This window comes from Halobellus sp., from assembly GCF_042218505.1.
Classification (GTDB): Archaea; Halobacteriota; Halobacteria; order Halobacteriales; family Haloferacaceae; genus Haloquadratum.
Genome location: NZ_JBDGQZ010000056.1, coordinates 1 through 43,661, shown reverse-complemented (window position 1 = coordinate 43,661; position 43,661 = coordinate 1). Strand labels below are relative to the sequence as shown.

Annotated in this window: 46 protein-coding genes and 2 pseudogenes; 30 read left to right on the top strand and 18 right to left on the bottom strand. The window is 65.2% G+C overall.

What is annotated here, in order from left to right; translation table 11 throughout:
- From ABEI27_RS14290 to ABEI27_RS14240, 11 genes and pseudogenes are all read left to right on the top strand, one after another.
- Window positions 1-254, top strand: a pseudogene (locus tag ABEI27_RS14290) (hypothetical protein); the annotation flags it as partial.
- Window positions 255-445: 191 nt separating this feature from the next.
- A complete protein-coding gene (locus tag ABEI27_RS14285) occupies window positions 446-772 on the top strand; it encodes a 2Fe-2S iron-sulfur cluster-binding protein (RefSeq protein WP_375800079.1) in 327 nt (108 codons plus the stop codon).
- Between the two features lie 2 nt (window positions 773-774).
- Window positions 775-1,047, top strand: coding sequence for a hypothetical protein (locus ABEI27_RS14280; protein WP_375800078.1), 273 nt, complete (start codon window positions 775-777; stop codon window positions 1,045-1,047).
- A gap of 282 nt (window positions 1,048-1,329) precedes the next feature.
- Complete coding sequence (locus ABEI27_RS14275) at window positions 1,330-1,584, top strand: hypothetical protein (RefSeq protein ID WP_375800077.1); 255 nt, start codon at window positions 1,330-1,332, stop codon at window positions 1,582-1,584.
- A gap of 256 nt (window positions 1,585-1,840) precedes the next feature.
- Window positions 1,841-2,086: a hypothetical protein gene (locus ABEI27_RS14270; protein WP_375800076.1), complete on the top strand. Its 246-nt coding sequence runs from the start codon at window positions 1,841-1,843 to the stop codon at window positions 2,084-2,086.
- Window positions 2,087-2,149: 63 nt separating this feature from the next.
- Window positions 2,150-3,361 carry a CynX/NimT family MFS transporter gene (locus ABEI27_RS14265; RefSeq protein ID WP_375800075.1) on the top strand — a complete coding sequence of 404 codons (1,212 nt, stop codon included), beginning with the start codon at window positions 2,150-2,152 and terminating at the stop codon, window positions 3,359-3,361.
- Window positions 3,362-3,454: 93 nt separating this feature from the next.
- On the top strand, window positions 3,455-3,706 hold the full coding sequence (locus tag ABEI27_RS14260) for a hypothetical protein (protein WP_375800074.1): 252 nt from the start codon (window positions 3,455-3,457) through the stop codon (window positions 3,704-3,706).
- Between the two features lie 80 nt (window positions 3,707-3,786).
- On the top strand, window positions 3,787-4,320 hold the full coding sequence (locus ABEI27_RS14255) for a DUF5815 family protein (RefSeq protein ID WP_375800073.1): 534 nt from the start codon (window positions 3,787-3,789) through the stop codon (window positions 4,318-4,320).
- Window positions 4,321-4,510: 190 nt separating this feature from the next.
- Window positions 4,511-4,735: a hypothetical protein gene (locus tag ABEI27_RS14250; RefSeq protein ID WP_375800072.1), complete on the top strand. Its 225-nt coding sequence runs from the start codon at window positions 4,511-4,513 to the stop codon at window positions 4,733-4,735.
- 324 nt (window positions 4,736-5,059) lie between these two features.
- Window positions 5,060-8,299 carry a carbamoyl-phosphate synthase large subunit gene (gene carB, locus ABEI27_RS14245; RefSeq protein ID WP_375800071.1) on the top strand — a complete coding sequence of 1,080 codons (3,240 nt, stop codon included), beginning with the start codon at window positions 5,060-5,062 and terminating at the stop codon, window positions 8,297-8,299.
- 348 nt (window positions 8,300-8,647) lie between these two features.
- The gene (locus ABEI27_RS14240; protein WP_375800070.1) at window positions 8,648-9,253 is read left to right on the top strand and encodes a DUF6149 family protein; all 606 of its coding nucleotides are present in this window, start codon (window positions 8,648-8,650) and stop codon (window positions 9,251-9,253) included.
- Window positions 9,254-9,282: 29 nt separating this feature from the next.
- Here the strand turns inward: ABEI27_RS14240 and ABEI27_RS14235 are convergent, their stop codons facing one another.
- The gene (locus tag ABEI27_RS14235) at window positions 9,283-10,722 is read right to left on the bottom strand and encodes an NAD(P)/FAD-dependent oxidoreductase (RefSeq protein ID WP_375800069.1); all 1,440 of its coding nucleotides are present in this window, start codon (window positions 10,720-10,722) and stop codon (window positions 9,283-9,285) included.
- Window positions 10,723-10,847: 125 nt separating this feature from the next.
- Here ABEI27_RS14235 and ABEI27_RS14230 point away from each other — a divergent pair, with 125 nt between their 5' ends.
- Window positions 10,848-11,723, top strand: a complete 876-nt coding sequence (locus tag ABEI27_RS14230; RefSeq protein WP_375800068.1) for a homoserine kinase — start codon at window positions 10,848-10,850, stop codon at window positions 11,721-11,723.
- 88 nt (window positions 11,724-11,811) lie between these two features.
- Here ABEI27_RS14230 and pdxS read toward each other — a convergent pair whose 3' ends face one another.
- Window positions 11,812-12,720, bottom strand: coding sequence for a pyridoxal 5'-phosphate synthase lyase subunit PdxS (gene pdxS / locus ABEI27_RS14225; protein WP_375800067.1), 909 nt, complete (start codon window positions 12,718-12,720; stop codon window positions 11,812-11,814).
- A 134-nt stretch (window positions 12,721-12,854) separates the two neighbouring features.
- On the opposite strand from pdxS, the gene ABEI27_RS14220 reads away from it, so the two are divergent.
- The gene (locus ABEI27_RS14220; RefSeq protein WP_375800066.1) at window positions 12,855-13,622 is read left to right on the top strand and encodes a DUF1405 domain-containing protein; all 768 of its coding nucleotides are present in this window, start codon (window positions 12,855-12,857) and stop codon (window positions 13,620-13,622) included.
- Window positions 13,623-13,762: 140 nt separating this feature from the next.
- Complete coding sequence (locus ABEI27_RS14215) at window positions 13,763-14,830, top strand: hypothetical protein (protein ID WP_375800065.1); 1,068 nt, start codon at window positions 13,763-13,765, stop codon at window positions 14,828-14,830.
- Window positions 14,831-14,867: 37 nt separating this feature from the next.
- On the opposite strand, the gene ABEI27_RS14210 is transcribed toward ABEI27_RS14215, so the two are convergent.
- Both ABEI27_RS14210 and ABEI27_RS14205 read right to left on the bottom strand, forming a co-directional pair.
- A complete protein-coding gene (locus ABEI27_RS14210; RefSeq protein WP_375800064.1) occupies window positions 14,868-15,464 on the bottom strand; it encodes a DUF1684 domain-containing protein in 597 nt (198 codons plus the stop codon).
- Between the two features lie 156 nt (window positions 15,465-15,620).
- Window positions 15,621-15,899 (bottom strand): hypothetical protein, encoded by a 279-nt coding sequence (locus ABEI27_RS14205; RefSeq protein WP_375800063.1) that lies wholly within the window; start codon window positions 15,897-15,899, stop codon window positions 15,621-15,623.
- A 311-nt stretch (window positions 15,900-16,210) separates the two neighbouring features.
- Between ABEI27_RS14205 and cmk the strand changes: the two genes are divergently transcribed.
- Window positions 16,211-16,825, top strand: a complete 615-nt coding sequence (cmk, locus tag ABEI27_RS14200) for a (d)CMP kinase (protein WP_375800062.1) — start codon at window positions 16,211-16,213, stop codon at window positions 16,823-16,825.
- 122 nt (window positions 16,826-16,947) lie between these two features.
- On the opposite strand, the gene ABEI27_RS14195 is transcribed toward cmk, so the two are convergent.
- Complete coding sequence (locus ABEI27_RS14195; protein WP_375800061.1) at window positions 16,948-17,877, bottom strand: DMT family transporter; 930 nt, start codon at window positions 17,875-17,877, stop codon at window positions 16,948-16,950.
- 78 nt (window positions 17,878-17,955) lie between these two features.
- Here ABEI27_RS14195 and ABEI27_RS14190 point away from each other — a divergent pair, with 78 nt between their 5' ends.
- Complete coding sequence (locus tag ABEI27_RS14190) at window positions 17,956-18,231, top strand: hypothetical protein (protein ID WP_375800060.1); 276 nt, start codon at window positions 17,956-17,958, stop codon at window positions 18,229-18,231.
- Between the two features lie 43 nt (window positions 18,232-18,274).
- On the opposite strand, the gene ABEI27_RS14185 is transcribed toward ABEI27_RS14190, so the two are convergent.
- Window positions 18,275-18,793: a CBS domain-containing protein gene (locus ABEI27_RS14185; RefSeq protein WP_375800059.1), complete on the bottom strand. Its 519-nt coding sequence runs from the start codon at window positions 18,791-18,793 to the stop codon at window positions 18,275-18,277.
- 118 nt (window positions 18,794-18,911) lie between these two features.
- On the opposite strand from ABEI27_RS14185, the gene ABEI27_RS14180 reads away from it, so the two are divergent.
- Window positions 18,912-19,586, top strand: coding sequence for a reverse transcriptase-like protein (locus tag ABEI27_RS14180; RefSeq protein WP_375800058.1), 675 nt, complete (start codon window positions 18,912-18,914; stop codon window positions 19,584-19,586).
- Window positions 19,587-20,003: 417 nt separating this feature from the next.
- Window positions 20,004-20,099: pseudogene (locus tag ABEI27_RS14175) on the top strand (hypothetical protein); the annotation flags it as partial.
- Between the two features lie 108 nt (window positions 20,100-20,207).
- On the opposite strand, the gene ABEI27_RS14170 reads toward ABEI27_RS14175, so the two are convergent.
- Window positions 20,208-22,451, bottom strand: a complete 2,244-nt coding sequence (locus ABEI27_RS14170) for an NADP-dependent malic enzyme (RefSeq protein ID WP_375800057.1) — start codon at window positions 22,449-22,451, stop codon at window positions 20,208-20,210.
- A 100-nt stretch (window positions 22,452-22,551) separates the two neighbouring features.
- On the bottom strand, window positions 22,552-23,769 hold the full coding sequence (locus tag ABEI27_RS14165) for a M24 family metallopeptidase (protein ID WP_375800056.1): 1,218 nt from the start codon (window positions 23,767-23,769) through the stop codon (window positions 22,552-22,554).
- A gap of 99 nt (window positions 23,770-23,868) precedes the next feature.
- Here ABEI27_RS14165 and ABEI27_RS14160 point away from each other — a divergent pair, with 99 nt between their 5' ends.
- From ABEI27_RS14160 to ABEI27_RS14140, 5 genes are all read left to right on the top strand, one after another.
- Window positions 23,869-24,687 (top strand): COX15/CtaA family protein, encoded by an 819-nt coding sequence (locus tag ABEI27_RS14160; protein WP_375800055.1) that lies wholly within the window; start codon window positions 23,869-23,871, stop codon window positions 24,685-24,687.
- Window positions 24,688-24,853: 166 nt separating this feature from the next.
- Window positions 24,854-25,741 (top strand): basic amino acid ABC transporter substrate-binding protein, encoded by an 888-nt coding sequence (locus ABEI27_RS14155; RefSeq protein WP_375800054.1) that lies wholly within the window; start codon window positions 24,854-24,856, stop codon window positions 25,739-25,741.
- 31 nt (window positions 25,742-25,772) lie between these two features.
- Window positions 25,773-26,603 (top strand): amino acid ABC transporter permease, encoded by an 831-nt coding sequence (locus tag ABEI27_RS14150; protein ID WP_375800053.1) that lies wholly within the window; start codon window positions 25,773-25,775, stop codon window positions 26,601-26,603.
- Window positions 26,596-27,333: an amino acid ABC transporter ATP-binding protein gene (locus ABEI27_RS14145; protein WP_375800052.1), complete on the top strand. Its 738-nt coding sequence runs from the start codon at window positions 26,596-26,598 to the stop codon at window positions 27,331-27,333. Before ABEI27_RS14150 ends, ABEI27_RS14145 begins: the two co-directional genes overlap by 8 nt.
- 68 nt (window positions 27,334-27,401) lie before the next feature.
- The gene (locus ABEI27_RS14140; protein ID WP_375800051.1) at window positions 27,402-27,938 is read left to right on the top strand and encodes a hypothetical protein; all 537 of its coding nucleotides are present in this window, start codon (window positions 27,402-27,404) and stop codon (window positions 27,936-27,938) included.
- Window positions 27,939-27,975: 37 nt separating this feature from the next.
- Here ABEI27_RS14140 and ABEI27_RS14135 read toward each other — a convergent pair whose 3' ends face one another.
- The gene (locus ABEI27_RS14135) at window positions 27,976-29,457 is read right to left on the bottom strand and encodes a replication factor C large subunit (RefSeq protein ID WP_375800050.1); all 1,482 of its coding nucleotides are present in this window, start codon (window positions 29,455-29,457) and stop codon (window positions 27,976-27,978) included.
- A 126-nt stretch (window positions 29,458-29,583) separates the two neighbouring features.
- On the opposite strand from ABEI27_RS14135, the gene ABEI27_RS14130 reads away from it, so the two are divergent.
- Window positions 29,584-30,042, top strand: coding sequence for a pyridoxamine 5'-phosphate oxidase family protein (locus tag ABEI27_RS14130; RefSeq protein WP_375800049.1), 459 nt, complete (start codon window positions 29,584-29,586; stop codon window positions 30,040-30,042).
- A 39-nt stretch (window positions 30,043-30,081) separates the two neighbouring features.
- Here the strand turns inward: ABEI27_RS14130 and ABEI27_RS14125 are convergent, their stop codons facing one another.
- Window positions 30,082-30,507 (bottom strand): Tfx family DNA-binding protein, encoded by a 426-nt coding sequence (locus ABEI27_RS14125; protein WP_375800048.1) that lies wholly within the window; start codon window positions 30,505-30,507, stop codon window positions 30,082-30,084.
- Between the two features lie 58 nt (window positions 30,508-30,565).
- On the opposite strand from ABEI27_RS14125, the gene ABEI27_RS14120 reads away from it, so the two are divergent.
- From ABEI27_RS14120 to ABEI27_RS14105, 4 genes are read left to right on the top strand one after another with little or no spacing between them, the layout of a single operon-like run.
- A complete protein-coding gene (locus tag ABEI27_RS14120) occupies window positions 30,566-31,627 on the top strand; it encodes an extracellular solute-binding protein (protein ID WP_375800047.1) in 1,062 nt (353 codons plus the stop codon).
- Window positions 31,628-31,632: 5 nt separating this feature from the next.
- Window positions 31,633-32,439, top strand: a complete 807-nt coding sequence (locus tag ABEI27_RS14115) for a molybdate ABC transporter permease subunit (protein ID WP_375800046.1) — start codon at window positions 31,633-31,635, stop codon at window positions 32,437-32,439.
- Window positions 32,436-33,545, top strand: coding sequence for an ABC transporter ATP-binding protein (locus ABEI27_RS14110; protein WP_375800045.1), 1,110 nt, complete (start codon window positions 32,436-32,438; stop codon window positions 33,543-33,545). The genes ABEI27_RS14115 and ABEI27_RS14110 overlap by 4 nt, the downstream gene beginning before the upstream one ends.
- A gap of 57 nt (window positions 33,546-33,602) precedes the next feature.
- A complete protein-coding gene (locus tag ABEI27_RS14105; RefSeq protein ID WP_375800044.1) occupies window positions 33,603-34,181 on the top strand; it encodes a transporter in 579 nt (192 codons plus the stop codon).
- A 4-nt stretch (window positions 34,182-34,185) separates the two neighbouring features.
- Here the strand turns inward: ABEI27_RS14105 and ABEI27_RS14100 are convergent, their stop codons facing one another.
- Together ABEI27_RS14100 and ABEI27_RS14095 are read right to left on the bottom strand one after the other, a co-directional pair.
- A complete protein-coding gene (locus ABEI27_RS14100; protein WP_375800043.1) occupies window positions 34,186-34,716 on the bottom strand; it encodes a GNAT family N-acetyltransferase in 531 nt (176 codons plus the stop codon).
- Between the two features lie 49 nt (window positions 34,717-34,765).
- Entirely contained in the window at window positions 34,766-35,431 is a 666-nt protein-coding gene (locus tag ABEI27_RS14095; RefSeq protein ID WP_375800042.1) for a metal-dependent hydrolase, read from the bottom strand.
- Window positions 35,432-35,792: 361 nt separating this feature from the next.
- Between ABEI27_RS14095 and ABEI27_RS14090 the strand changes: the two genes are divergently transcribed.
- Together ABEI27_RS14090 and ABEI27_RS14085 are read left to right on the top strand one after the other, a co-directional pair.
- Window positions 35,793-36,500 (top strand): helix-turn-helix domain-containing protein, encoded by a 708-nt coding sequence (locus tag ABEI27_RS14090; RefSeq protein ID WP_375800041.1) that lies wholly within the window; start codon window positions 35,793-35,795, stop codon window positions 36,498-36,500.
- 65 nt (window positions 36,501-36,565) lie between these two features.
- Window positions 36,566-36,787, top strand: coding sequence for a hypothetical protein (locus tag ABEI27_RS14085; protein WP_375800040.1), 222 nt, complete (start codon window positions 36,566-36,568; stop codon window positions 36,785-36,787).
- A gap of 35 nt (window positions 36,788-36,822) precedes the next feature.
- Here the strand turns inward: ABEI27_RS14085 and hmgB are convergent, their stop codons facing one another.
- From hmgB to ABEI27_RS14055, 6 genes are all read right to left on the bottom strand, one after another.
- Entirely contained in the window at window positions 36,823-38,160 is a 1,338-nt protein-coding gene (gene hmgB, locus ABEI27_RS14080; protein ID WP_375800039.1) for a hydroxymethylglutaryl-CoA synthase, read from the bottom strand.
- A 310-nt stretch (window positions 38,161-38,470) separates the two neighbouring features.
- On the bottom strand, window positions 38,471-39,472 hold the full coding sequence (locus tag ABEI27_RS14075; RefSeq protein ID WP_375800038.1) for a hypothetical protein: 1,002 nt from the start codon (window positions 39,470-39,472) through the stop codon (window positions 38,471-38,473).
- Window positions 39,473-39,539: 67 nt separating this feature from the next.
- Entirely contained in the window at window positions 39,540-41,282 is a 1,743-nt protein-coding gene (locus ABEI27_RS14070; RefSeq protein WP_375800037.1) for a hypothetical protein, read from the bottom strand.
- Window positions 41,283-41,393: 111 nt separating this feature from the next.
- Window positions 41,394-41,990: a DUF2150 family protein gene (locus tag ABEI27_RS14065; RefSeq protein ID WP_375800036.1), complete on the bottom strand. Its 597-nt coding sequence runs from the start codon at window positions 41,988-41,990 to the stop codon at window positions 41,394-41,396.
- Window positions 41,991-42,152: 162 nt separating this feature from the next.
- Window positions 42,153-43,001: a TatD family hydrolase gene (locus ABEI27_RS14060; RefSeq protein ID WP_375800035.1), complete on the bottom strand. Its 849-nt coding sequence runs from the start codon at window positions 42,999-43,001 to the stop codon at window positions 42,153-42,155.
- Between the two features lie 109 nt (window positions 43,002-43,110).
- Window positions 43,111-43,661, bottom strand: a 551-nt coding sequence (locus tag ABEI27_RS14055; RefSeq protein ID WP_375800034.1) for an amidase family protein, incomplete at its 5' end; no start/stop codon positions are given.

The window sequence follows — 43,661 nt, the reverse complement described above, 5'->3', positions numbered from 1 at the left end:
TGTACGGGTCCCGCACTCTCGGTGGCGCCGTCGCGGCCGATCTCGACGGCGGCGGGCGGGTGGAACTCCTCGTGCCAGCGACCGACCGTCGCCGACTCCTGGCCGTGGCTCGCACGCCCGACGGAGCGCGGATTCGATGGGAATGGGACGTGGAAGCCTCGCTGACCAGCAACCTCACCGGCGTGGGCCTCGACGGTGGCGGTCTCGCGGTGGGTGCGGCCACGGCCACCGGCGTCTTCGTCTGGTCAGCGTGACGCGGTCCCGCTGAGAGCAGCGTAACGAGACCGGGTCTCGCGGGTCGCGTGGTGCCATCGACGCCTTCGTGCCGGTGGGGTCCGGCGGGAGCGTCCATTCCCCGACTTCCGAAGCGAGAGAGGCGACTCCTGAGGTGAATGTACCCGGCCGCCGCCACAAGCCCAAGGCCCTCGATGCCGTATCCAGTGATATGCCGACTGTCGAGTACAACGGGAAACGGATCGACTGCGACTCGGGCGAACGACTACGAGACGTGTTGCTGGCGGCCGACCTGTCGGTGCACAACGGGCCCAAGGCCGTTTCGTGTCACGGGCACGGGAGTTGTGGCACCTGCGCGGTAGAAATCGAAGGCGACGCCGGCGAACTATCGCGTCGGGAGCGACTGCGACTATCGATTCCACCCCACGACCCTGAGTCGGGACTGCGGCTATCGTGTCAGGTGCGAGTTACCGACGACCTCGTCGTGGAGAAGTACGAGGGGTTCTGGGGCGAACAGATAGAATCAGGGAACTCCTGACGATGACGTCGTCGCCGCCGATGCCGCCGGACGTTCGGGCCGTGCTCACGCAACTCCTCGACGCCGCAGCGACCCACGTCGCCGAAGGGGAACCCGAGCGCGCCGACGAACTACTGGACACCGTCGAGTCGGTCACGGAGAACAAGGTCCCCACCGATGCCGAGCGGGAGCGACTGCTCGGCGGATGCGAGACGGTCCGAACCACACTCCAAGTGGACAACGAGACGGCCGAGGGGTACCTTCGGGCGATGCGACGCCGAGTCGACGGCGAGTGATCGGTCGACTTACTGGGGGTATGGCTCGTCCAGCGACCGGGCCCGTTGGAGTTCTAACTGGACTTCGCCCCAGGCGACGGGTGGATCCGCCGCCTCGATCACGTCTCGAAACGACGCGATACGGTCGTCGTATCGCGCACGCCACGCTGAGTCGGCATTGCTTTCGAGCCGCTCGCGGACCGCTCCTGTCCGTGACTCGATATCCGTGAGACGCTGTTCGATCCCGGTCCCATACGCATCACCGACGCCGTTGCCGGTCCGAATCGAGGGGACCTCCGGCCGGTGTTCGAGCGGCGGGACGCGGTCCGGCAGTCGACCGATGCCATCGAACGAAGCCTCTTCGAGACTGCCGGCGCAGACTATCGCGTCGCTCGGGCGGTCGCGGCGATCCGTCGGACCGCAGACTGCGCGGCGTCGATCGCGGAAGTCGGAGTCCGACGCGCCGTTCGTGAGGGCGTCAGTGGCGACGATCCGGCCGTCGCTATCGGCCCAGATAGCGATGCGGAGTCACACGTCACGAATGGTGCCGAGGAGTGAACAGGCCCTGTCGTGCCAATCACGATAGAGCGCTCGTCGCAGCGCTCGTCCCTGCGAGTACACCGGCGGACGTCTGCTGTTGGATCTGAACAATCACGAGTTGTCGTCAGTCCAGTCCCGAATCGGTTCGCGCACCTCGCTGTTAGACCTACTCGACGCCATTCACGTCGGGCGGTGCCCCCTGTCGAGAGCGTGCGAGGCTGAAGCCCGAGCGGAGACCGAGTCATTCAGAAGTCTGCAGATACAGTTACAACCGATGGCCGAAGACGATCCCGACACGGAATCCAGCACTGGACAACTCTTCACGCTCACGCGGGTTAAACTTCTGCTGATAGTGATTCTGCTCGTCGGGATCGCAGGTTCGGGGATCGTCCGTCGGTATCTTGGCGAACTCGGCTACACCGTGCTGGGCGAACTCGTGTTCGTCCTCGGATACGGCGGGATGGTCTTCACCCTCTGGTACGGCTGGCTCAGACCGATGGACATCTCGGGCCCGGACTGACGAACGCCGGGTCGTAACGAAAGCCGCCGGTACCCCACCATTGACTCCGCCACCGGGCGACCGATGCGTGTGTCGAGACGCCGTCGATACACGCTCGTCGGACTCGGAGCGGTCGCGTACGCCTCGCTGACGTTCGTCTGGTTCTCGCTTCCGGCGTGGCTCGATGTCATCGTCGCCGACTTCGGCTCGACGAGCACGCAAGCCGGGGTGCTCACAGCCGCGATTCCGCTCACATACGTTCCGGTCTCGCTCTTTTCGGGGGTCGTAACGGACTACATCGGCCCGTACCAGGCGATCGGCGTGGGAGTCGTACTGTTCGGTGGCGCACAGAGCGGGCGGGCGACCGCGGAGGCGTTCCCCGTGCTGCTCGCACTCACGGTGGTCGTCGGCGTCGGCGGGACGGCCATCACGTTCGGACTGCCGAAATTCGTCTCCGAACTGTTTCCCCCGGAACAGTCGGGGACGCCCTCGTCGATGTACGTCGTCGGGTCGCTGGCGGGGACGGCCGCCGCGTTCAGCATCGGACGCGCCGTGCTCGGCGGGTGGCGACCGCTATTTCGGTACACCGGCGTCGCGGTGCTCGCGTATGCGGTCCTCTGGGGAGTGATCGTCCGGCGCGCGCCGCTCGATGCGATCGGGCACAGCGCTGGCGCGGGACCGACCGACGGGCGTCCCGCGCTCTCGATGGCTGCGCTCAAGCAGGACCTCAGTCGGGTCTTCTCGGACCGGCCGATGCGACTCCTCGTCGTCGTTGGCGGCGTCTACTTGCTCGTCACTCACGGACTGCAGAACTGGCTGGCGACCGTCCTCCAGTCGCGAGGGGTCGGCGCGGCGCTCGCGGCTTCGCTCGTGAGCGGGTTCGTGGTCGCCCAAGCCGTCGGGACGCTCGTCGTTCCCGCGGCTTCGGACCGACTCGGCCGACGGGGGTCGGTTCTCGCCGGGTGTGCAGGGCTCTGTTCGCTCGAGACCGCCACGCTGCTGTTCGCGCCGGTTCCGCTCGCGATTCCCATCGGTGGCGCGCTCGCCGTCGGGTTTGGCGTCGGCGGGCTGTCACCGCTGGTCCGGATGGTCCCGCCGGAGATCGAGGGGATCGGTCCCGAACTCACGGGAACGGCCGTCGGACTCGTCTTCGCCGTCGGCGAGATCGGCGGCTTCCTCGGGCCGTTTCTCGTCGGCGCCCTGTACGACTTGACGGGGACCTACGCCGCCGGTCTGGCAGTCATCTGCTTAGGGTGTCTCAGCGCTGTGGTCGCTGGACGGCGACTCCCGGTCTGAACCTCGGATGGCGATGCCGGTACGGCGGGCACTGATGTGTGCTGCGGAGAACGGAACTTTAATACTCGATTCGCGCAGAACTCCCGAGTAACGATGCTTCCCCTACAGCTCGTCGACAGCTTTCTGCTCAATTACAATGTGGGGCAGGCGCTGCTGCTCGTCTTCGCGTTCGCGACGGTGGGCGTTCTCCCCCTGCGATCGCAGAAACTCGTCGCGCTCAACGCGATCGTGTTCGGACTCGTCTTCGCGCTGACGCCGCAGTCGCTGGTGCCGGTCCATTATCTCTTCCTCGGTATCGGACTGCTCGTCGTCGGTCCGCTCTTGTACGCCACCGCAAACGACTGATCGCGTGACGTGGCGGAGACAGCCGTCGCACCCTCCCTTTGGAACGCGACGTTTAACCGCTGGCATCGACAATTTGAATTATGACGCGATCGCAGCCCCCGGGCGGCGGCGAGACGCTCGATCTGCCCTGTGACGAGGCGAAGCGCGTCCGCACGCTCGATCTGGGAATGCGCGAGTTCGAGTGCGGGTGTGGGGAGCGTCACGCCGTCGTAATGGACGTTCACCCCGCAGAGCGGTTTCTGCCCGACTTTCTGGTGTCGGTGCTTCGAGAGGCCGTCGAGACGACGAGCGAAGAGATGCCCGAGTTCGGAACCGCACACCTGATGGGGATCGTCATCGAGGAGTTCCCGGAGCAGGTCGTCTCCGCGGACGTCTCCGACGACGGCGACGTCGGCGCGGGGATCGTCTGGGTGACCGACTTCGACTCACGACGGCTTCACGAGGTCGTGATCGAACTCGTGGTCGAGTTGATGGAACACGCTGTCAGCCACGCCGAAAACGAGTCCGCAGTTTCGGAGTTCGAGCGACAGATGCTCGATTTCGACGTGAGTGAGTTCGTCGCGGAGTACCGCGCCGAGCGCGACCTCGACGGCGACGACGTCTACGCGCGGTGAGAACACTCGCAGTGTTCGACCCCGAGCGCGCACTCGGGAGCCGTCGGAAAGCGTGCCGTCGGCCCGTTCGAGTATCGAGTCGTCTGACCGTCGTCTCACACGTCTGACGAGAGTATCGACCGACCGCTCCTGGGTGCGTCAGACGCACGTCACACTGAAGCATAAACCATTACAGGCCCTGTGTGTGGATATGAGTACCACTCGGCCGTCCGGGTTCGAGGACATCCGCGACATCCTCGCAGCCGCCGACGAGCCGCTGACTGCGAACCAGATTCTGAGTCGGTTGCGCGAGCGCGACGTGGACGCGTTCGATTCCTCATATCACGTTGCGACGGTCCTCGGACAGGCCGCAGACCGCGGGGAACCGATCGACGTCATCGAGAGGAGTCCGTACCGCTACCGACTCGACGAATAAGGTCTCGGGCGCGTCGCTCTCACCGGACCGGGAGCCGGGGTCTCGTTTAGCTTGCGGTCGTTCTATCGTGGTCTCTCGGTTGTAGCGTCGGTACTTTCTCGCCTGCGGTGACTCGGACGATCGGATCCCTGCGTCGTCCCGTGACCGCCGACCGGCGCTGTCGGCGTCGAATTCCGTATCGCTCTTTACCCTGCCGGGCAAGACGAAGGTACCTGCATCGACCGCTGAGGGGTTCCTACGTCGTCGTTACGAATTTCGAAATACAACTTCGCATCTCGTAGCGTTTCGCCGGGCTTATTACGATGTGCGGACTCACTCGGAGTGATGACTGACGAGGACACCTCGAGTGGAGCAGCGTCCGACGATCGGACGATCCTGCTCATCGGTAGCGGACCCATCCAGATCGGACAGGCGGCCGAGTTCGACTACTCCGGCGCGCAGGCCTGCCGCGCGCTTCAGGAGGAGGGGGCCCGAGTCGTCCTCGTCAACTCGAACCCGGCGACGATTATGACCGACCCGGAGATGGCCGATCGGGTCTACATCGAGCCGATCACGCCGGAAGCCATCGCGGAGATTATCCGCGAAGAGGAGCCCGACGGCGTGATCGCTGGCCTCGGCGGACAGACGGGACTGAACGTCACCGCAGAACTCGCCGAACAGGGGATTCTCGAAGAACACGACGTCGAGATTATGGGGACGCCGCTCGACACTATCTACGCCACCGAGGACCGCGACCTCTTCCGCCAGCGGATGGAGAACATCGGCCAGCCCGTCCCCGCGTCGACCACCATCTCGCTCGACGGCGACGAGAAGGTCCAGAGCCTCACCGAAGACGATCTCCGTGACCGCGTCGACGACGCCGTCGGGTCGGTCGGCGGCCTCCCGGTAATCGCCCGGACGACCTACACCCTCGGCGGGTCGGGGTCGGGGGTCGTCCACGAGAAACAGGAACTGTACGAGCGGGTCCGCAAGGGCCTCCGCCTCTCGCGCAACAACGAAGTGCTCATCACCGAGTCCATCTCGGGCTGGGTCGAACTCGAGTACGAGGTGATGCGGGACGCCGACAACTCCTGTATCATCATCTGTAATATGGAGAACATCGACCCGATGGGCATCCACACCGGGGAGTCGATCGTCGTGACGCCCTCGCAGGTCATCCCCGACGAGGGCCATCAAGAAATGCGCGATGCGGCCCTCGAAGTGATCCGCGACCTCGGGATTCAGGGCGGCTGTAACATCCAGTTCGCCTGGCGCGACGACGGAACGCCCGGCGGCGAGTACCGCGTCGTCGAAGTGAACCCCCGCGTCTCTCGGTCCTCGGCGCTGGCGTCGAAAGCGACCGGGTATCCGATCGCCCGCGTGACCGCGAAAGTCGCACTCGGCAAGCGCCTCCACGAGATCGAGAACGAAATCACCGGCGAGACGACCGCCGCCTTCGAGCCCGCAATCGACTACATCGTCACCAAGATTCCGCGGTGGCCCAAAGACAAGTTCGACGACGTGGACTTCACGCTCTCGACGGCGATGAAATCCACAGGTGAAGCGATGGCTATCGGGCGGACGTTCGAGGAATCAATGCTGAAGGCGATCCGCTCGACGGAGTACGAGCCCGCGACCGACGTCGAGACGGTCTCCGACGCGGTCCTCGAAACGGAACTGCTCGAGCGGCCGACGCCGGACCGGACGTTCGCCATCTTCGAGGCGTTCGACCGCGGCTACTCCGTTGCGGAGGTCCGGGAACTGACCGGGATCAAAGCGTGGTATCTCGAACGGTACCAGCGGGTCTCGAAAGCGATGGACGCCGCACGGGAAGGCGACTTCACGACCGCCGCGACTGCGGGGGTCACGAACGCGGAAATCGCCTCCGCCACCGGCGCGACCGTGAACGAGGTCGAGACGGACGTCCCCGGTCGCACGTACAAGCAGGTCGACACCTGTGCCGGGGAGTTCGCAGCGCAGACGCCGTACTACTACTCCTCACGCAAGCCGGAGTTCTACAGCGGCCCCTACGAGGGTGACGCCGCCGCGGGCGAACTCCGCGTCGACCGCGACGTCGAGAGCGTCGTGGTCGTCGGCGGCGGCCCGATCCGGATCGGCCAGGGTGTCGAGTTCGACTACTGTTCGGTTCACGCCGTACAGGCCCTGCGTGATATGGGAATCGACGCGCACGTCGTGAACAACAACCCCGAGACGGTCTCGACCGACTACGACACCTCCGACGGGCTGTTCTTCGAGCCGATCACCGCCGAGGAGGTCGCCGACGTGATCGAAGCGGCCGACGCCGACGGCGTGATGGTCCAGTTCGGCGGACAGACCTCGGTCAACATCGGCCACCCGCTGAAATCCGAAATCGACCGTCGGGGCCTCGACTGCGAGATCCTTGGCACGAGCGTCGACGCGATGGACCTCGCGGAGGACCGCGACCGCTTCAACCGCCTGATGGACGACCTCGGCATTCTCCAGCCCGAGGGCGGCTCCGCGACGAGCGAGGCAGAGGCGCTCGAACTGGCCAACGACATCGGCTATCCGGTCCTCGTCCGTCCCTCCTACGTGCTGGGCGGCCGCGCGATGGACGTCGTTCACTCCGACACGGCACTCAAAGAGTACATCGAGGAGGCCGTTCGGGTCTCCCCCGACAAGCCGATCCTCATCGACCAGTTCCTTGCGGATGCCATCGAACTCGACGTCGACGCCGTCTCCGACGGCGAACGCGCGATCATCGGCGGCGTGATGGAGCACGTCGAGAGCGCCGGCGTGCACTCGGGCGACTCGGCGTGTATGATCCCGCCGCGCTCGCTCACCGAGGACACGATGGCTCGCGTCCGCGAGGTCACCGAAGACATCGCGACCGCGCTCGACACCGTCGGACTCCTGAACGTCCAACTCGCCGTGAAGCACGACGAGGTGTACGTCCTCGAGGCCAATCCCCGCTCTTCGCGGACAGTTCCGTTCGTCTCGAAGGCGACGGACGTTCCGATCGCGAAACTCGCAGCGAAGGTGATGGCCGGCGAGACGCTCGAGGACCTCGACGTCGACGAGAAGATCCCCGAAGACGTGAGCGTCAAGGAGGTCGTCCTGCCGTTCGACCGCCTGCCGGGATCGGACCCGCGCCTCGGCCCCGAGATGAAGTCCACGGGCGAGGTGATGGGCACGGCATCCACGCTCGGGAAGGCCTACGACAAGGCCCAGGATTCGACCGGCAAGCCGATCCCCGAGTCGGGGACCGCGTGGATCGACCTCTCGGCCGAGGAGTTCCCCGAGCCCGATACCGAGGACGCGCGGGCACTCCGCGAGGGGTACGCGGCGCACTTCGACCTTGTCGAGTTCGACAGCGACGAGGAACTCGGCTCAGCGCTTCGTGAGGGCGGGATCGACCTCGTTGTCTCGCGCGACCGCGACCCGCTCGAAGTCTGCGTCGAAGAGAAGATAACCTACTTCTCGACGACGGCTTCGGCGTTCGCCGCGCTCGAAGCGCTCGACACGAAGGACGAACCGATCGACGTCGAGGCAGTCTCCGACCGGCCACGTCGCGTCGAGTCCTGGGGCGCGCGCAGCGACGACTGACTCCTCCCGGAAACGGGAGCGATAGCCGCGTCCTGGTTTTTTCGCCCCTGTGGAGTCCATCCCGACGAAGGTTTATTTACGAATCCGCGGCCAGAACCCGCGTGATCTGACGAGAGTCCCGCGTCGGGCAGCGGTCGTTCGGCACGTCGACGCGTGGGAACCACGACGGCGCTCGGGGGGCGTCGTCGCCAGCGGTGTGCCGACTGTTCACCACATAACTGGACCCTGTCGCGACGGATCGGCTGCCGGAATCGTCCGTGTTGAGACGTCGGGGCAGACGGTGCTCACCGAACCTGCTGGCTCGGGAACGCGTGTCATTCAAGTTCGACCGGCCCGTACGCTACCTCGATGAAAATCCGCCAGAACCTCCGCCACTTCGCGGCGAAGAAAGCGCTGACGATGCCGGTCGTCGGCGACATCGCAACCGACAAACTCGTCGATCTCCACGTGCGCGTTTTCGGCGAGAAGGCCGACCCGGCACACCGCGAGGAGCGCGAACCCCATATGGCGGCGTTCTTCGATTGCACCTTCGACACCTACGTTCGAGCGCTCGAGGAGGATTTCACCGAGGCCGAGGCCCGCGAGATCACCCACATTCAGGCCAACTTCGACTTCTACAACCACGGCTGGACGGAGATGATGGAGTTTCCGGCCGACGAACTGGAGGAGCATTACGAGCGCTACGAGGCGTTCTTCGAGCGCTACGAAATCGACATCGCGAACCCCCTCGGCGACTTCCGCACCCAGGAGATTCCCGCCGCCGACTCGACGCCCGAGCGGCTCAACGAACCCAAGCACCCACACGCAGTCGGCGGCTTCGCCGACGACGTCTACGTCGAAGACGACGACGGCGAGATCCACGTCGGCGGGCAAGAAGCGCCCGACGACGTCGACGTCGAGGTCGCCCCGGGGATGCAGAACGTCGACAACGAGACTGACGAGTTCGAGGCCTGAGGGCCCGGGCAGTGCCTGTGGTCACGAATTCACGTCGTTCCGAACTCGAATCCGCCGTCCGACGCCGCCTCGGGCTCGGTTTCGTTCTGCTGGTCACGCGTCTCCACAGCATCGCGTCCGGCGAGTTCGTCGAGTTGGTTGTCGATCCGATCCGCGACCTCGTAGCCGGCGACGACGCCGCCGTTGAGTGATCGCTCGGGGTACTGCGCCGCAGAGGCCATCCCGGCGTAGTAGACGCCCTCACCGACCTCCTCCGCGAGGTGATACGGGATCACGAGATCGAGGTAGCCGCGCTCGTAGATCGGAGCCGCACGAGGATTGCGAGCGATTCGGAACTGCGACACCGCCTCGCGGTTGAAGTCGGGAAACATCGACTCGATCTCCGCGAGCCACGTCTCCCGGACCTCGTCGTCGTCCATCTGCCACAGTTCCTCCTCGCTGTCCTGGACGTATGCAGCGACGTACAGCAGGTGATCGCCACCGTAGCGCTCGCGCTCGACGAAGTTCGTGTGCTCGATGAGCGCGCCGAAGGGTGCGTCGTGCGCGACGTTCAGCCAGTAGGTGTCGAGGAGTGACTCCTCCATCGTGACCAGTCCGCAGACGGCACCCTGGAAGTCGATATCGCAGGTGTACCCCGTCAGGGATTCGAGGACGTTCGGCATCGTCGCGACCACTGCGGCGTCCACGTCGTGGGTTTCGGTGGCCGCGTCGGCGGTGGGCATGCGGCCGCCGTCTCCGGTGGCCGCAGTCAGCGACTGCACTCGCCCGTTTTCGACCGTGAGGTCGGTGACCGGCGCGGTCGTCGTGATGTGCTCCCGGCCGACAGCGTCGACGAGCGCGTCCAGCAGACTCCCGAAGCCGCCGTCGAAGTAGCCCAAGATCTCCCCGCGCAGGAGGTCGCGCTCGCCGCGGAAGCGGACGCGACCGAGGAACCACGCGGCCGAAATGTCGTCTTTGCGGTCGCCGTACTTCCCATCCAAGAGCGGGTCCACGAAGTTCTCGTAGACGCTCTCGGTGGTGTGTTCCTCGACGAACTCCCGGACCGTATCGTGTTCGTACTCCGAGAGGTCGTCGTAGGCGTCGACGTCGGGAACGAGTCCGCGGACGTCGATTCCCTGGGTGAGCATCCCGAGTCGGAACTTGTCGTAGAGGCTCATATGCGGGTATGCGAGGATTTCCCAGGGCGTGTCCAGCGGGTGGACCACGCCGTCGACGTAGTAACCGTTGGTCCCGACGCGCCACTCGATCCGGTCGCCCAACCCAAGTTCCTCGGCGAGTTCGACGATGGTCTCTTCGGATTTGGAGAGATGATGGTAGAACTGCTCGATGTTGTCGCCGGCCGTCTCGTACGTCGCCGCTAGGCCGCCGATCTGATCTGTTGCCTCGAACACCTGGACATCGTGGCCTTGCCGCTGCAGTCGAAGGGCGGCCGCGAGTCCAGCGATCCCGCCGCCGACGACGCCGATCATACACCCACTATCGCGGCGTCCGGAAAGTGTGTTCCGCTCCACGACGGCCGCACAGTCGCCTGAGACGGCTGCCGCCCACTGATCGTTCGCTACCTTTTTATCGGGCGTTGGGCAATCTGACGCGTATGCAGACGGTCAGGGCCCCCGCGACGAGCGCGAATCTCGGCAGCGGGTTCGACGTGTTCGGCGTGGCTCTGGACCGTCCCGCCGACGTCGTCCGTGTCGAGAAAGCCGACCGGACGACAATCGAAATGACCGGCGTCGGCAGCCAGTACATCCCCGAGGACCCCGAGCAGAACGTCGTCGGCGCGGTCGCGGAGGCCCTCGACGCTCCGGCACGCATCCAGATCGATAAGGGGGTCCGACCCTCTTCCGGGCTCGGGTCGTCAGCGGCGAGTTCCGCCGCGGCGGCTGTCGCGCTGAACGCACTCTACGAGCGCGGCCGATCCCGACGCGAACTGGTCTCCGTCGCTGCGGAGGGAGAGGCGGTCGTTTCGGGCGAAGCGCACGCCGACAACGTCGCGCCGGCGCTGCTCGGTGGCTTCACCGTCGCCCATAACGGCGCGGTCACGACCGTCGATGCGTCGATCCCGCTGGTCGCGTGCCTTCCGGAAATCGCCGTTTCGACGCGCGACGCCAGGGCTGTGGTCCCCGAGTCGGCGTCGATGGGCGACATCGTCCATACCGTGGGGTCGGCCGCGACGCTCTCAGTCGGGATGTGTCGTGACGATCCCGAACTCGTCGGACGTGGAATGGACGAGCGGGTCGTCACGCCGGCGCGAGCGGACCTCATCACCGGCTACGACACCGTCCGGGAAGCCGCGCTCGACGCCGGTGCGACGGGTGTCACCGTCTCCGGGGCGGGGCCGGCGGTGATCGCGGCCTGTCGAGGGTCCACCCGGCGGCACGTCGCCGCCGCGATGGTCGACGCCTTCGCCGGCGTCGACGTGGAGTCGCGGGCGTACCAGACGCGCGTCAGCGAGGGCGCGACGCTGTACTGATCGGGCGTGAAATCAGGAAACTGCGCTGATTTTGATTCGGCCGTCGATGCGGAGAAGTCGGACGGAAAGCGTGCAGAACGGAAACCGATCAGACGCCGCGGCCCTGGAGTTTCTCCTCTTCGGGCATCGAGGCGTTGGCCTCGCCTTTCATCCCCTTGCCGAGGTTCGAGGCGATATCGGCGAGCGTGTCGGGGTCGTCCCAGTTATTGACGGCTTCGACGATGGCTCGGCCCATCTCCGGCGGGTTCTCCGCGCCGAAGATGCCCGATCCCACAAAGATACCGTCGCAACCGTGGTGCATCATCAGCGCCGCGTCGGCGGGCGTCGCGATACCGCCGGCAGCGAAGTTGACAACCGGAAGCCGACCCATCTCGGCGGTTTCGTGGACCAGATCGGCGGGCGCTTCGTGCTCGCGAGCCCACTTCTCGCGCTCCTCGTGGGTCTTGCCGACGAGTTCACGGATCGAACTCTTGATGTTGCGCTGGTGGTGAACGGCCTGGTTCACGTCGCCAGTGCCGGCCTCACCCTTGGTGCGGATCATCGCCGCGCCCTCGTCGATCCGGCGGAGTGCTTCCTGGAGGTTGCGCGCGCCGCAGACGAACGGAGCAGTGAAGTCCCGCTTGTCGATGTGGTAGCGATCGTCGGCGGGCGTCAGCACCTCGCTCTCGTCGATCATATCCACGCCGACCGACTGGAGCATTTCGGCCTCCTTCGTGTGGCCGATCCGGGATTTCCCCATCGCTGGGATCGACACCGATTCGACGATGTTCTTCACCTCAGCGGGATCCGGCATCCGCGCGACGCCGCCACGTTTGCGGATGTCTGCGGGCACGGCTTCCAGTGCCATCACCGCAACTGCTCCGGCCTCTTCGGCGATCTTCGCCTGTTCAGCGTCGACGACGTCCATAATGACGCCGCCCTTCTGCATCTGCGCGAACCCGCGTTTGACGAGTTCAGTCCCACGGCGGAGTTCGGACAGATCGGTCTCCTCAGCCATACAGTTTTGTTGGGGTCGAACGTACTTAAACGAATCACTCACGCCTGCGTCAGCGGGCACGCGACAGACCGATTCGGCCGCGTTCGGGTTCCGGAACCGGCACGGCTTTTTCGCCGCGCACCGAGCAGATGGTAATGGCATCGTCTCCCGCGCCGTCCTCGCGGTTGGAGCGACTCGTCTCGGACGTCGGCCTCCCCGCCGGGGACGCCCTCCCGCGCTGGCTCGCACCACTCCCACGGTGGCTCGAGAACGTCGGCCTCCGCATCGCCTGGGTTGTCGTCGCGATTAACCTCCTCGGCACGGCGTTCGGGTTCTGGTACTACGGATTCCATCCGCTGCCGCTTTCGGACCCGCTTATCACGTGGCAGTTCGCCGCCGAGCCTGTCTCGATGTGGTTGTTCGTCCCCGACAGCCCGATGGCGACGCTGTTCATCGCGCTGGCGTTTGCGAGTTGGAAACTCGGTCGGACCAACGAATACCTCGCGGCTCTGGCGTTCTTCGGCTGCTGGAAACTCGGGTTGTGGACGCCGTACGTCCTGGCTGTCTTCGCGGGGCCGTTTCTCGAGACGACCTGGCTCCCGCTCTACGTCTTCCTCTTCGTGAGCCACCTCGCGATGGTGCTTGAGGCGTTCGTCCTCCACCGGATCGCCGACTTCCCGGTCCGCGCAGTCGGGTTCGCGCTCGCGTGGTACGGCCTCAACGACGTCGTCGACTACTTCGTCCCGATCATCGGCGACCCCCACCACACGGCGCTCCCAGTGGCCGATAGCGCCGTCGTCGGCGGATCGACCGCCCTCCAACTCGCAGCGGCTGGTGCGGTCGTGCTCACCTTCCTCGCGACGTTCGCCGCCCTGGCGACGCGAGCGAAGAAACTCGAAGCGCGGCTCGAGGGCAAATCGTAGTCGCCCCCGCGACACTGCAGGGGCGGTGCAGTTCCTCGATGTTGCCACGGTGCTCTCAGTCCGCTGGCGACGGCGCAACTGCCGCAGCCCATCGACGTCGACGCGTCGCTTTTTATTCCGGCCCGACGTACGTCGATGAAATGAGTGATCTCTTCGATGCCGTCGCCGACCTCCCGCTCACAATCGAGGCGACCGATCGGACGCGTCGCGACCGCGAGACGTCGAGCGGGTTCGTCCGGGCGACCACCACGTTCCATCTTTCGGGGCCGGACGGGGACGGGACATCTCCCACCGGCCGCGGCGAGGACGTCACATACGACACCGAGGATCACGACGCGCTGGCGGATGCGCCGCCCTTCGACCTCGCCGGCGAGTACACGGTCGCGTCGTTCTCGGCCCATCTCGACGACCTGGAACTGTTCCCGACGAAGGCACCCGAGCGGGAGACCGGATACCCCTACCGGCGCTGGGCGCTCGAATCGGCGGCGCTGGACCTGGCGCTGCGTCAGAACGGGCTCTCACTGGGTGAGGCGGTCGACCGCGACTCACAGCCGCTCCGCTTCGTCGTCTCGATGCGACTGGGCGATCTGCCGACTACCGACAGACTCGACGCCATTCGCGACGCGTACCCGAACAGCGAGTGCAAACTCGACCCGACCCCCGAGTGGACCGAGGCGATAATCGAGGAGGTCGCAGCAACTGGCGCGGTCCGGATTCTGGACCTGAAGGGGCTCTACGAAGATACGGAGGTCGACACCGAGCCGCACCCGGCGCTCTACGAGCGATTGCTCGATACCTTCCCCGAGGCCGTGTTCGAGGACCCGGCGTTCACCGACGAGACGCGCCCGCTCTTCGATGGTGCGGAACATCGGGTCTCGTGGGACTATCCCATCACCGGTGTCGGGTCCGTCGAGGCCCTGCCGTTCGAGCCGAACTGGCTGAATATCAAACCGTCGCGGTTCGGCACCATCGAATCGCTGTTCGAGACGATTGAGTGGGCCGAAGCGCGCGGCGTACAGTTGTACGGCGGCGGTCAGTTCGAGTTGGGCGTGGGTCGCGATCAGATCCAGTTGCTCGCGTCGCTGTTCTACCCGGACGGTCCGAACGACGTCGCACCCGGCGGCTACAACGACCCCGACGTGCAGGCGGGGCTCCCGACAAATCCGCTCGACGCGCCTTCGCACTCGGTCGGGCTATCCTGGGACTGAGTGGCCCCGACACCGAAGCGCTGCGCCGAGGGCTCGACTACGGCGACCAGTCACGCTCGCCGGCGCGGACGGCGGTCTCCAGCCAGTTTTCTTCGGGCGGCAGCGGACAGGAGAACGTCTCGTTGAACGCACAGAAGGGCGTGTACGCGAGATTGAAATCGATGGTGACCGTCTCACCGTCGGCGAGATCGCCTTCGGGATGGAGTTCGACGTATCGACCCCCGCGGTAGGTCTCCTGCCCGGTCGTCTTGTCACGGAACGGGACGAGGATCGGCTCCTCGTCGTCGTCGGGTCGCTGTTTGTACCCGTAGAGTTCGTGGGAGTCGCCGTCGATTTCGAAGGCGAACGTCACGACGCGGACGTAGCGGACCTCGTTGCCAGCGGTGGTCTCCATCGCCACGGGTTCCGGATTATCGTGGACTGTCGCGGTGGTCTCGACTCGAAGGTCTGGGGCCGGAGCGAAGTAGTCGAGCCCCTCGAAGTCGTCGCGGTGTTCCGGCGGAATCGGGGACTGCGGGTGCGAGCCGAAGAACTCGTCTTTTTCCGCGCGGTTCGCCTGGAGCCTTTCGACGTACTCGCCGTCGTGTGGAGCGTCGACGGCACCACCGTCGCTGGCGTCGGATTCGTCGGTCATACGTGAGCAAGAACCGCCGCGCCGTAACCCTTGACGGTTCGAAGGGGGTTCGGGACGGTGGCGCTTGTCAGGAAGTGGCGCTATGGGGCCGAAAGAGGGCGACGGTTCGGCGGTCGGTTGGAGGGCAACGATTCACCAGTCGGTGGAAGGGCGGCCTCAGGCGCGATCAGCGTCGGAGTGGTAGTCGTGACCGAGGACGAGCGCGGCGACGTTCGCGAGTAACAGTCCGCCGAACGCGGTGGGTTCACCGCCGGTGAGCCCCCCGATCAGAAGCGGGAGGTACAGGAACGGGAGGGCGATTGCGGCCCAGAAGGCGACGAACCTGAGCGGGGCCACGAGCGTTTCGCTGGGGCGGACGGCCGCCGAGCGCGAACTGACGGCGTCGCGGACGCGACTGAGGCGTTCTGAACCGAACGGGGGGAGAGCGGTTGACATTGTGGGAGACCTCACTTGTTATACACTCAGCAAGGGGCATATAACCGCGCGAGCGTTACGATGTATTCAGTTCGATTCACCGGCCAGTCCGACGCGTTCTTGACGTTTCACAAGCGCGTTAGATCCGCGTAGAACGTTTATGCTGGTCGTTGATCTTTTTTCGCTGCTGTGGAGGAACAGCACCGGCCAAGCGCGGATGTGCCGGCACTCCCACCGTCCGCAGTCGCGATGACACGTCACACAGATCCGTGGACAATCGGCGAACCCACTCCAGCGGCTTTTTGTGCTCCCGTGATAAGTCCGGGATATCTATGACAGACGACGACGTCCCGACGGCGCGGTCGGTCGACAGCAACCTCTTCATTACGGTGTCCGGACCGCCGGGTTGCGGGGCGACGACGCTCTGTGAGGGGCTGTCGGCGGCGCTAGACTGCGGTTACGTCTCCGGCGGCGACATCTTCCGACAACTCGCAGAGGACCGCGGTCTCTCGCTGTCGCAACTCATCGCGAAGACCGACGAGACGGACGAGATCGACCGCGCGCTCGACCGTCGACTCCGGACCATCGCCGAGAAGTGGGGGGCGTCGAGTAAGCCGTTCATCCTCGAATCCCGGCTCGCCGGGTGGCTCGCCGGCAACCGCGCCGACCTCCGGATCTGGCTTGACGCCCCCGCGGAGGTCCGCGTCGATCGCACTCGCAGTCGTGAGGAGATGGAAGCGGAGATGCGCGTCCGTGAAGTCAGCGAAGCCGGCCGCTATGAGTCATACTACGACATCGACATCACCGACCAGTCGTTCTACGACCTCACGGTCAACACGGCTCGGTGGACACCCGAGGCCACCCTCGAAATAATTCTCACCGCTATCGAGGAGTACGACGCCGAGGTTGATGAGGGCGCGTTCCGCACCGACGACGTCGAACTGTAATTGGACTCACCCTCCCGTCGCTTCCTGCTGTTCTCGTCACTTTCGGCGGTGCCGCTCGCTTCGGGTCACTGGCGCGCTCTGCGGTAGCGCACCGTCAGAAAAGATCCGGGGGCTGCGGTCGCTCAGGATCGCGAGATCAGTTGACGGAGTCGAGGGAGCTCCGCCCGGATGGCGCGGCGCTTCAACAGCAGGAAGCCGACGAAGATGATCACGAAGCCGACGACGGTGTTGATCGTCGGCACCTCCGCGAGAAACGCCCAGCCAGCGAGCGCCGCAGCGATCGGGGCGACGTACGAGACGAGGTTGATCTCGATCGGTCCGAGTCGGTCGAGGAGGTTGAAATAGATCAGGAATCCGAGCGCGCTCGCGACGAGCGAGAGGTACGACAGCGCCGCGAGCGACTCGACGGACCAGACGACGTCGGCGACGGACTCGCCGAGCCCAAGACTGATGCCGTGCATAATGAGCGCGCCGAAGACCATCGACCACGCCTCCATCGTCTCGATCGGGAGTTCGGCCTCGATGCGTCGGGTGAGCACCGACCCGAGCGCGAAGGCCGACGCGGCCCCGAAGACGAGCAGTTTCGCGGCCGCACCGCCAGCGAGGAGATTGTTCGGGTCGGGATTCGAGAGTACGACGACGCCGACGAGGCCGAGAAGCAACCCGGCGATTCCGAGCACCGTGAGGCGTTCGTCGGGCAGAAACAGTCGGGCGAACCCTGTCGTCAGCACGGGGCTGAGACTGACGATGACGGCCGCGGCTGCAGAGGTGACAGCGGGGTCCGTCTCGCCGATGAACAGCAGCGTGTGATAGCCGGCGATGATGAGCGTGGCCCCGACGGCGACGAGCGCCCATTGGCCGCGATCCTTCGGGATCGGGCGGTCGGTGACATAAAAGGCGTATGCGAGCATCAGCACGCCGGCGACGTCGTAGCGAAGCGCCGCGAAGAGGACCGGCGGAATGTACTCGAGACCCGCCTTGATGGCCATAAACGCCGAGCCCCAGGCGGCAGCGAGAAGAACGAATAACAGAACGTTTCGATAGCGTGTCACAGCGAAACTGAGACGGGGTCATTCCTCAACGTTTCGCTCTCACAACGTTTTTTCACCCGAGAGAGTGATGCTCCGCCTATGACTGACAGTTGCCGGGAGCCGACCGATGAAGAACTTGAGGCGGTCGAGGCCGCGGTCAACGACTATTACACCTACGGTAGCCCCTGGTCGATCGACCAGTACGACGTCGTCGTCATCGACGGGTACGAGACGGACGACGACACCTACACCGGGCGTCTGGCGGTCGTCGTGGACGGGGGCGCCAACGCGTCGACGTACGGCTTCACCGAGAGCGGGGAGGCCGTCCTCGTCAGCGACGCACTCAACGAGAGGCAGGGAATCGGCGCGATGTAAGTCTGGGTGCGCGCTGCGTCCGAATGGCGCGCAGCGTGGCAGATTATTCGGCGTCTTTATCTCGTTCGTCACGGATCGTCCGGAGAACGTCCTGACGGGCGACGATGCCGACGACCGTGCCGTCGTCGACCACTGGGAGGCGGTTAATGTCGCGTTCGTCGGCGGCGAGCAGGTCGAGAATCTCGTCGAGCGAGGTGTCCGGCGCGACCGAGACGACGTCCGCGGTCATCACCTCGCGAACCGGTTTATCGGCGTTCTTGAGGAGATCGACGCCCAGGTCGAGGTCGTCCCAGGAGACGTCGATGGCGTAGGTGAGCGTCTCGATAAACGGCGGAAACCCGACCGGGATCCACAGCGTCCGATCCTGGGTCTCGAAGAGGCCGACGAGGTCGTGCTGGGTCACGATCCCCACCAGCGTCCCTGCGTCGTCGACCACTGGGAAGCCGTTGAACTCAACCGTGGCCAATCGCCCGAGGACCTCGCTGACGTCGTTGTCAGGGGAGACGGTTTCGACGTCCTCAGTCATCAGATCGCTCGCCAGCAGGCTCAGGGTTGCGGTCATATCCGGGCAGTTTGTCGTCCGCCCGTCTAATAATTCCGGAACCACAGGGGAACATCGACCCAGTCGCGGCGGCCCAAACCTGAGATATCTTTAACAATCAGCGGACGATACTGGTTGTATGGCCGCTCACGGCCGGTCGACGCTGCGTGACTTGTTCGACGACTCCCCGACGCCACACATCGCACATCCGCCGCGAACACACCATCGACACTTCTACGTCGCCACCGACGGTTCGTATCGTCGCAACGACGACGGCGGCGGCCTCGGCGTCGTGATCGAAGCGCACGACGGCACCCGCGTCGCGCGACTCTCGGTGCCGGACGCCGCGCCGAACAACAACGTCGCCGAGTATCGCGCGCTCCATCTCGGACTCGACGTACTGGCCGCCCGGACGCCGGACGACGCCCGGATCGGCGTGCTGGTCGATCACGATAACCTCGCGGCGGCGGTCAACGGCGAGGTACTCGCGGGCGCTGGCGACGGCGCCGAGTGGCGACCGACCGGCGGCGAGCGGATCCCACCCGGCAGCGAGTCCCACTGGCGGGGCATCTGTGCACGGATCGCGGGCTTCGACGAACTCCGAGCAGCGCGGCTCGACGGCCGTGAAAACCCGGCGCACCCGCTCGCGAACGCGCCGGGCAAGTACGCGCACGTGAACCGACGGGCCGACCGCTGTATCGTCCCCGAACCGCTCGGGGCCGGCGGCGAACCCCGGGAGACTGCCGGCGGCGACGCGAACGCCGAACCGCAGTATCCGCCGCCGTCGCGCTTCGAGGGGCGCGCAAGCGACTGAACGGTTCCCGCGAGGGATCACAGTCCGGCGCTCGGGCCACGCCATCCACTTACGGGTGTCTCGGTTCGGTGAGCGAAGCGAGAACGAGTCGGTGCCGACAGCACACTACCGGAACGGCACAATCCTGTCGGGGTGCGAGCGGGTGTTGCGACCCTGGGGGAAAGCTCCATAGCCGCCCGCCTGAATGGTGGCGTATGGATAGTGACGGAAAGACAGACCGGTCTCCGAGTTCCGAGGCGGGTGACGGACAGACGGGTCCGCGATCGAGACCGACCGGCACGTGCTGGCTGATCGAAGCCGCCTCCAGCAACTACTGGAGAACAGCATTCGAACCGCCGTCGAACACGGTAGGGATCACGTCACGGTAACGGTGGGCGATTTCGACGGGGGTTGGACGTTGAAGACGACGGGCCGGGCGTGGCGCCGAGCAATCGCACGGGGACCTTCGAGGCGGGCGTTTCGACGACGCGCGCCGAAACGGGACTGGGACTGAACATCGTCGAGCAGGTCGCGGATGCGCACGGCTGGCGGATCCGTTGCACGGACGGAGAAGCCGGCGGCGCGCGGTTCGATCAGCAGTGTCGAGTTCGTCTCCGGTTGAACACCAGCGAACGTGGTCTGTTACTCCTGTGCGTCGACGACAGCGACCCCTGCGAGGTTGACGATATCTTTCACTTCGTCGCCGCGCTGGAGCACGTGGACCGGCTTGTCCATCCCGACGAGCATCGGCCCGATGGCCTCCGCGCCGCCGAGCCGTTGCAGCAATTTGTACCCGATGTTCCCCGCTTCGAGGTTCGGGAAAACGAGCACGTTCGCGGGTTCGTCAAGATCGGAGAATTCGTAGGTGCCTTCGAGAATATCTTCGACGACCGCGGTGTCAGCCTGCATCTCCCCGTCAACCGGGAAGTCCACGTCTGGGTCGGCGTGGAGTGATTCGACGGCGTCGCGGCTCTTTCTGGTCTTCTCGTTGTCGACGCTGCCGAAGTTCGAGTACGAGAGCATCGCGGCGCGCGGTTCGACGTTGAATCGCCGGGCGAGTTCGCCGGTGTGTTTCGTGATCTCCGCCAGCACGTCGGCGTCGGGATCGAGGTTGACCGTCGTGTCAGCGGCGAAGATGACGCGGTTCTTGAACGTGAGCATATAGACGCCGGCCGCGTAGTTCGCATCAGGCGCAGTCCCGATGATCGACAGCGGCGGGCGGAGCGCCGAGGGGTAGTGGTGAGTCAGCCCCGTCAGCATCGCGTCGGCGTCGCCCTGTTCGACCATCACGCTGGCCAGGTAGTTGCTGTCGCCACGGATCAGTTCGTGCGCCTCGCGCTTGGTGATACCCTCGCGCTGGCGGAGATCGTAGAGGCGGTCGGCGTAGTGGTCCCAGTCGCCCTTCCAGGGGTCAGCGATCTCCGGTTCGAACTCCAGGCCGAGATCCGTGGCCGTCTGTACGATCTCGTCGGTTTCACCGACCAGAACGGGGTGAGCGATGCCCTGCTCTCGCATCTGGTACGCCGCGCGGATCATCTTCTCGTCGGCACCTTCCGCGAGCGCGACTCGCTTGGGATCGGACTTCGCCTTGTTGAGGACGACGCGCATCATCTCGCGGGACTTACCGAGGCGGGCCTCGAGACGCTCCTCGTAGGCTTCGAGATCGACGTCGGTCCGGGCACAGTCAGACTCCATCGCCGCCGCCGCCACTGCGGGCGCGACCTCGAAGAGAACGCGTGGATCGAGCGGTTTCGGAATGACGTAGTCCGGACCGAACTGCAGCGGTTGGTCGCCGTAGGCCTTCACGACCGCGTCGGGAACGTCCTGGCGTGCGAGGTCGGCAAGCGCCTCCGCCGCGGCGCGTTTCATCTCCTCGTTGATCTCGGTCGCGCGCACGTCGAGCGCACCGCGGAAAATGAAGGGGAACCCGAGCACGTTGTTGACCTGATTGGGGTAGTCCGAGCGGCCAGTGGCCATAATGACCGTGTCGTCGCGGGCCGCCTTCGCCGCCTCGTAGTCGATCTCGGGATCGGGATTCGCCATCGCGAACACGATCGGGTTCTCGGCCATCGACGCGACCATCGCCTGCGAGACGATCCCGCCGACGGAGAGGCCGACGAACACGTCTGCACCCACCATTGCCTCTTCGAGGGTGTCGTCGTCCGTGGTGGACGCGAACTCCGCTTTGAACTCGTTGAGTCCCGTCCGGTCGGTCCCGATGACCCCCGAGGAGTCACACATCACGATGTTCCCGTGTCGGACGCCGAGTGACGTGTAGAACCGCGCCGTCGCAATGGCAGACGCGCCCGCGCCGGAGAAGACAATCCGGAGATCCTCGAGATCCTTGCCGACGACGTCGGCGGCGTTCAGTAGCGCCGCGCCCGAGATTATCGCCGTCCCGTGCTGGTCGTCGTGAAAGATCGGGATATCGACCTCCTCGCGGAGGCGCGATTCCACCTCGAAGCACTCGGGGGCCTTGATATCTTCGAGGTTGATGCCGCCGAAGGTCGGTTCCATCGCCCGGACGGTGTCGACGATCCGCTCCGGGTCCTCGAGGTCCAGTTCCACGTCGAAGACGTCGATGTCGGCGAATCGCTTGAACAGGACGCCTTTGCCCTCCATCACCGGCTTGGAGGCCTGCGCGCCGATGTCACCCAGGCCGAGGACGGCGCTGCCGTTCGAGACGACGCCGACGAGGTTCCCCTTCGCGGTGTACTCGTAGGAGCGACGTGCGTCCGCGTCGATGTCACGACACGGGGCGGCGACGCCCGGCGAGTACGCCAGGGAGAGATCCCGCTGGGTGTTCGTCGGCTTCGTTGTCGAAATCTCGATCTTGCCGGGAGGATCCTCGCGGTGATACTCCCGCGCGTCGTCGTCGAGTCCCATAGCGGCGGCGAGGATACCGGCACAAAAAAAGATACCTGTCGAATGCCGGTTCGACAGACAACGAATTACAACTCGGGGCCGAGTCGTGTTTTTGTCCTCCTCAGGCGCTGCCGACCGGTTTGACCGCGTGGCGTTCGATCGCGAAGTCGCTGCCCTCGATCGCGGATTCGACGCGGCGCGTCGGCCAGCGGTCGCTCCCTGTCAGTATCTCGACGTTGTCCTCAGTGACGAGTACGGTATCCTCGGACTTCGTCCCCCGGACGCTCGGGTTGTAGGCGTATGCGAGCGGGGCCTCGATCGGTTCGTCGCTCTCGGGGGTCGCGAACCACTCGCGGCCCGCGTACCCGGTTGCACCGCCCTGATGATGCTTCTGCCACTCGTCGGACTCGCCGAGTGTCGCGTACGCGTCGGCGACGACGTCGAAGATGTCGCCTGCGGTCGTAATTGACGGGACGGCCTCGTCCTCCTCCCCGTTCACGGCACGGTGGGTCGCGTCGAGCGCGGTGGCTTCAACACGCATTGCGGTCTCGTGGCGATCCGTCAGCCACTCTGGCGCGTCTGCGAACGCGACCGTTCGCGTCGCGCTGGCGTAGAGTCCACCACGCTCGGCCGTCACCGAGAGGAGGGCGTACGATCCGAGTTCGGCACCGGTCGGCGTGAAATGTCGGTACTGCTGTGCGCGCTCGCCGCCGCCGACGAGGACGACGGGAGCCTCGATGCCCTGACCCGCGAGCGTGATCCGAAGCCCCGCCGCCGCCTCGCGTTCGGTGTCTCCGGGCTGGAGTTCGCGCGCGACGCGCTCAATCGCCGCCGCGACCTCGCGGCCGAGCGTCCGGTATCGGTCGACGTCCGTGGGGGAAAGCGGGCGACGTAGCGGACTCGCGTCGATCGGTGCGAATCCGGGGACGTCGAAGTCGGCGGCCCCATCGCCGTCGGTCGCGTCGGCGACGGCCGAATCGAGCGAGGACTCGTACCAGGCTGACGCGGTGAGGTCGAACGCCTCCGGAAGTTGTTCACGCACGAGTCGTTCGGCCTCGATGTTGTCGGTGACGGCGACGAACCCGTCTGTCCGGGCGTAGCCCGCGGCCGCGACGCCGACGTCGGCGTCGCGATCGACGACGTTGCTACCGCCGGTAAGCCACGCGAAGGAGTTCGGCCGGGCGAACCAGACGGCGTCGAGTTCCTCGCGGTCGAGAACGGCCGACAGTCGCTCGCGCCGGTGTTCGAGGTGTTCGTCCGTCCGATCGACCACGCGCTGAGCGTCCGAAGTTCCGTCGCCTGTCCGCGCACGGTCGTCCGGCGGCGTCTCGTCTACCATAGTCGCACATTCCGCCGGAGCCCATTGAAACGTGTCGGAACGACGCGGCGAGACGCGCCGAAAGAGCGATTCAAGTGTCTCCGGATCTGACGGTCGCATATGGACGTGCGTCTTCGTCGTCTCGTCGGGGTCTCGGCGGCGCTTACGGGAATCCTGATGGTTCTCGGTGTGTACACCGCAGCGTCCGGCGCGGGGCTGACGTGCGCCGGACGCTGGCCGCTCTGTGACGGCTTCCTCGGCCTGTTTCCGGCGAACTGGAGCAGTTTCATCGAATGGTTCCACCGCTTCGTCGCGATGATCACCGGCTTCGTCGTCCTCGGGACGACGGCCCTGGCGTGGCGACGCGGTGCCGACCGGCGGATCCGCCTCGCGCTCGCTGCGTCGACGATCCTCCTGCCGTCGCAGATAGTCCTCGGTGCGCTCACGGTGACCACCTACCAGTGGGCCGTGTTACTCGCGCACTTCAGCACGGCGTCGATCATCTTCTCCGGCGTCGCGCTCGCGGCGGCAGCGGCGTATGCCCCCTTTGTTCGGGCGCGACAGGCGCTCGGCGTCGCGGGCGCGGTGCTCCCGGTCCTGTTGGTGTTGGCACCGCACGCCTTCGTCACGTTCGGGCCGCGGGTTCAGGCCGTGTACTACTTCCTCGGACTCGGTGTCTACGCGGCACTGCTCGCGGCGGCGGTGTGGGCGGATCCGGGGCAGTCCGCCAAGGCGCGGCGCGTCCGGCAACTGTCGGCGACGGCCGGGCTGATCGTCGTCTCGCTACTCGTAGTCGGCCGGCTGGTCTACGGCGGGACGCTGCAGTACGTCTCGATCGGGGGGAGTCTGCTCGCGCTCGCGCTCGTCGCGGCTGCGTGGGTCGCTGCCCGTCGAGAGGACGTCGGTCCGAGCACCCGGGGCGTCCCGGGCGGCGACTGACGAACGGGACGTCGACACAGCTGTGAAGACATCGACCGCCCAGAGTGTGGATCCGTCACAACTGTTAGATGCGCGGTCACGCGCGGTCAGAAACCCGCATCGAGGGTGAACGGACGTGCGCCAAAGCGACACGTTGTTATATTGCTCTCTATAACTGATCCCTGTTATGGACAGACGAACGTACCTGAAGACTGGAACGGGTCTACTGGCCGGCGGCCTCGTCGCCGGATGTACCGGCGGCTCGGGCGGAGACTCGACAGAGACGGCGACCGAGGGCGGCGATTCGATGACCGAATCAACGACCGAGGCGGAGACGACGGAGTCAGTCGTCCCCTCGACGGTAACGATCGGTTCGGACATCCCGTATCGGCCCTTCGAGTACGAGACGACCTCGGGCGAACTGACGGGCTTCGACGTCGAAATCGCCGAAGCGGTATTCAAGAGTCAACTCGGCGCCGAGTACGAGTTCCAGGCGACGAGTTTCGATTCGATCATCCCCTCGCTGAACAGCAACAACTTCCGGGTCATTATGTCCGCGATGACCATCAACGAGACCCGTGACCAGAAGGTCGACTTCTCCGACCCGTACTTCACCGCGTATCAGACCGTGATCGTCCGGAAAGGCGGGTCGATCTCGTCGAAATCCGATCTGAAGGGGCACCCGGTCGGCGTCCAGAAGGGGACGACGGGCGCAAACGCGGCCGAGGAGTTAAAATCGGAGTTCGACGGCGATCTCACCCTCAAGAAGTACGACCAGATCAACGGCGCGTTCCAGGCGCTCATCAACGGACAGGTCGACGCCGTCATCAACGACAACACGGTGAACGCCGGGTTCGCCAACGAGCGCGACGACGTCGTTTTCATCGAGGGCGAGGGCGTCGCCGCCGAGAGCGATCAGGAGGCCCCGCCGTACCTGACACTCACGATCGAGAACTACGGTATCGCGTTCCGCGAGGACGACGACACCTTCCGCCAGCGCGTCAACGAGGCGCTCGCAGCGATCAAGGAGAACGGTACCTACGACGAGATTTACTCGAAGTACTTCGCGGGATAATCTCAACTGGCTTCGTCCTCTTACCCCACCTATGGCAGACTCATACTCGAGCGCATCCCCGGAAGCTAACGCTGTCGCCGACGGGATCTTTGACGACCGGACGCTGAAATACCTCGGCGTCGCCCTGTCGAGTTTCTTCGCCCTGGGCGTCGTACTCCTGGTCCTTTACATTCTCTCGACACAGGTCGACTACGGGCTGATCCCGACGGTTCTCCCACAGTTCATCGGCGCGTACGGCCTGGTTCTCAGCATCGTCGTCATCAGCAGCATTCTCTCTGTCTCGAGCGGGATCTTCGTCGGACTCGCGCGGGTCTCGAAGACCCGGATCACGAGCGGGATCTCCGCGGCTTACGTCCAGTTCTTCCGCGGGACGCCGCTTTTGTTTCAGATATTCGTCATCTACTTCGGGGTCCCGACGCTATGGCCGGGGACGTTCCCCGTCTCGAACTGGGGGTTCCCGACGGCGATCATCGCACTGACGCTGAATCACGCCGCCTACGTCGGCGAGGCGGTCCGTGGGGGTATCGGGGCGGTCCCGGACGGCCAGATGGAGGCCGCTCGATCGCTGGGGATGGGCTACGTGCAAGCGATGCGCGAGGTCGTCATTCCACAGGCGTGGCGCAACGCCCTAGCGGCCGTCGGTAACGACCAGATCATCCTCGTGAAGGACACCTCGCTCCTGACGGTGATCGCGATTCCCGAACTGATCCAGCAGTTCCGCGACGTCAACAGCGCGACGTTCGACCCGTGGACGCCGCTGGTGTTAGTCGCCGTCGCGTATCTCTCGATCACGATTCCGATGGGACGACTCGTCACGTATCTCGAAGACCGAGCCGACTGGGGCGGTGAGACGAATGAGTAGCGACATCCTCCTAGAGTTCGACCACGTCGACAAGTACTTCGGCGATGCCCACGTCCTCAAGCAGGTCTCGCTGGACGTCACCGACGGCGACGTCTGCGTCGTCGTCGGTCCCTCGGGATCGGGGAAGTCGACGCTGCTCAGGTGTGCGAACCGCCTCGAAGAGATTCAGTCGGGTGAGATCCGCCTCGACGGGGAGTCCATCTCCGACCCCGACGGCGACATCAACCGCCTCCGGCAGCGCATCGGGATGGTCTTTCAGTCGTTCAATCTCTTCCCTCACAAGACCGCGCTGGAGAACGTGATGCTCGCGCCGCAGAAGGTCCGGGGCATCGACGAGAACACCGCCAGACAGCGGGGGGAAGAACTGCTCGAAGACGTCGGCCTCCTCGAACAGGCGACCTCGTATCCGAATCAACTCTCCGGCGGCCAACAACAGCGGGTGGCCATCGCCCGGGCGCTCGCGATGGATCCGAAAGTGATGCTCTTCGACGAAGTGACGAGCGCATTGGATCCCGAACTCGTCGGCGAAGTCCTGGGCGTGATGCGGGAACTCGCCGACGACGGGATGACGATGATGGTCGTCACCCACGAGATGGGCTTCGCCCGCGAAGTCGGCGACCGGGTCGTCCTGATGGACGAGGGACGGATCGTCGAATCCGGCGCGCCGAAATCGTTCTTCGGAAGCCCGGATACCGAACGCGGCGAGCAGTTCCTCTCGAAGATCCTTTGAGGCGTTTTCCCGGTCGGTGTTTCGGTCGCCGGCAAAGCACTTGTTCACGGGTGCAGAAATTTCGAGTAATGACCAACGTCCCCGGAGCCGGCTTCGTCGTCTTCCTCGGCATCGCTGCCGTCGCGGTCATCCTCCCGCTTCTCGCCGGCGTGAGCCTGCTTCTAGCGAGAGTGGCGGGTCGTCGCCTCGATGCGACGCTCTTGGCCGTCCATAGCCTCGGCATCGTGGTCGGCGTGTTCCTGTTCGCGTCCGGAACGGTCCCCGGAGTCCAGAGTCTGGATCTCTCCGTCGGCGCGCTCGTCGGCTTTCTCAGCAGCGCGCTCGCCGTCGGAGTGCTCATCGCGCTGCTCGGAGAGTGGGGACCGATCGCTCTCGGCGCGCTCGTGACGTTCCTGCTTCGCGAAACTGATTACGCCCGAAGCGTTCGGTGTTCGACCACGGGATACGTCGTCGGCGGCGTCGGCGGCGCGGTCATCGGACTGCTCGTGTCCGGAACCGTCCTCGGGGCTGTTGCGGGCGCGCTGCTCTCGATTCCGGGCGCGCTCCTCGGCGTCGCAGTCGACGTGACGGCGACGCGGTTCGAGACGTCGGGCAAGCCCGTATAGCCGTTGCCGCTCTGTCCCCGGATCCGACCGCGACAAGTCACATAAAGTCCGAAAGGCCGGCCTGCCCGTCGTCCTCGGCCGCGGCATCGTCCGTTTCGGCCGGTTCGCCGTCGTCGTCGAGCACGTCTGAATCTAGCGTCTGCTGGCTGTCGTCGTCGGCACCGTCGTCCGCGTCGGAGTCCTCCTCGGCGGCGTCAGAGTCGACGCGGCGTTCGCCCGCGAACGCACCGTCGGCGTGATCTTCGACCGCCTCCGAGCGAAGTTCGGCCGCGTCCTCGACAATCGACTGGACCTTGTTGGTGGTCTCACCGCTGCCCGTGACGTACGAGACCGCGGCCTCGTCGAGGTCGTACCACGCGGCCATCGCGACGGTTAGATCGCGCGGCTTACAGTGATGCGTCATCGCGGCGAGAAACGGCAGCACGTCGAGGCGCGCAGTCGACATCGAGAACCCGCCGGAGTCGGCGATCGATCGGACGATTTCGTCGCGCGTCGAATCGCGCGTCGAGCGGTATGGCGCGCCGCCGTAGCGCGTCCACCCGCCGCGGGTGTGATTGCGTGCGGCTGCAACGCCGCCAGCGAGATTGTCGGTGGCGTAGCGCCACCACGAGTAGTCGTAGTCGGTGGCGTACACACGACTGGTCCAGACGTCGGCGTTCGCCAGGAAGTCGTAGGCGCGGACGAGTTCGTCGTCCTCGTAGACGAGACTGACCTTGTCCTCGATCCACTGCACCAGGTCGTCGGGTGTCTCGTCCACGGCGTAGGCCGTCTGGAGCGCGTCTTCGGCCGACTCCTCTTTCAGCACGGCATCGAGGAACTCGAACAGTCCAACCGATCGGTTCCGCGACCCGGTCGTAACGTCGTCGAGTGTGACTCGCTCCGTCCCGTCGGCGGTCGCCTGAAGATCCTTGACGGCCGCGCGGAGGTCGCCGCTGTCGGCTTCGGCGATCTGTTCGAGCGCCTCCTCGTCGAACTCGATTCCCTCCTTCCGGAGAATGTCGCGCAGGACGGGAACAATCGAGCGCGCGGAGACGTCGCGGAACTCGATCTCCTGTGCAGCGTTTCGGAGACCGTTCGACATCTCGTAGTACTCGTTGGCGATGAGGACGATCGGCTGGTTCGATTCTTTGAGTAACTGGGTGACGGCCTTCGCGCCGCCGCGATCGTACTGGTAGTGGATGTTGTCGGCCTCGTCCATAATCACCAGTTGGCGGCCGTCGCCACCGCCGCCGACCGATCCCGAAAGCGTAGCGTTCCGGGAGGCGCGGCCCGCGAGGCGCTCGATCGCGTCCGCGGTCCGCTCGTCGGAGGCGTTCAACTCGACGGCCTCCCAGCCCATATCGTTCGCCAGCGCGTGCGCCGCCGAAGTCTTGCCGACGCCGGGCGACCCGTGGAGGACGACGGGTTCGCGGTGGTCGTCCCACGTCTCGGCCCACTCCTGCAACGCGTCGCGGGCCTTGTTGTTGCCGCGGACCGCAGAGAGCGTCGACGGGCGATACCGCTCGGTCCAGTCGGTCATTGTCGAACTGTAGTCGGTGGCGCGTTTAGTGATTGCGGAGCGCCAGCGGGCGTCGTCCCGACGTCGGGCGCCGCCGTTCGTGGAAGTCGAGCAACAATTTATGCGAGCACGTGCCGAACGGGGGGTATGAGCGACGACGAGAGCGCGGTGGTGTTGAATCGGTCACAGATCGACGACGTACTCGGAACGGGCGGCGTCGGAGTGCTGGCGCTCGCTGACGACAACGAACCGTACGCGATTCCCATCTCGTACGGCTACGACGCCGACGCCGGCGAGGTGTTTCTCCGTCTCGGGTTCGGCGAAGCGTCCGAGAAGCGGCGGTTCCTCGACAGTTCCGACGGTGTCGCGCTCGTCGTCTCGAACGAGTCCGACGAGGGCTGGGTGTCGGTCGTGGTCCGCGGGCCACTGAGCGACGTACCCGAGGCGAGCATCGACGGGGCCGTCGTCGAATCGATTCGGACGGTCGACATCCCGTTTTTTACCGTGTACGACCAACCTCCCAGAGAACTGGAGTACGACCTCTACCGCCTCACTCCCGACGAGATCACGGGGCGGCGCGAGAAGCCGTCTGTCGGGATCGAGTGACGACAGGACGCTCGGTCACGAGCCGGACCCATCTCGCGGTCACGGTGTGTCGGTGAACGCCTGAACGTCACCGTCGTTGGTGATGCCGACCTCGATGGGCGAAGTGAGTTCGTTCTGTTTCGTGCAACCGTCGAGTGAGCCGTACAGATGCGTGTAGAGTTTCGGACGGCAGTAGTCGATTTTGATGCCGGCCTCGTCGGCGTGCTCGTAGACGGCGTTGACGAGTTCGTCGAAACTGGTGCCCGGTTCGACGGTGAACTGTACCGGCGACCGGACGGTCCGAACCAACTCCAGTGTCCGCCGGGCTTTCTCGACGTTCGATTGGGCTGCCCGCTCGACGGCACTAACGTTCGAGTTGGTGGTGCCCAGTCGCTCGGCCACCTCCTGCTGCGTCAGCCCCTGCTCTCTGAGTTCGAGGATTTCCAGTTGACGCGCTGTCAGCGTCGTCGACTCCACAGCGACCATACGAATCAAACAGAAGTGTTTTAGATAATCTTTTCCCTCAAAGAGTAGTCTATCGTGTATGGCCGAGGAGGGAGCCCGTGGAACGCGTCGCCGGTTTCTCCGGGCCGTCGGCGTGACCGCCGCGGCCGGGCTGGCAGGCTGTGCCGGCAACGAGGGTGGCGCCGAGGGGGCAACGCCGACCAGGTCGGCGACGGGGACGACGGGCGGCGACGGCGGGTCGTCCACAACGGTTGCGATCCTCTCCGCCGGAAGCCTCCAGTACGCGCTCGAAACCGGACTGAAGCCCGCGGTCGACGTGCCGGTGCGGATCGAATCGCACGGCTCGGCGACGGTCGCCCGGATGGTCGCCGAGGGCCAGCGCGATCCAGATATCGTCACTGTGGCGGACACCGCGCTCTTCGAGGGCCCGATCACGCCGTCGTGGTACTCGGTGTTCGCGAGCAACGCGATGGTCCTCGTCTACAACCCGGACACCGACGCTGGACAGCGCATCGCGGCCGCCAGCCCGGACGAGTGGTACGAACCGCTGGCCGGCAGCGACGTCAGCGTCGGGCGGACGGATCCGGACCTCGATCCCCTGGGCTACCGCACGCTGTTCACGCTCGAACTCGCCTCGCGGTACTACGACGGCGCGTCGAACCTGCGGGAGCGACTCCTCGAACGCGACCAGATCTACCCGGAAACGTCGCTACTCAGTCAGTTCGAGGTCGGCGCGATCGACGCGGCGTTCGCTTACCGCAGTATGGCCGTCGAGCGCGGCTACGACTACGTCGAACTCCCGGACCGCATCGATCTCAGCAATCCCGTACACGAGTCGGAGTGGTACGAGACCGTCTCGTACACGCTCCCGAGCGGCCAGGAGGTTCGCGGCGGGTTCATCAGTTACGGATCGACGATCCGAGCGCTGAGCGACGCGGCGCTGGCCGTCTTCGACGTTCACACCACCGGAGACTACCTCGCGGAGTCGGGGTTCGTCCAACGTGATCGGTTTCCGACGTACGAAGGGTCGCCACCCAGTCAGGCCCGTAACGCCGTTGAGGCATCGACCGCGACGCAAGCGAGCCCCGGCGCGGATCGCTTGCTGACGAGTGGGGTTTCGGAACTCACGGTTCTCATCTGAGCAGTATGGCAGCGCACTCCACTCGGACGAGGGCGGTTCGGCGGCTTGACTGGCTCACCGTCACGCTGTTGCTCGGCGGTGTCTTGCTCGTCTACTACCTCGCGCCGATGCTCTCGCTGTTCCTCGCTGTCCCGCCGGGGGAGATTGTCGGAGAGATGACGAACCCGACCGTGCTGGGTGCGGCGACCACCTCGCTGCTTTCGGCGTCGATAACGACGGTGCTGGCCACGCTGTTCGGATTGCCGCTGGCCTACTGGCTCGCCCGCACCGACGCAGTCGTGAAGAACCTCGTTCTCGCTGTGATCCTCCTGCCGCTGGTGCTCCCGCCGACCGTGGGAGGTGTGGTATTGCTCACCGTGATCGGCCCGAATACAGTCGTCGGGAGCCTCGCGTCGACGGCCGGGATCCAACTCACCCGATCGCTGGCCGGGGTCGTCCTCGCGCAGACGTTCGTCGCGTCCCCGTTCGTCGTCGTGACCGCGAAAGCGGCCTTCGAGGCGGTCGATCCGACGCTCGAATACGCGTCGCGGTCGCTCGGGAAGGGCCGCTGGGCGACGGCGCGGAGCGTCACGCTTCCGCTGGCCGGGCCGGGAATCCTCGCGGGCGTGATGCTCGCGTTCGCGCGAGCGATAGGCGAGTTCGGGGCGACGATGATGCTGGCGTACTACCCCCGAACGATGCCGGTCCAGATCTGGGTGTCGTTCGTCTCGCTCGGTCTCGAAGACGCGTATCCGATCGCGATCATCCTGATCGGCGTCTCGATTGCAGCGCTGGCCATTCTCAACACCGTCGCGTCCAACCCGTGGGCATGAGTCTGGAACTCGACCGTCTCGAACGGGCCTACAGCGGGTTCGAACTCGGGCCCATCGATCTCACGATCGACCGGGAGGTGCTCTCGGTTCTCGGCCCGTCGGGGTGTGGGAAGACGACGTTGCTATGGCTGATCGCGGGAGTTCTCCAGCCCGATGCGGGCCGGATCACGCTCGACGGTCGGTCGCTCGAAGGGCTTCCCCCAGAGCGTCGGAACGTCGGTTTGGTGTTTCAGGACGGCGCGCTCTTTCCGAATATGACCGTCGGGGAGAACATCGCGTACGCCAGTTCGGATCCCGCGTACACCTCGGCGTTAGCGGAGTTGCTGGAGGTCGAAGACGTGCTCGGGCGCCGACCGCAGACCCTCTCGGGCGGCGAGCGACAGCGGGCCGCTCTCGCGCGGACGCTCGCGACCGAACCGGCGGCGCTGCTCTTGGACGAACCGCTCTCGAGCCTCGACGCGCCGATCCGCCGCCGCCTCCGGAGCGAACTCTACGACCTCTTCGATTCGATCGGGATCCCGGTGGTGCTGGTGACGCACGATCAGCGGACGGCGACGGCACTCGGCGACCGAATCACGGTACTCCGCGCCGGTGCTATCGAGCAAACGGGACCGTCGACTGCCGTTCTCGACCGCCCGGCGACCCGGTTCGTGGCCGACTTCACGGGCAACGAGAACATCTTCGAGGCATCGGTGTCCGATCGCGGGTCGGGGACGGTCACGCTCCGGGTCGACGACCTCCGGTTCCGTGCCACAATCGGGCCCGACTCCGGGCCTGCGGTCGGTTCGACGCTCACGGCGTGTGTCCATCCCTCCCGCGTGCGCCTCCGGACCCCTCCGACGGAGCCAGAAGCGGTGGGAAGTCTCATCGAAGGGACGGTTCGCCGCTGGCTGAACGAGGGCGATGAGTACCGGGTCGTCGTCGAACTGGCGGACGCTTCGCTCACACTGACGGCGGCGGTGTCGCCGCCTGAGTTCGAATCGCTCTCGGTCGACGTGGGGTCGAGTCTGCAGGTCGCCATCGCACCGGACGCAGTACATCTGATCTCTGTCGACAACCCAGACGAACGGTCAGGCAACCGCACCGACGCTTCGGACCGGAACTGAGGCTCTCGTCGAGACGACGACCAGAAGACATCATAATACGGGACACACCTTCGATCGATGTCACGCACGTCGTCGTCCCAGGGCAGTCTGGTGCCAAACGGTCGAACCACACTGATCGACGGAGCCGGCGGGCTCATCTCGTTCCTGCTGACGTACGCGCTCACCTACGCCGTGGCGGGCCAGCAGCTCTCGAACTCGCTGGCTTCCCGCGTTTTGGAACTCGCAACCGGCGATCCGGGGACGTGGAAACTCGTCGGCTGGGTGTTCTTCAACGCCCACTACGTCACAACAGAGATTCCCGGGCTGTTCGGATCGACAGCGGTGAACTTCGTCGGCCGGGGCGACACCTTCCCCGGTTGGCTCTTTCTCCTCCCGCCGGTCATCCTGCTGATCGTGGGAGCGCTCGTCGGCGTCGTCAGTCGTGCCGACAGAGTGCTGTCTGGGGGCCTCGCGGGCCTGACGGTCACCGTTGCGTACCTGCCGCTTGCGATCGTCGGGGCGTTCCTGTTCTCGATATCGGTCGGCGACGCCTCGGCAGGGCCGACGCTCGTCACCGCGATTCTCCTGACCGGCCTCGTCTACCCGCTGGTCTTCGGAGCGGTGGGTAGCGCGCTGGGATCGTTCGCCGGCGAGTAGTGACTCACAGGCCGCGAGCGACCATCTCGCCCCAGCGCTCGAAGCCGTATCGATCGTAGAACGCTTTCGCCCGCGGATTGGTCGGATCGACGTCGAGGGCTATCCGGTCGAGTGGCAGGTCTTGCAATCGAGCGCACGCGAGCGCGGCCTCGAGGAGGTCGTCGGCGACGCCCGTCCCGCGCTGTTCTTGTCGGACGTAGATCTCGTTGAGAACGGCGGCGTCCCAGATGAACGCCAGCGACTCTGGGAGGAGAAAAGCGTATCCGACGAGCGGCGGTTTCGACTCCGTCGGGTCGGTCGTCTCGGCGACGACGACGCAGTCTGGATCCTCGTCGACGCACCGGTGGACCCAATGGAGCCACCGCTCGCGATACTCGTCGGTCAGTTTCGCCGCGTACGTCTCTCCTTTTTCGTCGCCACCGGTCTCGGAGCCGAGTCCCAGTTCGAAGTTGCGCTTCAACGCCCACAGCGCGGACGCGTCGTGGGCTGCTGGATTGTACGGGCAAACCGTGATCGCCCCGGTGGGATCGTTCATCGTGTGATCTCGATCCACCGAGGACAAGAACGCACCCATTCGGGGACATCTAGTCGGCTTGTCGAAGCCGGACGCCCGTCACGAACGCCGACAGCGGGAGCAGCCACGCACGAAAGCCCGTCATCGCGACGGGGAAGAGCCGCTCGACGGGCTGTTGGCTCCCGGCGCTTCCGCCGTCGCCGCCGCTCTGGCCCAGCGTCGGCTCGGCGTCGAGGACGGTTCGGAAGTCGAAGTTCCCCGTCGTTCGCGGTCGATCCTGTGGCTGGGCGGGTGGCGAGAGATCGACGAACGTCTGTACCCATCCCCGGTCCGTGGAGTAGAACAGCCGGCCGTCGACGGTGTAGAACTGGTCGTGAAGCGGGTAGAAGGCGTTGACGCCGCCCACGACCAGATCCGGCACGATCGCCGCACCGAACAGACAGACCACGGCGACGAAGGCGACGTTGACGCCGCGCTCGCCGTAGCGCTCGCGGAGCCAGGAGTCCGCCCGAAATTGCGTGTCCCAGAGGAGTACAGCGAGTACGAGCGTCGGCAACAGGAACGTGTGGCCTACGGAACGGTGCGCGCCGGAGAGGATCGGCTCGAGCGCGACGTCCAGATCCGGAAGGATCGTCGCCCCGGCGATGACGAGCGCACTCCGGCGGTCGAACGCTTCACCGAGGAGCCCTGCCGCGAGCAGGAGCGCGATGGCGACGTGGACGAGGGTCGAAGGCACCGACGAGTACTGACGCGCCGGCGGACTTGAACGTTCCTGCGGGACGGGACGGGAGCGGGATCGACGCGGCGAGAGTCGCATCTGTCGCTCAGTGGAAACTGAAGGCTCTTGGCGAACAGTCGGCACTCCTCGGAGGGCCCGCGTCGACGTGCCGAGCAACCGCGGTCCGACGCGGGGTCGATGTCAGATCATACCCCTGCTGGTCCCGCTTTGGCACATAAACCTCCGCCTCCGGTTGCGGTGTCACGTCGGGTGTACGTCGTCGTTCGTCGAACCCCACCTTCGATACGCTTTTCCACCTGTCCCGCCCACCTCTGGGCAGAATGCATCGAGTGCCAGCGAGTGATGGGGGCCTCCGGCTGTGACCACGGTGCCCAGAGAGGATCTGGCGCGGCGCATCGCGGGCGAAATCACCCTGAGCGACGACCCCGGCGCGACGCTCCGGAAGTGGCGGACGGACTTCGACGTCTCACAGACCGTCCTCGCCGACCAGTTGGACGTCTCCTCGTCGGTCATCTCCGACTACGAGAGCGGGCGGAGAGAGAGCCCGGGCATCGGCGTCGTCCGTCGAATGGTCCAGGCGCTCTTGGAGATCGACGAGTCGCGCGGGGGTGGCCGAATCCGTCAATACGCCCGCGTCATCTCTGCCGGCTTCGAGAGCGACATCGTGCAGGACCTGCGGGAGTACCCGACGTCGATCCCACTAGAGACGCTCTACGACGCGATGGACGCGACTGAACTCGTCCGCGGCGATCAGGATCGGATCAGCGGCCACACGGTTATCAACAGCATCGAGGCGATCACCCGGCTCTCCTCAGAGGAGTTCTATCGCCTGTACGGGCAGTCCACCTCGCGGGCGCTGGTCTTCACCAGCGTCACGCGCGGCGAGTCGCCGCTGGTCGCGATGCGCGTCGTCAACCCAACGCCGAACGCAGTCATCCTGCACGGCCTCACCGAAGACGACCTCTGGGAGCACGCCCCCTCGCTGGCGACGATAGACGGCTTCTCGCTCGCCATCTCGAACCGGGATCTGGAGGAGATGCTCGAGGATCTCCGGCGACTGCCGTAGACTGGCTGCCCTGTCGATCGGCAGCCCCGGAGAAGACTTTCTTCAGCCGCCCACGTGGACCCAGTATGTCCACTGCAACTGTCTCGACTCCCGATACGGACGAGGAGTGCGCGTACTGCGACTCGAGAATCTTCGATCACGACCCGATCTGCGTCCGCGACTGCGACGACGACTGCGGGTCACCCACGTACTTCTGCAACTACGCGTGTCTCACGGCCCACGTCGAAGAACGCAATCTGATGGCGGGCAACGCCTGCCGGTGGTCGCCCGAAGACGGCTGCTGTTGAGCAACGCTACCGAAGTACTGAAGCGGTGAAGCGGTCTACTCGATGTAGTCGTAGCGCCGCTCGTTCATCCGGCCCCAGCCGGTGAAGACGAACTCGTCCTCGGGCGGGGTGAACTCCTCGACGTCGGCCTCCTTCTCGTGGTTGTGGACATCGTGGATGAGTTCGTACTCGTCGTAGTCGAGGTCGTAGCGGGCGTCGAGTTGCGGCGTCACGTCGACGGCTTCGACGGCCTCGCGCCAGCCGCTCTGTACCGTCTCGCTGTGGATCTCCGCCTGTGCTCCCGAGCCGTACGAGCCGACGAGCAGTCGCTCGCCCGCGAGATCCACGTCGTTCTCGATAGCGGCGCGGAGTGCCGAGAGCCGCGCGACGTGTACTGAACCAGTGTACCAGTTGCCGACCTGTCCCGAGATGTCGACGGTCGGATCGATCGCCCGTTCGTACCACTCCTGGTATCGACGGGTCTCTTTCAGTTCGTCCATATACGCCCGGATCGCCTCCTCGTACGCCTCGCGGTCCGCGTAGCCGTTCTCGCGGGGTTGCATTCCGATGTCGTCGGCGAGTGCGTCCTCGATTTCGGTACCGCGCGTGATGTGGCGATACCCGAGCAGCGCGGCCTTCCGAACCATTCCCGGATACGGCGTGTGGAACGGGAAGTACACGAAGTCGTCGGGGTGCGTGTCGCCCGTGGCCGACTCGTAATCTTCCAGCGCTTCGCGCATCCGAGCGAGATACACCTGAATCGACCGCTTGCCGTCGACGCTCGGGAACTGCTGATTCGGTTTGAGGAAGTCGGTCTCGTCAGCGCTCCCGTACCCCTGCTCGGTCGAGAGCGAGACGATGTCCGGATCCTCGTCGATCAGCATTGCGACCGCGCCGGCGCCTTGCGTCGCCTCACCGGGATCGCCACGCTCGTAGAGCGCCATATCGGTCGCAACGACGAGCGCCGCGCGGCCCCTGTTGCGACCCGCGCGGATCCAGTTGTACGCGTCGTCGATGCTCTGGGTGCCCGCCAGGCACGCGAACTTCCGCTCGCCCTTGTTCGCGTGGTGGAAGTTGCCGTCGTAGACCTGTTCCAGACAGCCCGCGATGTACGTCGAGACGGGTTTGGAGTTGTCGAAGGCTGACTCGGTCGCGACGTCGATTCGACCGATGTCTTCGGGGGTGAGCCCCTTCCGGTCGATCAGCTGTTTAGCGGCGTTCGCCCCCATCGTGACGATGTCCTCGTAGACGTCCGGGAGCGACGAGTACTCGATGCCGATCCCCTTCTCGTACTTCCCGGGGGCCTCGCCTTTGACCGGCGCGAACGTATTCGGGAGGTCGAGTCGGAGTTTTCCCGTCCTGATCTCGATCGCGTCGATGCCGACGGCAGTCATAGGTACGACATCACCCGTATCGCTTATTGATGTGTCGATGCCCGTATCGACGATTGTCTAATCCGTGCCGACGCGGCACGCTCTCCGGCTCACTGGCCGCCAAACCAACTGTTCCGCCAGTCCTCGGGACTGTTGTCCCAGCCCTGTCCCACCAGTCGTCAGTGTCGTCGTCCTAGCTCTGTCATACCAGTTGTCCCAGCCGTCGCCCCACCAACCGCCGTCGGATTGTCACTTCCACGCTCGTTGAGCCGCCCGACAGTGGACTCTAGCGCGTGTCGTCCTCGCTGTCTACCGGCGGACCGGCATCGTCTCAGAAGCGCCCAGGCGGGTATGCGGCGGCGGTCTCTTCCACGCGAATCGGGGCGGTGAGCGCGTTCGCGTTGTCGCCATCGTCGCTATCGTCGGAACCATCATTCCCGTTGCCATTTCCGTTTCCGTTGCTCTCGCTCTCGTCGTCGCCCTCGCTCTCATCGTCACCCTCATTATCGTCCTCGTCGTCGCCTTCTCCCTCGCTTTCGACGGTTACCACCGTGGTGTCCTGCCCCGAAGCGGTCCCGTTCTCTGCAGTGAATTCGACCGTCACCGTGTGGTTCCGGTCTGTGACGTTCTCGCGGACCTCGAACATCGGATCGATCGTGTCGCCATCGACGACGGCAACGGCGTCCGACGGAAGCCCGTCTATGTCGGTGATCCGCCAGTCGTAGGAGAGATCAGTGGCAGCATCCGGGACCGTCCCATTCAGTCCGACGGACGACCCCGCCTCGCCCGAGACGGTTCGGTCGTCTCCAGCATCGACGGAGATGGCTCGATCGATCGACCCTGCACCCGCGGCAGAGCCCGACACTGCGAGGGATCCCACTGTCAGGCTCCGGCGGACGACTACAGCCCCTGCAGATTCATCGACGACCGTCACCGTGACGTCGTTGCCGGCGGACTCCGCCCAGTCGAGTCCCCAGGTCTCGCCCGGATCGAACTGTCCGTTTGCGTCGCCGCGGCGGATCGACCCATCGGCGAAGCGGAACGTGTACCCGCCGGAGGCGTTCATAACGATCACCCGGATGTCTGCCGTCGAGAACGTCCGCCCACCGTTGTGCGACAATCGCAACTGATCCTCGGTGGCCGCGACTCTGATGTCGATTCCCGCGTCTGTTGTGCTGCCGGCACCACCCGCCGCTCCGCCGCCGGATCCCCTGGTCGTCGACGCGACGTAGTACGCCCCGAACGTGGTCGCGCTGACGACGACCACCGCGATGAGTAGCAGACTCGCGAGAGACTCCGTCTGAGCGCGATCGGTTCGTGAGCGCCGGTCCACTCGAATCTGTCGCCATTGGATAGTAAAAAAAGTCACCTCGGAATTTCACGTATGATATTCGTTCTGCCTACGCAGATGCGGTCACATCGAAGTCCTCAGTGTATTGCGTGCCCCCAGTGGAGTACGTCAGCGTGACCGTGATGCTCTCGCCCGACATATCGACTGTAACAGGATTTGGATTGCGAGATTCATAGAATTCGAAAACATAGAACCGTGCGGATTGTGATCCAGATATCTCAGCTTTGTCAGTTAGATCACCGGTAGAGCCGATTTCCCACTTGCCACTGTTTATATTGTTATCTTTCGTTTCGTAGGAGCCGTCTTCGGGATTCTCGGTGCCACTGCCGTCATCACCGACGTCAACGAACACTTCTCGCTCCCCATTTCCCGCTTGGTTGCCACCTTCATAGACCAAGGTCGCACTATTGGACGGATTGGATAGGGTGATGCTCTCGATCGTCACTGTGTCCGATCCGTCATTTGCAATTACGAACTGGATTCCGGTCGAGTCGCCGCCGTTCGCGCTGGCTTCTCCGCTCCCGGCCTGAAGTGAAAGCGGCCCGCCACTACCGCCGCCGCCTCCGGTCACCGACTGAACGACGAGGTCGTACTGCACGTTCTCCTGTTTGCTTCCGTTGAAGTCCGAACTTTCGACGTCGTATTCGCTCCCGTTGACGGCTCGCAGGTAAGATACGTTGACCCGGTCACCGCCCGGCGGCGGGGCCGTGTACTGATAGCGATAGCGACCCGGTTCAACTGTCACGCCGTTCTGCATCTCCGGCGGTCGGTCGGTCGCTGCGAGGACGTCCGCACCGACGGGGTTGTTGAACCGGTCCCGCGATTCGACCACGAACGGGTACGTTCGCCCCTCGAAGGGCTGTTCGACGAGGTCGTCGACACTCGTCAGATAGGCGGGCTCGGTGCCCTCGACGTTCGTTCCGACGCCGACTTTCGAGAGCTTCAGCTCGTAGGTCACGCCCGGCTCGAAGAACAGTTCGACGCCAGCGGCGTGATTCTGGACGTCGTACACGTGCGCGTCGGTGGACGCGTTGCTGGGGTCGTACTCGCCCGACTCGCTGAGCAGTTCTTCCCACGTGTCGGCACCGAGTCGAGAGGGCAACACCACCGAGACGTCGCCGCCGTCGCTGTCGTTCGAGATGCTGACTGTCCGCGTCGAGACGCTCACCGCGCGGGGATCGACGGTCAGCGTTCCCGATCCGCTCCGAGAGAGGTCTCCCGAGAGCACGACGAGTGAGATGCGCGATCCGGCGACCACCGACTGACCGGTCAGCGTGAGGTTCCCCGAACGGAAGTGGTTGTACACCACGCCGTTCTCGTAGACGGTCGTCGGCGCGTTCTGGAAGTTCGCGTAGTTCGGGCGGTAGACGAGCGACGCCGTCGTGTAGTTGCGCGGCGTCCCGTTCCAGAAGTCGTCGGTCTCGGGGTAATCCACAGTTGCCGTCGTGCTGTCGTCCGCCTCGGCGTTCTGGATGCTAATGTCCCCGAGGGCGGTCGTCGAAAGGGAGCCACTCGGCGGTGCCGGATTGACCGCGACGACTCGGGACGGATACCGCGTCCCGAGTTCGACCCCGACGGGCGCTGCGGACCCCGTCGCCGCGGTCCCGAGGATCGCGTTCCGGACTTCCTGCATATCCGCCTGCACGCGCTGATTGTGCTGGAACTCGACCTGGCTGTTCTGATTGGGGACCACCGTCGCCTGATACAGCGAGAGCGTGACGACGAGAAACCCGAGGAGTAGGACAGCGCCGATCTGGACCGTGACGGCTCGCTCATCCCCCCGGAAATCCATACCTCCGAATGTGCAGTTGCCGGGTAAAAACGTGCCGCCCGTCGGGTGATACCGAGGCCGTGGTCGACCGGGCAGGCTCGCCGCTCACGGCGCGGCGTGTGGTCGGACGACTCAGTCTTCCTCTTCGACGACCTCGGGGTCGCTCATCGCGCTCTGGAGGCTGTCGAGTCCGTTAACCCACTCGGAGACCAGCCCGTACTCCAGTTCTTCGGCGATCGCCATATCGAGTTCGTCGCCGTGGATGATCCGCGTGCCCGCCTGGACTAGATAGCCGAGCGCCGCGTCCATATCCTCTTCTGCTTCCGCCGCGGCGGCGGCCTCGACGTACTCGGCGAGCGGGACGTCTTCGGCCGCGCCCGCGACGATGTACTCCTCGGCCGCGTAGAAGACACAGACGAGGCTCGTCTGGACGCCGTCGACGAGCATCTGCTTGTCCTCGCGCGCGGCGTCGTCTTCGATGTCCAGCCTTGGCTCTGAGAGGACAATCGCACGAACGCGCTCGAGTTCGTCGATCGCTTCCTCGTCGTCGAGACGCTCGTCCTCGAAGGCGGAGACGATCTTCGCGATTGCGATGGCGGCGTCGTCCTGTAGATTCAAGAGCAAGCGCGCGGAGTCCTCGTTCTCCGGATCGAGATCCTCCTCTTCGACGCGTGAAAGCCAATTCTGCCAGCGTTCTTCGGTGTAGTAGGTCTCTTCGGCCTCGGTCATACTCCACCATTCCCGCCGGGATTCAAATGCCTTTCTTGTCGAGTGCTGGGACCACGCGTTCGCAGCGTATCAGGCTAACAGGTAGCGGACCCGACCGCGGAGTTTACAGCGGATGTCGATCAGTCACCGCCCGTCGGGGGAACCGGCCGCGAGGACTCGGATCTACCGCGACAGCGTCGCCTCGGTGTCGATTCCGTAGACGTACTCGGGCGTCTCGACGTGTGCGATGGCGACGGCGTCGTCGTGATCCGCATCGAGGAGCCATCGGACGCGACGTGGAACTGTCTTCGGGCCCAGAACCGCACCCGGGCGGTCCGGGTCGTCAACGAAGTCCGTCTCCATCAGGAACGGGTCGCCCCGCTCGGCGGCGACTTCGAGCCGATCTTTCTCGCTCATCACGCTTGGGGTCGGTCCCGCGAGCCTCCCGCCAGCGTAGTGTTTGACCACGCGGTGGGCGGGCAGTCCTCGTGCTTCGGCCCACTCGGCGACCTCGGTCAGGTCCTCCGCCGCCTCGGTGTGCAACTGGACGGCGCAGCCGAGGTCGGCCGCCAGCGAGAACGCGTGGCGCATCACGTCGTTGGAGGCCGTCCACACCGAATCGGGGACGTCGTAGTGCGGTCGGCCCGATTTTAGGGCCAGCGCGTCGCCCGCGCGGACGAACTCCGCGGCGCGGTCGAGCCCGACACGCATCAGGTCGCTTGCCTCGTCGGGGTCGAATCCGCGGTCTTCGACGAGTCGTGAGACGAGTCCGGGATGAACGCCGAGCACGGGCCACGCACGGCCGGGAAGCAACTCACTGGCCTCGGAGACGACGTTCACGGTCGTCTCGAATACGGAGTCGAAATCCTCGCCCGTCTCGGCCTCGACACCAAGGTGCCACGACGGCTTGTTCACGACGAGCAGGTGCGTCCCGCCGAGTCGAGCGAAGTCCCGAACGGCCTCGAACCCGCGGCCGTGCTCCGGGTCGAGGTGGAGATGGTTGTCCAATACGGGCGTGCCGAGGTCTTCCATACCTACCCGTCGAAGCTCCTCGCAAAAATGTCGATTGCTTTTCGCGCCCGTTCTCCGTCTCCCGCGAGCGCGCTGGCTCGCGCCGGTCGAACAGCGCCGCAGTCGACGCTCACTCGTACAGGTACTGCCACGGCCGCTCACGCTCGAACGCGGCGCTCGCAGCGAGCACAGTTTCATCGCCGAAGCGCGGCCCCACGAGTTGCGTCCCGACCGGTGCCGATTCATCGTCGGTTCCGGCGGGAACCGTCCCGGCGGGGTGATCCGTCCAGTTGAACGGCCACGTGAGCAGGCGCCGTGCGACCCAGTCCCAGTGGTCGTGTGTTGGCCTAAGTTCCGGAGCCGTCGTCCCCGTCGTCGGCGTCACTAAGAGATCGTACGTCCCAAAAACCGACTGTATGACATCGAACATCCGGGTCCGGACGATTCCGGTGTCGGCCAGGTCGTCGACGCCCCGGTCGGCCGCGATGTCTAGCAGTTCGACCAGCGAGTCCGAGAGTTCGTCTCGTCGCTGTGAGAAGTCGACTTCGGCGTGCTGTTCGATGTTCCGGGTGATGCTCCGCAGGTGGACAGCCCAGGTGGTGAGGAAGGCGTCTTTGAGTTCGTCGGTCGTGAGCCCGTGGTCGAGGCTGATCTCCTCGACCGTCGCACCGGCGTCGACGA

Coding starts and splice junctions, on each gene's coding strand:
- ABEI27_RS14205 (WP_375800063.1), bottom strand. CDS start 15,899: ATGTCAACCGCTCTCCCCCCGTTCGGTTCAGAACGCCTCAGTCGCGTC.
- ABEI27_RS14280 (WP_375800078.1), top strand. CDS start 775: ATGACGTCGTCGCCGCCGATGCCGCCGGACGTTCGGGCCGTGCTCACG.
- ABEI27_RS14165 (WP_375800056.1), bottom strand. CDS start 23,769: ATGGTAGACGAGACGCCGCCGGACGACCGTGCGCGGACAGGCGACGGA.
- ABEI27_RS14060 (WP_375800035.1), bottom strand. CDS start 43,001: ATGGAAGACCTCGGCACGCCCGTATTGGACAACCATCTCCACCTCGAC.
- ABEI27_RS14105 (WP_375800044.1), top strand. CDS start 33,603: ATGTCACGCACGTCGTCGTCCCAGGGCAGTCTGGTGCCAAACGGTCGA.
- ABEI27_RS14255 (WP_375800073.1), top strand. CDS start 3,787: ATGACGCGATCGCAGCCCCCGGGCGGCGGCGAGACGCTCGATCTGCCC.
- ABEI27_RS14260 (WP_375800074.1), top strand. CDS start 3,455: ATGCTTCCCCTACAGCTCGTCGACAGCTTTCTGCTCAATTACAATGTG.
- ABEI27_RS14185 (WP_375800059.1), bottom strand. CDS start 18,793: ATGACCGCAACCCTGAGCCTGCTGGCGAGCGATCTGATGACTGAGGAC.
- ABEI27_RS14100 (WP_375800043.1), bottom strand. CDS start 34,716: ATGAACGATCCCACCGGGGCGATCACGGTTTGCCCGTACAATCCAGCA.
- ABEI27_RS14110 (WP_375800045.1), top strand. CDS start 32,436: ATGAGTCTGGAACTCGACCGTCTCGAACGGGCCTACAGCGGGTTCGAA.
- ABEI27_RS14215 (WP_375800065.1), top strand. CDS start 13,763: ATGAGTGATCTCTTCGATGCCGTCGCCGACCTCCCGCTCACAATCGAG.
- hmgB (WP_375800039.1), bottom strand. CDS start 38,160: ATGACTGCCGTCGGCATCGACGCGATCGAGATCAGGACGGGAAAACTC.
- ABEI27_RS14230 (WP_375800068.1), top strand. CDS start 10,848: ATGCAGACGGTCAGGGCCCCCGCGACGAGCGCGAATCTCGGCAGCGGG.
- ABEI27_RS14125 (WP_375800048.1), bottom strand. CDS start 30,507: ATGGTCGCTGTGGAGTCGACGACGCTGACAGCGCGTCAACTGGAAATC.
- ABEI27_RS14135 (WP_375800050.1), bottom strand. CDS start 29,457: ATGACCGACTGGACCGAGCGGTATCGCCCGTCGACGCTCTCTGCGGTC.
- ABEI27_RS14145 (WP_375800052.1), top strand. CDS start 26,596: ATGAGTAGCGACATCCTCCTAGAGTTCGACCACGTCGACAAGTACTTC.
- ABEI27_RS14085 (WP_375800040.1), top strand. CDS start 36,566: ATGTCCACTGCAACTGTCTCGACTCCCGATACGGACGAGGAGTGCGCG.
- ABEI27_RS14065 (WP_375800036.1), bottom strand. CDS start 41,990: ATGACCGAGGCCGAAGAGACCTACTACACCGAAGAACGCTGGCAGAAT.
- ABEI27_RS14070 (WP_375800037.1), bottom strand. CDS start 41,282: ATGGATTTCCGGGGGGATGAGCGAGCCGTCACGGTCCAGATCGGCGCT.
- ABEI27_RS14115 (WP_375800046.1), top strand. CDS start 31,633: ATGGCAGCGCACTCCACTCGGACGAGGGCGGTTCGGCGGCTTGACTGG.
- ABEI27_RS14120 (WP_375800047.1), top strand. CDS start 30,566: ATGGCCGAGGAGGGAGCCCGTGGAACGCGTCGCCGGTTTCTCCGGGCC.
- ABEI27_RS14170 (WP_375800057.1), bottom strand. CDS start 22,451: ATGGGACTCGACGACGACGCGCGGGAGTATCACCGCGAGGATCCTCCC.
- ABEI27_RS14270 (WP_375800076.1), top strand. CDS start 1,841: ATGGCCGAAGACGATCCCGACACGGAATCCAGCACTGGACAACTCTTC.
- ABEI27_RS14240 (WP_375800070.1), top strand. CDS start 8,648: ATGAAAATCCGCCAGAACCTCCGCCACTTCGCGGCGAAGAAAGCGCTG.
- cmk (WP_375800062.1), top strand. CDS start 16,211: ATGACAGACGACGACGTCCCGACGGCGCGGTCGGTCGACAGCAACCTC.
- ABEI27_RS14150 (WP_375800053.1), top strand. CDS start 25,773: ATGGCAGACTCATACTCGAGCGCATCCCCGGAAGCTAACGCTGTCGCC.
- ABEI27_RS14160 (WP_375800055.1), top strand. CDS start 23,869: ATGGACGTGCGTCTTCGTCGTCTCGTCGGGGTCTCGGCGGCGCTTACG.
- ABEI27_RS14220 (WP_375800066.1), top strand. CDS start 12,855: ATGGCATCGTCTCCCGCGCCGTCCTCGCGGTTGGAGCGACTCGTCTCG.
- ABEI27_RS14285 (WP_375800079.1), top strand. CDS start 446: ATGCCGACTGTCGAGTACAACGGGAAACGGATCGACTGCGACTCGGGC.
- ABEI27_RS14190 (WP_375800060.1), top strand. CDS start 17,956: ATGACTGACAGTTGCCGGGAGCCGACCGATGAAGAACTTGAGGCGGTC.
- ABEI27_RS14155 (WP_375800054.1), top strand. CDS start 24,854: ATGGACAGACGAACGTACCTGAAGACTGGAACGGGTCTACTGGCCGGC.
- ABEI27_RS14235 (WP_375800069.1), bottom strand. CDS start 10,722: ATGATCGGCGTCGTCGGCGGCGGGATCGCTGGACTCGCGGCCGCCCTT.
- ABEI27_RS14140 (WP_375800051.1), top strand. CDS start 27,402: ATGACCAACGTCCCCGGAGCCGGCTTCGTCGTCTTCCTCGGCATCGCT.
- ABEI27_RS14250 (WP_375800072.1), top strand. CDS start 4,511: ATGAGTACCACTCGGCCGTCCGGGTTCGAGGACATCCGCGACATCCTC.
- ABEI27_RS14180 (WP_375800058.1), top strand. CDS start 18,912: ATGGCCGCTCACGGCCGGTCGACGCTGCGTGACTTGTTCGACGACTCC.
- carB (WP_375800071.1), top strand. CDS start 5,060: ATGACTGACGAGGACACCTCGAGTGGAGCAGCGTCCGACGATCGGACG.
- pdxS (WP_375800067.1), bottom strand. CDS start 12,720: ATGGCTGAGGAGACCGATCTGTCCGAACTCCGCCGTGGGACTGAACTC.
- ABEI27_RS14130 (WP_375800049.1), top strand. CDS start 29,584: ATGAGCGACGACGAGAGCGCGGTGGTGTTGAATCGGTCACAGATCGAC.
- ABEI27_RS14265 (WP_375800075.1), top strand. CDS start 2,150: ATGCGTGTGTCGAGACGCCGTCGATACACGCTCGTCGGACTCGGAGCG.
- ABEI27_RS14210 (WP_375800064.1), bottom strand. CDS start 15,464: ATGACCGACGAATCCGACGCCAGCGACGGTGGTGCCGTCGACGCTCCA.